We start from the raw sequence: 57,237 nt of genomic DNA on the forward strand, positions 1-57,237 counted from the left end.
GTCTGCTTCAAATTTTGAATGGCTTTAAGATTTTCTTCTTCTGGTTTTAATGCTTTGATTTTTACATTTTCGAAAGTAAAATCTTTCAACGTATATAAATCTGATTTTTCAACAGAGAAAGCTGTTTCGCAAGAAATATCAATATTTTTTAAAACTACGTTATTTGCCAAACCTTCTTTGGGTTTTGCTTCGCCTTTCAAATCAAAAAACTGGTTCCAACCTTTTACATATAAGAAAGTTTTTACATTTCCTTTGATATTTTCGAGTGTGATGTATTCATAATGTTGAGGCGTATCGGGACGCATTTTTAAGTGTAATAATCTTGAAGCATCCTTCACCGTAGAATTTCTGAAAATAATATTATAATTGTGAATAGATTCGCTTCCGCAAGTTAATGCAGAATGACAAAAACCGTATTGATTATCTTCGATGATGATGTTTCTGTTTTCACCGTTATTAGGGTCTGTATCAGCTTTTGGACCTTTCCCTCCTTTCAACGCAATAGCGTCATCGTTTACGGACATATAACAGTTTTTAACCAAGAAATTAGAACAAGCATCAATATCAATGGCATCTGTACTTGGCGCTTTTACAGGTTCTTTTGGTGCAAGAATCGTAAGATTTAGCAATTTTACGAATTGACTTTTATAATAATGTGTGCTCCAAAACGGTGAATTTTTAACGGTAATTCCTTCAATCTGAACATTTTTAGAATTTGAAACATAGATAATTCTTGGTCTCATTTCGTCCATATTGGTACATTTAGGATTCCATTCGCGTCTTTTCCAGAAAGACTTCCAGAATCTAAGACCATTTCCGTCGAGCGTTCCTTTCCCTGAAATCGTAAAACCATCTAAATTATCTGCATTAATTAAAGCGGGAAAATATTTTACCGTCTGACCTTCCATTCTCGTGGTAACCACTGGAAAATCGTTGATATCGTCGCTTCCTTTTAATTTTGCTCCGTTTTCTAAATGTAAATGCGTCCCTTGTTTGAAGAAAAGCGAACTGATAAGAAAAGTTCCTTTCGGAACGATGATAACTCCACCTTTTTTTGAAGCTTCATCAATAATACTTTGAAGTTGTTTGGTTTGAAGAATTGTAGAATCGTTCTTCACTCCAAAATCGGTAATTAAATATTTTTTACCTAATATATTAATGTCTGTTGGTTTATTTTCTTTAAACCATTTCGGGATTACCGTTCCATCTGGAAATTTATCCTGACTTTTAAATTCGGTAGAAGTAAAAACTAAAATGGCTAATGAAAAAAGAAGCTGTATTTTATTTTGAAACGTCATAATCACTTACTGTATATTTTATTTTCTGCGCCTTAAAGCTAGCAATTAAAAATATACATTTTAGCAGCATACAGCATCCTGCTCTTTCATGTCGGTAAAAATTGTGGGATTATGTTGAGAATGTTATAAAAAAATAAATCCCCTTAAAAAAGGGGATTTTCTGTAGCGAAGACGGGAATTGAACCCGTGACCTCAGGGTTATGAATCCTGCGCTCTAACCAACTGAGCTACCTCGCCGTTTTGGTGGTGCAAATATAGAAAATATTTACTTACCTCCAAAATTATTTTAACTTAAAATATTCTAAAACATCACCAACGTGGTCTGGTTTATTGATAATCTTATTGTTAGCATCCAAAATAAAATACGTTGGTGTCGCGTGAATATTATATTTTTCTGTGAAAGAACTGTTCCAACCTTTCAATTCGGAATCGTTTATCCAAGGAAAAGCAGCAATCTTTTTTGTATACGAATCTTTATCAGTATCTAAAGAAAGACCAATAATTTCAATATTTTTCGCCTTTATTTCTTTGTATTTTGCTAGAAGTTGAGGAAGCTCATTTTCGCAGTGCGAACAAGTAGACGACCAAAATACAACAACTTTATTATCTGCTTTTACATCCGCTAGAGATTTTGCTTGCGTATTGACAGCTGCTGTAAACTTGTAATTAGGAAATTCTGCACCAATTTCTGTTGCTGCATGAGTTTTAAGAGTAGTCGCTAATCTGTCTGTAATGGTACATTTTAAGTTTTTAGCTTGAGTAAGGTATTTGTTTTTAAATTCCTTCATATCATAGGCATCAAAAATATCGATAAGCTCAGAAAGTACAGTTTGCCCTCTTGGCGTTTCTACTTTTAGTCTTTCTAATAATTTATCAACAGAACTCGTTACATTATTATTACCACCAACATTTAGGTAAGAAACCAAAATAGGACGTAAAAGCGAAGACGTTTCAAGCATATCATTTGATTTATCAATAAAATTAATGATTTCTTCCTGCGTTACTTTTTTAGTATTTTCTTCAGCTAAAAATTTATTGTAATTGATATTGTAATAGCTTACAAAAGGATGATTTGAAAAATCAGGGGCTGTTTTATTGGTGAGTTTAGCTATCTCTGCGTCTAGCGCCTTCCCAAAATCGCTACCTCCCTTATAATATTCCTTTATCTGAATAAGTGCTGGTAAAATGATTTCTTTTTTCTGAGAACCGTCTTGCACATTATTCATTAATGAATTAGCTTCATCTAGATACACAATATTTTTAACCTTGTCGCCTTCTGTTTCTAAATTGATTTCAACGTTCTTATTTTCAGAAATAAAATTAAATGTATTGTTGGTATTTGGTAAAAAAATTTTCATCATACCCATATAGTTTTTAGGATATTTGAAAGTCCAAACATTTTTCTTTGCCGTTTCTTTGGTAAAGACTACATCTTTAGAACCACTAAGTGTATATAAAATTGCCTCTTGTTCTTTAAAATTTTGTGGAGCCTTTATTGTAACCATAAACTGGGCGCTCATCTTAAGAGCCGCAAAAAAAGCAGCTGTAACAAAAATTTTCTTCATAATGTAAAAATAAAAAAACTCTCTGAACAAATCAGAGAGTTAAGTATATTTTAATATAAATTTATATTTTTTGAGTTTTATACTTTCTTGCGAAAAACGCTATAAGCATGATGGCAGCAACTGCCAAAACATACACGTACATATCTACAGGAATTGATTGTGCACCGGGAGTACCGGTATCACCTCCTGTACCTCCTGGTCTACCCATTGCAGAAGGCGGGGCGGGAACTTCCTCTGCGAATAAGAATCCACCTAAAAACAGGTAAATTAAGATTAAAATTCGTAATATATTTTTTTTCATTTTTTCAAGGTTTATGTTTATTCTATCTCTCAATTTTAGTTTGTACGATTTCTCCTTTATCGGAAATCACTTTAACTACGTAGACAGCTTTTAAGCCTTTCTGTAATTTAATTGTGTAATCAGAAGAAGCGTTGATATTTTTTTCTGAGATAATTAATTTTCCACTCATATCAAACACTTGAATATCTGCTTTTTTCCATTTAGGATCAAATCTTACAATGTAATCATCAATTGGAGGATTATAAACAACCACCGTTCTTGTTGGTGAAGTTGCCGTTTCTGTAGTTGCTAAAACTGCTGAATTTGGTGCTCCATAATACAAATCATATTCTTGTTCTGCATTACCTGTCGCTGCTAAAACCTGCTGTTGACTAAGAGGTTTTACTACGCCATCTGGTCCTTTAAAATAAAAACCTATACCTGTAGATAATGGATGTGTTCCAACTGGAATTGGAACTCCATTTTCTTTAATATAAAATTTAAATTGTGAGATATTTGAAGTATATCTTACCATTTTAATTGGCTTTCCTTGGAAGCTATCATTGGCCTCATTAATATACAACCAATAACTATTTTGATACGTTGGATCGTATCCTCCAGTTACCGGATGCTCTTCGTATGTGCCTAAATCATAAGTATTACTGTTTGCGGCTTGTGTTGTTGCATTTACAGAATGTCCCGTAATAGAGTTAGGAGAAACAACAAAATAAGTTCTTACCAATTCATTACCATTCGCATCTAAACCTACAACAGCAAGCTGTTTAACGCTTTCTGAAACACTACCATTTGATCCATTTTTGCCAGCAGTAACTGTATTAGTAGTTGCAAAAGCTCTTGAATGATAGTTAAATCTTCTAAGATTAGCAAAGTTTAATACCGGAGCAGGACTTGCTGTATTGTTATTAAGTTTAATAACAAATGAGCCAAACGGTCGCACGTTAAGATATTCTGTATCCCCTGTCCAAGTGCTTCCGGATCTTGTTACCCATTTAAAACCTATAACACTTCCTCCTTGCCCTGTAACATAAGTTGTTCCGCCAGCAGTAGGTTCAAATCTAATACCGTAAAGATTACTGATATAATTTGAATCTGAAGGATTAATTAAATTATTCAAATCTAAATTCGTAAGGTAGGGATTAGAAAAGAAATATAAATTCTTCCCAAAATCATTCCCGTCCCAAATATTATTTCTAGAGTAAGCAAAATAATCTCCTAAGTAAGTATTATATTTTTCATTGTATGCATTAAGAGCGTTCCCTTGATAACCGTAGTTTACAGTAGAACCTGCACCTGAAAGTGTTACTTGAAAATTCTCTTGGTCTGAAACGGGTCTTCCTACTAAAGTTCTTACGGTACCAAGACCACTTGTTGCCCACGCTGAACTTGCTCCACCAGCTCCCATAATGTAATAAGAGTATGCTGGTCTTGTATTACTACCAATGTTTACAGAAGTAGCATTATCAAAAACTGTATTGGCATTGTTCCATACCAACACTTCATTTTGAGACCACCTTGTTGTATTGAAAGTTTTTCCGAACTCAGAAAGAGATGCAAAAGATTTATCAAAAAAAGGAATTCCTATTTGCTGATAAGAACCATGATTAACCGATGCAAATTCCTGATTAACAACTCCTGTAAGTTTGGCTTGAGGGATACCAGTAATATAGAGTTGTCCGTACGTGTAGTTCAAAGTAGACAATGGAACAGTCTGATCACCTTGGCTCGCTGTGTTACGCGAAGCAAAGTTTGCAGGTTCGTTAATTTTATTGACAAATGTACCAGACAAACCACCACTTACTTCCGTTCCAGAAGTACCATCGAGATTTCTAAAAACATCAGTAGTTGAATTCCCAGAAATCATAAAATTCCCGTGATTTTCAATATTACCTGTGCCTTTTGTCTGTAAACCACCGCCGTTATAGACTAACGCGCCTTTGCCTACATACACCTTTGCTGCATTATCTAAATGCATTAGGACTGTCTGCGCCTGAACAGAAAGACCTATTGACAAAAGCCCAATAGTTAATATATTTTTTTTCATTGTGTATAAGTTATGTGTTTAACAATACTGGCTACAAAGATATAACATTTTTTTTTAAAAAAAATATTATCAAGTGGTTAGAGATTTTAAATTAGTTTAAAATAATATTTTTTTCTTCTCCTACATTAAACATATAGTCTTCTAATACTTTTTCTGTAGTACCTCTCAAACCTCTTGCTCCTAAGCCTTTTTCCATAGTTTCGTCTACAATTTTTTCGATGGCTTCATCGGTAAATTCAAGGTTGGTTCCGTCCATTTTAAAAAGTTCAACAAATTGATTTACAATAGAATTTTTTGGCTCTTTCATTATGCGTACCATAGTTTCTTTTGTAAGTTTCTCCAAATAAGTAATAATAGGAAACCTTCCTAAAAGCTCAGGAATCAACCCAAAAGTACGTAGATCAATTGCATTAATATTGGTAAGAACATACTCATCTTCATCTGCTTTATTGATTTTTTCTGCACTAAATCCAATTGCTTGCTTATTCATCCTTCTTTCGATGATTTCTTTAATTCCATCAAAAGCACCACCGGCGATAAAAAGAATATTCTGTGTGTTCACCTGAATATATTTTTGGTCAGGATGTTTTCTTCCTCCTTGTGGCGGAACATTTACAATACTTCCTTCTAAAAGTTTCAACAAACCTTGCTGCACTCCTTCCCCAGAAACATCTCTCGTAATACTTGGGTTGTCTGATTTTCTAGCGATTTTATCAATCTCGTCGATAAAAACAATTCCTTTTTCTGCTTTTTCAACATCGTAATCTGCCACCATCAGCAATCTTGAAAGAATACTCTCTACATCTTCTCCTACATAACCTGCTTCGGTAAGAATGGTAGCATCTACAATACAGAAAGGAACATTCAATTCTTTAGCAATCGTCTTTGCTAAAAGTGTTTTCCCAGTTCCTGTTTCACCAATCATAATGATGTTTGATTTTTCTAGCTCTACTTCTCTGTTTTCAGTTTGAGCATGAAGTAATCTTTTATAATGATTGTACACTGCAATTGCAAGTTGTTTTTTAGCCTGATCTTGGCCAATAACATATTGATCTAGAAATTCTTTAATTTCTTTTGGCTTTTTTAAATCTTCCATATTTTCTGCAATCGAAGATGAAGAACCAGAAGACACGCTATCTTTTACAATTAAATGCGCTTGCTCTATGCAATTCTCACAGATAAAACCATTTTGCCCGGAAACCAGCATTTGTACTTCATTTCTTTTTCTTCCACAGAAAGAACATTGGTTTGGATTCATTGTTTATAAAGGTATATTATGAAAGAAAATCGTAAAAAATTTCTTTTTTACGACTCTCTATATGATTTAAGAATTAATAATTGATTGCTGAATTTCAGCGTATTCGTCGGGAGAAAGCTTCAACCTTTCATTTCTGAAATTCAAATCTTCCATTTTATTGAGTGGCACAAGATGTATATGTGCGTGTGGAACTTCTAACCCAACTACTGCAACACCTACTCTTACACAAGGAATGGCATTTTTTACTTTTTTCGCAACCATTTGAGCAAATACCCAAAGATTTTTGTACTCTTCGCTATCGAGGTCGAAAATCAAATCGACTTCTCTTTTAGGAATAACCAGTGTATGCCCTTTCACCAAAGGCATTACATCTAAAAAAGCTAGATAATTTTCGTCTTCAGCGATTTTATACGCTGGAATTTCTCCGTTAACGATTTTTGTAAATATTGTGCTCATTCTTTACTGAATTAAATGTATTACAAAGTAATATCTAAAACTTCAAACGAAAGTTTATTACCATTTGGCAAAACAATTTCTGCAGTTTCGCCAATTGCTTTTCCTAACAAACCTTTTGCAATAGGAGTGTTTACCGAAATTTTCCCAGACTTCAAATCGCTCTCATTATCCGGAACCAATTTAAAAATCTGCTCTTTTTTCGTATCGTTATTCATCAATTTTACGGTTGTAAGAATAGACACTTTAGAAGTATCAAGCTGGCTTTCGTCTATAATTTTTGAAGTAGAAATTACGTCTTTCAATTTAGAAATTCTCATCTCAAGCATTCCTTGCGCTTCTTTTGCAGCATCGTACTCTGCATTTTCAGACAAATCTCCTTTATCTCTAGCTTCAGCAATTTGGTTGGTAATTTTCGGTCTCTCTACTGTTTCCAGCTGTTCCAACTCTGCTTTCATTTTATCTAAACCTTCTTTGGTAACATAGCTTGCCATAATCTTAAATTTTGTTTTTAGTATAAAAAAATAATCCGACATTTGTCGGACAATGTTTTCTCTTGTATATCGTTATAATTTTACAAATATATAAAATTTTCAATTCAAATGAAAAAAACTTTTTCGGCATTCGCTTTTTTAACAATGTTGATTTTCAGTGCATTAACAATAAATTCTTGCGGAAGCAATAACGATACTGCAAGCTGTTTTCCGAGCTCTCCGATTAGTGTCACTATCAATCTGAACAATGCAGGTTATTACGATTTAAATTATTCTGGAAATTGGATTTATTTAAATGAACAACAATGCGGAACTCGAGGGTTAATCGTAGTAAATACAGGAAGTGGCTTTAAAGTATTTGATAGAAACGCACCACATTTATGCCCCGACACAAACACCACCCTAAAAGTAAAAGATAACATTTCTATAATCTGCCCAAAAGATAATATGAAATGGATGCTCAATGGAACTCCAGAATCCGGCGGAACAACATCCTTACCTCCTAAAACATATCCTTACAACTACGATGCATCAACCAAAACACTTAGCATTTACTATTAAAATATGAGAGTAGTTATCCAAAGAGTTTCTGAAGCTCATGTAAAAGTTGATGGAAATATTGTAGGTGAAATCCACAAAGGCTTCATGCTTTTGATTGGCGTTGATGAAAACGACGAAAAATCTGATGCCGATTGGCTGGTTCAAAAAATACTAAACCTACGAGTTTTTGGTGATGAAAATGATAAGCTCAACCTTTCTATACAAGATATAAAAGGTGAAATATTATGCATTAGCCAATTCACATTGATTGCAGATTACAAAAAAGGAAACCGCCCTTCCTTCATAAAAGCGGCAAAACCAGATAAAGCGATCCCATTATTTGAATATTTTAAAGAACAAATTTCAAAATCTGGATTAAAAACCGAAAGTGGGATTTTTGGAGCCGACATGAAAGTATCTTTAGTGAATGACGGGCCCGTCACTATTTTGATGGATTCTATTACAAAAAGCTAATCACGTATTAATTTACGTGATTTTTTTTTTTAGAAAATGCTTCAAAAAAATCCAGTTACTAAAAGTTACTTTCAATAGTAACCATTTTAAACTATTGTGAATAATTCATTGAAAATCAACAATAGATAATGATTACATAAAAAACACACTAATTTATGACATAAATCATAATTTTAATTTGTAACTTCACTGCAACTAAAAATTAAAGCTTATGAAGAGAGGTTACAATCTGCTAATCCCACTTTTTGTGGGATTTAGCTTACATGCGCAAGTAGGTATAAATACAAGCGACCCTAAAGCAACAGTAGATATTAGAGCAAATGCCGATCCTAATTATCCAGACGGTGTAATTCCACCTAGAGCGACGGGAGATCTTTTAAAAGCTAAAGAAGCAGCTTATGGAACCGATCAAAATGGAGCAATTGTTACGGTTTCAACCCCTATTTCTAGCACAGTAGGTGCTGTAAAGACTTTAGGCATTACAAGTGCAGGAGACTATGTGTATGAGGCCAATACGATAAATACCGCGGGACAACCCGGTCTTTGGGTAAAGATCTCTACAACCAGTATTATGGATGGTACTTATGCCACAAGAGGAACAGGAGATCTTTCCTTAATTTCTCTCGGAATTAATCTACTAGGATCTACGGTTAATTATCTAGCAATTCCAAGCACATCAGACGCCACTTACACAGTAGATGTTGCTTCTTCTGCTGTTACAAATAACAGATTTGTTGTTCCCGCCAATGGCATTTACCATATTAATTACAGCTTTAGAATCGGACAGGGAGTTTCTGCGCAATTATTATCCGGCAACCGCCCTGGACTTGTAATTGTTAGAACTGTAGGTAGTACAACAACGGTACTTGATTCTAGAATGTTTGGAAGTGTAAATTTATTAGATTTATCAGGAGTTCTAGGATTAACTTTAGTCGTAGTAAATATCGCACTAACACAGGGACAAATAAGCCATATATATCAACTTAACGCGGGAGATATTATCAGGTTTGGTATTGTTCAAGGAGGATTAAGTTTGGGAGCGATTACAGATAAATCTGCAGAAATTTCAATTTTCAAAATCCGTTAACACAAATTTACTATATAGCAAATGCTTTCCCTTTGTTGGGAAAGCATTTTTATGATGTTAAATTCTAAAAATTAATTAACAGGTACACTGCTAAAGTTTAAAGAAACTTTAATATTCATATCAGATGTAGTTTGGTTCTTCAACTCGTAAACAGTTCTAACCGTTAAACCACTACTTTTTACCACTTCATCCAAATACCCAGAACTTTCTAGGTCTAAATTCAAACTAGAGGCATCCGTAGAAATATTAGTACGAGATGCTACCAATTTTTCATTGGCACCAGCAGAAGAGATATAAACTTTAACAGATTTGAAAGCACTTAAATTTCCTCCTGTTGGTGAAGCTACAGATATTTTAGCATCAGAAATTCTTACGTCTTTAATTTGCGCACTACTATTTCCTCCAAACCAAGTTTGTACATTGGTTGCTGTTGCAGTGGAAGAAACCTCTTTATTTGCAGGAACTCCCGTTGAAATTAAAACATTTGCGGTATAAGGAAACGTGTTTTGTACGATAGACTGAACGGTACCACAACTCACCAAAGCTGTCGCTGCAATTACTGTTGAAACTAATACATTTTTCATTGTAAATCATTTTGTGAGTTGCTTATCACAAATTGTACCAACTTATTCTACCGTTACAGAAAAATCTCCGTTTGAAGTACCTTCAGCCATATTATTTTTCCCAATAATAAGCCATACTTCACCTTTTTCTTTCACAGTATGGGTAAGTTCTTTTCCAAAAGGACCATCAAAACTTCCATCCGGGAATTTTATCTGATTGAATCTAATATTCTGTTTCGAATCTTTCACTTTAATTGTTGCAGTAATTTCAGACTGAGTAAAATCTGAAATTTTCAGAATGAGTTTATCATGATTTTCGGTAAACTCTTCGCCAATCGTAAAAGGAAGTCTTTGCCCATCTGCAACGCGAATAATTACTCTATCCTGCTCTTCCCGCATTACTCCTGTTTCCAAAACTTTTTTGGTTTTCGGTGCATTATTAATCATCGAATCTTTGGTAAGCAAAACCGCAGAATCCGGCAGATTTTCTGCAGCTTCTTGTTCGCTTACAATTACAGAATCTTTTTCGTTTTCAACCGTGTGTGTCTTTTCTTTCTGACAAGAAGCAACGGTAAGCAAACCCATTACAGCAAATCCTAAATGTAAACTAATGTATTTTAATCGTTTCATAAAATAATATTTTAGACAGAAATGATTTCTTTTTTTCATTTTCAATCCCTAGATTAATTTTTTTGATTAGCGCTTCATCTTTTCTTTCTTTAGCGTATTTCAGCAATTGTCTATCGCTAAAACTTACCGAATATCGATGAAAATCTATCGCAAAATCTTTTCTTTTGATGTTTTGAGCCGTCATAATTCCGCCCCAATTGACGTAAGAGCATACTAAAACCATTCCATAAAACGCCCAAAGCATAGAATTGAAAAGAAAAGCATTGGTTTTCTTCCTCTGAATTTTAATAAACGTAACCACCAAACCTATCGCAGAAAGCAGTAAAAATGCATAAACACCCAATTTTTTATACGTGAAAGCATGCAAAATAAGATACTCCGTATTTTTCACTGCCGTTACTACAATCAAAACCAAGTTTAGAACTATCCAAAGTTTAGCAAAACGTTTTAGCCAAATATTTTTAGCATCAAAATTAAAGCTAGATTTAAAGTAAAAAAGAATCACCACAATTGCCATTACTATCGAGCCAATCACCGCTTCTACTCTATTGTGAGTTTCTTCAGACATATAGTTTGGAGATTTTTCAGTCTGATAAAACTGCTCGAAAGTGTACGTTCCGATGAAAAAAATCAACATTACATTTAAAAGAAGGAGAGAAACGACGCCGCTTGTTCTTTCTGCATCAAAATCGAGAAAAGAAAACGTAGATTTTACCTCTTTTTGAGGAGAAGAAAATTCATTTGAAAGCACATGATTGTTTTTGTAAATCACTCTTTCTACAATAAAATTATAGTAATTGAACGCAATAAAAAAGCCCAAAACCGACAAACAGAGAATTTCCCAAACATTAAAATCGAAATTAATCTGGTTAAAAACTGCCGCAAAAGAATCGCTTCCCGCCGAATAAATCGCGAAAAATGCACCGACAAAAATCAACGGAATTAAAACAAAAGCTAAAATTTTCTGCCACAAACCAGAAGTACTTCCTTTCGGAATCCATTCTTCGAAACTGAAAATTCTACAAATAGCGGTAAAAAAATTGGTGATAAAAACAGGGAAAACCATAAATGTTTTAAGCTTCTTCTGTTTTGATCGAAAAGAGAGCATCAAAAGTGAAGTAACCAATGCTAAAAACGAACTGAAATCGCCAAACCACGCCCAAGCAAAACTCGATAAAACGCTCGTTCCAAAGAGGAAATAGAACATTTTTGTAGGATGGCTTGAAGGCGTTTTGGCGAAGATAGAAATAGAATAAACAAGTCCGAGAATCCCAAAATTTAAGCCGATGCTTTCGTTATAAAACAACACGACAAAAAGAAAGGTGCTCAAAAATATATAATGATGTGTTTTCATGGTGTAGAGGTTAGGTTAAGGTTAAGGTTGAGGCTAAAAATGAAGGTTAAAAGAGAGCAGGTGTTTCTTTTTGTTTGAAGAAATTGTTTACATTTTCGAAATTTTGCCAAAGCAATTCTTCAAAATCGATGTGATGGAAAGTTCGCATCGACTGCCCTTTTTTGTAAGCATTGATGTACAACTTGTAATATTCCGGAAGAATAATGCTTCCCAAAACTATCGCCGCCAAAAGATGAGCATTGAGTTTCCCGTTTCCCAACAAAAGAAACTGCATCGCCACTTCGTCTTCAAACTGAGTTCCGCAACCGGTAATGAGATGATGTACATCGTGGTTTTCCATCTTGGGAATCATTGTGAAGCCATGCTTTTTGTAGAATTCGCCTAGTTTTCTGCCAAGAGAGTCTTTATCAAATTCGAGAAGTTGTTTTTCGTTAAACTGCCATTGTCTTTTCTTTTTCTTGAAGTATTTTCTGTACAGTTTTTGAGTTTTGTTGTACACGAAAAGCAAGAATTTTACACGGATTTTTTTCATAATTTCTTTATATAAATAGGTTGAGCTGGCTTTTACAACTAGTGTTATCTTAACCACAAATGACACAAGGTTTTTTCACAAAGAACACAACATCGTGTGTTTTAGAGCTAGATTTTCTTATGAATGTGACATTGCGCCCCGACCTGAACGGAGCTCTTTTTGTAAGCGAAGGGAAAAGCCAAGGCACAAAAAAGCGGGAGTGGAGGGCGGATAAAGGCGCCATAAAAATTAAATCAATTACTTTTATTTTCAAAGCAAGAATCTCCTAATGAAGAATTTCGAATCAGCTTGATTGAGAAATACATAAAATTGAGCAAAACGCCCATCAACAAAGTCACTCCCCAAGTTTTTGTATTTTCTAAAGGATAAATAAATCGATGAGAAATATCTTGAAACAAACCAAAAGGATTGGAGAAAATATCCCAACTGTTCCATCTTAAAAAACGACCGAGATAAACCCCAAAACCACTCACGAAAAAGAAAACAATAACCAGAAAATTGATTTTGGTTTCGTTTAAGTATCTCGAAAGCAGTTTTTCGATTTGAAAAAGGCTTACAAAACCAAACATTAAACCCGTCCAAGCATACGCCAAAATTACAATAAGGTCGTACCAAATCGGGATTTGTGTTCTGACTCTCAAATGAAACAAATCGGTTAAAATGTATGGAGAATTCGGGAAAAATAAAATCCACATTCCGATAGCGAAAAGCAAGGATATTTTACTTTTCACGCCAAATTTTAACAATGTTGAACTGATTAAAAAAGGGATAAATGCAAGAAATAAATTCCAGTTTAGAAATAAGAAAACTTTTGTGTCTGTAATGTAATATCGTACAACGAATAGCATGAAACAGAACATTGTCATCATAAACAAGAAAATATCGATTTGAAATTTTCTTAAAACTCTGAATTGATGAATCGCAGTCATAATAACGTATTTTTTTAGCTTAAAACACAATTAACTTCCCGCGAAAGGAGTTCCGAAAATTCCAACAGCTAATTCTGCCCAAACCAAAGCAAGTACGAGAAGAACTGCAGTTGCAATAAGGATTTTTACAAGCATTGTTTTGGAAGATTTCACGATGAGATTAATGATAAATGCGGTTCCGAAAAGGAGAACTCCTGCAATCAGAAAATCGAAAGCAGACCAATTAAAGCCTTCTACGAAAATATTTCCGAGAAAAGCTGTCGCCAAGAGCAATGAAGGAATGGCGAAAATAACTGTGGTTTTTTGTTGTTTTGTCATGATTTTTATTTATTTTAATTTAAAGTACTTTGTGTTTCAAAGTTAATTTTCAAAAAAAATTGAGCTTTATTTACCCAATAATTTTTCGAGTGCGTCTAAATGTTCTGTGAAAGCAGTTCTTCCGGTTTGCGTAACTCTGTAGGATGTTTTTGGTTTTTTGCCTACGAATTCTTTTTTCACTTCGATGTAATTAGATTTTTCCAGAGCGTTACTGTGACTTGCCAAATTGCCGTCGGTAACTTCAAGAAGGTTTTTCATTTCAGAAAAATCAACCCAGTCGTTTACCATAAGAACAGACATAATGCCCAATCTTACACGACTTTCAAATTCTTTGTTGAGTTGATTTATTTTTATCATTTTAATTAGCTAAAATTCTACTGAAAAAACTTTCTTCTTTCTTTATAAAAAATACATTTCCAAACTGTTTAGATTTAAAAACATAATAAAACTCCCATGTATTTCTCACCAATAATGGTTCTTCTTCAACGATTTGGTGAGCAGGCTTCAGATTCAAAATTCTTAAATGTGGACTTCTATACGAATCAATAAACTCAACATCACCTCTATGCGAAGATTTCACTTTTCCATTATCAAAATATTCATAGAAGATAAATTCATCATCTTCGGTAATTTCAAAACTAAAATGCTTGTACTGCCAATCTGAATTTTTACCTTTAAACATTTCTTTATAAATCACATACTTTCCGTACAAATCACCTTTATCAACCGTCTTTTTATCGTAAATGCATCCGATGATTGCGGAAACTAAATAGCAGAAAAAGATAAAAATCCAAAATCCTGCAAATAATTTAAAAAAAACTTTACTTCTACCCTTACTTCCATTAGAAATAATGAAGGAGGCTATTAATGAAACTATTGATGTTGCAATCAATAGAAAAAACAGCCAAATTATTGCCATCACTTGTACTTCTTATGCATAATCAATCCGTACACTACGTGAAGTATACCAAAGCCAATCGTCCAGGTTACCAATCCCCATCCTAAGAAGAAAAGAGAAATCAAACCGAGTACAATCTGACAATATCCTAAATATTTTATATCTGTTAAAGTATATCGTTCTGCACTTACCAAAGCCAATCCGTAAAAGATAAGCGTTGCCGGTGCAATAAACACATAAAGATGATGATACAACAGCGCGAGACAGAAAACTCCACCCGCTACTAAAGGCACGGCAAAGGTAGTCAAAAGTCTTTTGGTAGTGGCATCCCAAATTTTCAAACCTTTTTTTCTGCTTTTACTGGCGGTAAAAAAATATCCACTTAAAATTGCGACCAACAAAATAACTGTTCCCGTGACGATTAACTCATTCACCAAACCAGCAGAAAATATATTTCTTTGTCCGGCAAAATAATCAATCCCTTCACGTTGAAAGGCAAAATACACATAAATAGCTCCCGCAATTGCAGCAAGACCAGCAAAAACACCAGATAAACCGCTTAATGATATAAATCTGGAAGAGCGTTCCATCATAGAACGGATGTGTGATAAGTCTTCGTGGTAGTTTTTTGATTCCATATAAAGAACTTTGAATTACAAAGTTAAAATTTATTTTGAATTGAAAAACATTTTTTCAAAAAAAGACTGAAAAAAAATTTCAGTCTTAAAATATTATGCTTAGTCTAACCACAAGGAACACAAAGTTTTTCACAACGGTCACTAAGCATTGTATTCTTTGCGAAATTCTTCGTGGCTTTGTCGCAAAAGGTTTCTTATAAATAAAGAAGCAGAAAATTATTTACTCCATTTAGCTACTTTTCCAATCGTTAAGCCTTGAATAAGGATGCTGAACAACACGGTGCAATACGTTGCCACCAACAAAATTTCTTTTGTCGCACTATTCGGAAGCGATAAAACCAATGCTAAAGACAATCCTCCACGCAAACCGCCCCAAGAAATTATACGTGCGTCTTTTCTATTTAAATTAAAAAATTTAGGAAAGAAACTTAATGGTAAATACACCAAAAATGCTCTTGTAAGCAAAACTATAAAAACAGAAACAATTCCTAAAACCACATATTCTGTTTTAAAATCTACCTCGATTAAGACAAAAGCAATTAAGATAAATAATAAGGCATTCAACACCACATCTACCAATTCCCAGAATTTGTTGACGTATTCTTGTGTCGTGTCGCTCATCGCTACATTGGTACGGAAATTCCCAACCATTAACCCCATCACAACCATCGACAATGCCCCGGAAATATGGAAATGATTCGCCAAATAATAACCTCCCATTACGAAAGCCAAAGTAATTAAAACTTCAGTTTCATAATGATCTACAGCTTTCAAAAGAAGATGCAAAAAGTAACCGTAGATAAGTCCTAAAACAATTCCGCCAATCGCTTCCTGCACGAAAAGCATCCCGAAATGACCAAAACTAAACTCGCCCACGCGAAGCGTATCCAACAAAGCAATAAACAAAACAACGCCAATTCCGTCGTTGAATAAACTCTCGCCCACAATTACCGATTCTGTCTTTTTCGGAACTCCGGCTTGTTTTAAAATTCCTAAAACAGCAATAGGGTCTGTTGGCGAAATTAAAGCTCCAAAAATTAAGCAATACACAAAATCAATTTGAAGTCCGAGCAAACCTGCTACAAAAGAAAACAATGCTGCAATAATTAGGGTTGAAAAAATGACACCTCCCAAAGCAAAACTGGTAATCGATTTAATTTCGGACCTTAAATTTGCCCAATTGGTATGAAGCGCACCCGCAAAAAGCAAAAAGCCAAGGAAAACATCAATTATTAATTTATCGAGATGCGAGTTTTCTATGTATGCTTTTAAACCTTTTACATTAATATCCATCCAAAACTGCGAACTGATAACCAAAACAGACAGCGCTGTAGAAAGGAAAAAAAGCCCGATTACAAAAGGAAGTTTTAAAAATTTCTGATTGATAAAACCGAATGCCGCTGAAAGGCAAATTAAGATAATTACAACTTCGTATAGTCCCATGTTATTAATTTTTACACTTATGTTTTTTGTTTAAAATAAAAAAACCGTCGTTAAAAATACGACGGTTTTTATGATTATAAGAAAAATTAGGCTTATTTCGCTCTTAATTTTTCTTTAATTGCCTCGATATTTTTCTTTGCAGATTCTTCCAAAATCAAACTTGCACTCATGTGAATTCTTGCAGGCATCAACTCTTCAAAATGCTCTGTTCCTTCCCAAGAAACTTTTTTAATTAATGCTAAAGCATCTTCGCTTCGAGAAGAAAGAGTGGTCATAAACTTTTCTAAGGCTTCATCCATTTCCGCAATCGTAGGAGAAACCGAATGGTAAATATTGTGTTGCTCTGCCCAAGCTGCAGACCTAAAATCTGCATCTATCGCCATTGCAGAAAATTGTGATCTTCCGATTTTTCTTTCAACATAAGGCCCGATTACGAAAGGACCAATTCCTAAATTGATTTCTGTAAGCGCCAAAGCCGCATTTTCTGTAGCAAAACAATAATCTGCTCCACAAGCCAAACCTACTCCACCACCGGTAGTTTTCCCTTGAACTCTAACTACGACAATCTTTCCGCAATTTCTCATCGCATTCAAAACTTTTGCAAAACCTCCGAAAAATTTTGTTGAAGCTTCCAATTCTTCAATCGCCAAAAGTTCGTCGAAACTCGCTCCGGCGCAAAATGCTTTTTCGCCTTCACTTTTTACAAGAATAGCTTTTACTTCTTTTTTTGCGCCTTCTTCTAAAATAGTTTCGGCTAATTTTTCAAGAATTGCTCCCGGAAGAGCGTTGCTTTTTGCGGTTCCAAAAGTAATTTCCGCAATATTATTTTTAAGTTCTGATGTTACGAAATCGCTCATTTCTTATCTTATATTGTATTCAAACAAAAATACTAACAATTGTTCGGTTAAAAAATTTATACGATAAAAAAAACAGAACTTATTGCCAAAATATAAAATTGCAGATTCCGTATTTTTACGGAATATAAAAAAAAATTATCTGCTTACATTTGTACCAATCACAACAGTCACAAATTAATATTCCGAACGAGATCAATTTAGTATCAATTATAGAAAAAACCCTTACAGTACAGCACAGAGATATTATTTGCTGTTCAATATAAGGTTCGTTCAACGGAGTAATTTCATCCATTTTTTTAAAAAAAATTACTTTGAGATCAATAGTAAAACTAGGTTTGAAGTTTTCTTTTTCTCAATTGAATTTGACCTCGCTAAAAATTCATCTTAAAAGATGATCAAAATATTTTCCCTCGAAATGTACTTAACACATACATTTTCACCATTACGATTCTTAAAACATGATGAAAAAAAGAAATTCCCGTGAAAGTCGGGAATTTTCTGTTTGCATACCTTTTATTTTCTTCCGTAAAGAAGTATTCTTTTAAACGAATAAATGGCTGGAAATTTTGAAAAATGACCTCCAATTCTCTTCTTAAATTCATTAATAAAATCTTCCTTTTGGTCGCCCGAAAGCCTTTCCAAATAAGGAATAAGCGCAGAACCTGAGATAAAATTATAGAGCTCATCCCCACGTTCAGCGATAAGAGGATAAACTTTCATAGAAATATTTAGATTTTGCAAACCATTTTCAAACATCATATGTGCGTAATCATCCAAACCAAGGACTGGTGACAGTCGATTAAAACCTTTCAATTGAATAGAAAAAGGTTCTTCGGACGCTTGTTGCACAAGAATTTTGTTTAAAACATTTTCAGGCTGAACAGGCATTTGCACCGCAAATTGTCCGCCATCATTCACCAGACTTATTAATTTAGGGAAAAGTTTTTTATGATTGTCCGACCATTGCAACGCCGCATTGCTGAACACCAAATCCCACTTTTGCTCTGTAGAATACAAACTTTCGATGGTTTGTTGCCTGAAAGAAAGATTTCCAGATTTAAATTCTTCAGATTTCTTCAACATTTCGGAAGAAGCATCAATTCCTAGAAACTGTGTTTTTTGAAATTTTTCTGCGAGAATTTTGGTTTGTTCGCCTGTTCCGCAACCAATATCAATCGCCGTTTTCAAGTTTTCATCAGAAATAAATTCAGACAAATCAAAAAAAGGTCGATAACGGATGTTTTTAAATTGATTGTAAACGTCGGGATTCCAAGGCATAATGGTTTGTATAAAAGGATTATAATATTTCTAAATTAAAAATTTTACAATAAAAACAATCATTAACGAACAAAAAAAACAGTGCAACAAAAAATTGTTACACTGCTTCATTATTAAATTGTTATATTGAATTAAATCAACCCAAACTGTTCAAAATGATGCGTAAAATGCTTTTTGTGCAGCAATTCCCACATTTCTTTATTCAGTTTTCCGAAAACATAATTCATGTGTTCTGCTTCTGGATTTTCTTTGTAATAAATCACAAATTTTTTCAAATTTTCTAGGAATGACTGTTTTGCAGCTTCAAGATTTTTATGTCTCAATTCTTGTAAAGAACCATCCGCATTCATAAACGGAGCCAGGAAATCTTTAGGCATTTTTCTGTGCGTGTATAAAGAATCCTGCCATTTTTCTAGATTTTCTTCAGGTGTGAAACATTGGTCTGCTTCCGGCTCGCCTAAACTTACCAAAACACCGTCTTCTAAATGCTCAAGCATGTGTTGAGGAGACATTTTACCCCAATTTGCTTGCGTAGTTTCCGTTAAACCATTTAAAGTTTTTTGGATGCTTCTAAGATTCAAATCAATGAAAGGCGATTGCTTGGCAACCAACGTTAAAATTGTAGCTACACAAACAATTTCATCTCTTTGGTTCACGACTTCAACCAACCACTTCACCACTCCAGAAGGAATATTTCTACCTTTTACTCCACGGTTGATTTTTTCTTTTGCCGTTAAATAAACTGTAATCGTATCTCCCGCATACACAGGTTTGAAGAACGAACAATTTTCTAATCCATAATTTGCGATAACCGGTCCTTTTTTACCAGAAACAAACAATCCAGCTGCTGCAGAAAGGATAAAATATCCATGAGCAACCGTTTTATCGAAGATAGTTCCCGACAAACTTGTTGCATCTGTATGTGCGTAGAAATGATCCCAAGAAACGTTAGAGAAATTTACAATATCCGCATCAGTAACCGTTCTTCCTGCTGTTTCTAAAGAATCTCCCACCTCAACTTCTTCAAAATATTTCTGGAAAGGATGTTTATCTGAATATTTTTTCTCAGCACCTTGCTGATACATTTTTGTAATCGCCGTCAATGTATCCGGAGAACCTTGAATCGCTGTTTTTTGAAGGAAGAAATGAAGACCGTTCAAACCGCCCATTTCTTCACCACCACCTGCTCTTCCGGGACCACCGTGCATCAAAGTAGGAAGCGGCGAACCGTGACCTGTACTTTCTTTTGCGTTATCTCTGTTCAAGACAAAAATTCTTCCGTGTTGAGAAGCCATTTTCCAAGAAGTTTCGGCAACAAATTGGTCGTCATGAGAAATGATTGAACCCACTAAACTTCCTTTTCCTCTTTTTGCCAAAGCCGCTGCTTCTTCTGCATCTTTGTAAGGCATTAATGTAGAAACAGGTCCGAAAGCTTCGACATCATGAGAAATATTTTTCGTGAATGGAGCATCATTTAAGAATAATTTCGGACTCATAAATGCACCATTTTCATAGTTTGCATCTACCAATTCGTGTTTTCCGTCGTAAACAAGCTCTGTTTCTGCTTTTAAAAGATTTACCTTTCTTAAAACCTCATCGTATTGCTGCTTTCCAACCAAAGAACCCATTCGAGTTTCTCTGCTTAACGGATTTCCGATTTTTGTTTGGTCTAAAGCTTTAGATAAAGCATTCTGAACATCACCAATCAAGTTTTCAGGAACGATAATTCTTCTGATTGCCGTACATTTTTGTCCGGCTTTTGTGGTCATTTCTCTTTGAACTTCTTTAATGAAAAGATTAAATTCTGGAGTTCCCGGTTTTGCATCCAAACCAAGAATAGAACAGTTCAAAGAATCTGCCTCCATATTGAAACGAACAGCATTTCCTGCAATTGACGGTAAAGATTTCAGTTTTCTACCTGTATTTGCAGAACCTGTAAACAATACAGAATCGCCATCCTGAACATAATCAAGAATATTTCCGGGTTCACCACAAACCAATTGTACAGCTCCTTCGGGAAGAATTCCGCTTTCAATCATATCTTGGAAAACCGCATTCGTAAGGTAAGAACCAAACGGAGACGGCTTCACAATAGACGGAACACCCGCCAATAAAGACGTAGAAAGCTTTTCCAACATTCCCCAAACTGGAAAGTTGTATGCATTAATTTGAATTGAAACTCCTTCACTCGGTGTTAAAATGTGAGTTCCTAAGAAAGTTCCGTTTGCAGAAATTTTCTGAGTTTCTCCATCTACCCAAAACGGAGTATTTGGAAGCATTCTTTTCGCCAAACCTGAATATGTAAAGAAAGTACCAAAACCTCCTTCGATATCTACCCAAGAATCTGCGTGAGTTGCCCCAGTTTTATAAGATAAATCGTAGTACTTTTTCTTTCTTTCTAAAAGATAAAGAGCCACTTTTTTTAGCATTTCGCCACGGTCGTAGAACGTCATAGAAGCAAGGTTTTTGTACCCTACAGTTCTACCGTAGTCTAAAGCCTGTTCGAAATTCAGACCTTCTGTATCTGAAATCGCAACCTGCTCTCCATTAACAGCGTTGTACAAAGGAATTCCGTTTCCTGTTCCTTCAATCCATTCGCCATGAATGTAGTTTTTTAACTTTTCCATATTATTTTTAATTTAACAATGTATCAGTGTAACAGTTTACCAATATCTAAACGAATTCTGTGATTGTTACATTTTTACATTGGTATATTTCTAGACTTATTTCACATCATCCCAAATGCTGTAATCAACAATTTTAGTGGGAATTTGTTGTACATATTCTGTAAATGGTTCGCAAGGAAGAATAGCATCTTTGCCTTCTCTTGCCAATTCCTGATATAGTTTTGTTCCTTCGGTTTTCCATTTAATCATTTCATCAGAAACATCACGAATAATTTTTGCAGGGCTTCCCACAATTAATTTTCGAGCATCACATTTGAAATTTGCGGGAACAAAAGCCAAAGCTCCGATAATACATTCGTCACCGATAACGGCTTTGTCCATCACCACAGAATTCATTCCTACCAAACAATTTTTCCCGATATGTCCGGAATGAATAATCGCTCCGTGACCGATGTGCGCAGATTCTTCCAAAATGGTTTCAATCCCAGGGAAAACGTGAAGCGTACAGTTTTCCTGAACATTTGCTCCGTCTTTCACTATAATTTTCCCCCAATCACCGCGAATAACTGCGTTTGGACCGATATAAACTTCTTCGCCAATTTCCACATTTCCGATAATCACCGCTTGTGGGTGAATGTAAGCGGAAGGTTTTATGATGGGGCGAATTCCGTGATATGAGTAAATATTCATAATTTTTTTATTAAAAAAATTAATTTAAAAATGTATCAATGGAACAGTTTACCAATGAGATTCTTCACTTCGTTCAGAATGACAGTTCGCAAAATTGTTATACTGGTACATTGTTATGTTGTTACACTATTGAAAAATTACACTTTTTCAATCACCATTGCATACCCTTGTCCGACACCGATACAAAGCGTACACAACGCATATTTTTTGTTTTGTTTTTGAAGTTCGATAGTTGCAGAACCAACGATTCTTGCTCCGGAAACTCCAAGTGGATGACCGATGGCAATTGCACCTCCATTTGGATTGATTCTAGAATCATCATCTTTCAAACCTAAAGACCTTGTTACCGCCAAAGCTTGAGCCGCAAAAGCTTCATTCAATTCGATGATATCCATATCTTCTAATGATAGATTGAGTCTTTTTAATAGTTTCTGCGTTGCTTCAACAGGACCGATTCCCATGATTCTTGGCTCAACACCGGCAACGGAAGAACCTAAAATTTTTGCTTTTGGCTTTAAACCGTATTTTTTTACCGCTTCTTCGCTTGCTAAAATTAAAGCTGCTGCTCCGTCATTCATTCCAGAAGCATTTCCTGCGGTTACTGTTCCTTCTTTTCTGAAAGCTGGGCGAAGTTTTCCTAAACCTTCCATTGAAGAAGTTGGTTTAATAAATTCGTCGGTATCGAAGATTTTCGGTTCGCCTTTTCTTTGCTGAATTTCAACTTTTACAATTTCTTCTGCCAATCTTCCGCTTTCCTGAGCTTTTGATGCTTTTTGCTGAGACCAAAGTGCAAATTTATCCTGGTCTTCACGGCTAATGTTGTGCATATCTGCTAAGTTTTCTGCCGTTTCGCCCATTCCATCAACACCGTATAATTCTTTCATTTTTGGGTTGATAAATCTCCAACCAAAAGTGGTATCAAACATTTGGCTGTCTCTTCCGAAAGCGGTACTTGGTTTAGACATTACATAAGGAGAACGAGTCATGTGTTCTACTCCTCCTGCAATATAAATTTCACCTTCACCAGAAGCAATCGAACGGAAAGCATTTGCCACAGCCGACATTCCTGAAGCGCACAATCTGTTAACAGTTTCACCACCAATTTTATATGGCAGTCCAGCCAATAAAAGTCCCATTCTTGCAACGTTTCTGTTATCTTCTCCCGCTTGGTTTGCGCATCCGAAAATAACGTCTTCAATCTCTTCAGCAGGAACTTCTGGGTTTCTTGCTACAATTTCTTTAATAACAATCGCCGCCAAATCGTCGGCTCTTACTTCTGAAAGACCGCCTGATAATTTTGAAATTGGCGTTCTAATGTAATCTATGATGTATACGTTGTTCATAATATTCTTTAATGTAACAATTTAGCAATGTAACAGTGTAACAATCATTGGTAGACCGATACATTTGTACATTGTTAGACTATTTTTTTAAACTTGTACTTAATATTTTATAAATAATTTTTCCAATCTCGGTAATCTGGAGTTCTAACTTTTCATCAAATGGATAAGTTTTAGAGTGTTTACAGAGATAGAGCCAATATTTTGTTTCTTCTAATTCTTTCGCTGCAATTTTAATTTTGTTGATAAAATCATTCTTGCTATTTGGGTTTTGTGCTTCAAACGAGTTGGCTCCGATGCTTGTACCGGAACGCAAGAATTGTTTAGCAATAACAAATTTTCTTTTTTCTTCTAACAATTCGCAAAATTCAATAATATCTAAGGAAAACTTAATTGTTTTTTCGATTAATGGATTATTTTCAAAATTTATCATTTGTGTAAATTATTTTATTTTGAAATTGGTAAACTGTTAGACTGATAGATTGTTACATTGAGCTACAGCTCTGTTACTTTTTTCCCTATTTTATAAACTGTTCCCACAAATTTTGCAACCAACTCATTGTTTTGATTGGTAATTTTAATGTCGTAAATAGCGGTTTTTCGGGTACTGTTTACCAAAACACTTTCTGCTCTGAAAATATCTCCTTCTTTTCCTGCTTTTGTAAAATTGATAACGCAATTCAATGCGACTGCCGCATCTCCTGAATTGTTCGAAGAAAATGCTAATGCAGAATCTGCAAATGAAAACGTAACGCCTCCGTGAACCGTTTTCAACCCATTAATCATTTCTTTTTTGATGGGCATTTCAATTAAACAATAATTTTCTTTCACTTCAATCAGTTGTATGTTCATCCATTTGGAAAACTCGTCCTGATTGAGCATGTATTCTGCAACCTGTTTGGGGTTCATTTATTTTGAAATTTATTTTTTAAACTTTATAACCTCCTTCCAAGTATAATCTCTTCCGTCTAAAATAAAGTATGTTAAAAACATGATACTAAAATATCCTACAAAACCTAAAGGACTCAAACTCCTTTCATCATCCCAACCGAAATAATAAAAGAGAAGCTTAATAAGAGAAAATCCGATAACAAAAATGATTGCTCTCACGAAAGACCTCAAAAAGTTTTTCTTTGTAAAAATTCTTTTTAGCATAGTTTTTTAGATTTAATGAGTTACTTTTTCATATAATTCATCCACCAATTTGTCATAAATGCTCATGGTTCTACCTAGAATGACTTGCTCATAATTCAGTTTTGAATCATTTGAATCTTCATGAGGAAACATTTCCAAAAGGTCGATTCCTTCTTCTTGAGCCATTTTTTTAATCAATTCTTTATATTTCTCATTGAATTTCCCTAAAAACTCAAACTTTTCTCTTTCATCAATAACAGAAGAAAGTTCCTGAAGGATATATTCTTTTTCAATATTGAGCCTGGTTTCTAATTCGGCTCTGAAATTGTCAATATTCATATTATTTAATGTAACAATGTATCAATCTAGCAGTTTACCAATAGTTTTTAATATTGTTACAGCGGCAAACTGATGCATTGGTACACTTTTATAATTTTCTCAGCAACGGACTTTGTCTGTATCTTTCTTCTTGATATTCTTCGTAAAGATTTTGCAGAGTTTCAGATATTTTGGAATATCCGATTTCTTTTCCCCACGCCAATAATCCTTTTGGATAGTTTACGCCTTTCTGCATTGCCAATTCTAAATCTTCGTCGTTGGCAACACCCAATCTTTTCGCTTCCACAGCTTCGTTGATGAGCATTGATATAATTCTCAAGAAAATATATTCATACAAAGCTTCATCTTTCTTAGGCTCTGGTTTCACAGCTGTTTCCGCATAATCGTAGAAACCTTTTCCAGTTTTTCTGCCGTGAAGTTTTGCTTCCGACATTCTTTGTTGAAGAAGTGATGGTTTGTATTTCGGGTCGTAAAAATATTCGTTGTAAACCGTTTTTGTTACGGAAAAATTGACATCAACCCCAATTAAATCCATTAATTCAAAAGGTCCCATTTTGAAGTTTCCTAATGTTTTCATGGCATCATCAACCTGCTCTACAGTTGCGATGTTTTCTTCAACAATTCTCAGACCTTCACCGTAATAAGGTCTTGCAATTCTGTTGACAATAAAACCCGGAATATCTTTGGCAATAACAGGAGTTTTACCCCAATCTTTCATGAGGTTGTATATTTTTTCTGCTAATGTTTTTTCTGTAAGTAATGATGGAATAACCTCTACTAAAGGCATTAACGGAGCTGGGTTAAAGAAATGAATCCCAATGAAACGCTCCGGTTTTTGTAATTCTGCACCTAAAGAGGTGATAGAAATTGATGATGTATTGGAACCAATAACACAGCTTTCTGAAACGTGTTTCTCTAATTCTGTGAAAACTTTGGTTTTAATTTCTTTGTTTTCGATAATCGCTTCAATAATTAACTCGCAATCTTTGAAGTCTTTCAATTCTGTAGCGATGGTAATATTAGACAAAATTTCGGTCATTTTCTCTGCCGAAATTTTCTGTTTATCCACCAATTTAGATAAGGTTTTCTCTAAACCTAAGGTTGCCGTTTCTACTTGTTTTGCGTTGGCGTCGTACACCCAAACTTTGCATCCGTTCGTTGCGGCTACTTGTGCAATGCCGATTCCCATCGTTCCGGCACCGATAATTCCTACATTCGTCATAATGTAACAGTGTATCAATGTAACAATGTAACAATTTTTGTAATGATTGGTAAACTGCTACATTGCTACATTGTTATATTAATTCTTATCTTCCTTTATAATTAGGTTTTCTTTTTTCTAAAAAGGCATTTACACCTTCGATAAAGTCTTGTGTTTCGGCTGCTTCCTGCTGTAAATCTCCTTCAAGCTCTAGCTGGTCTCTCAGAGAGTTATCGTAAGAGTTTGCGAAAGCTTTTTTGGTTAATTTTAAACCAATTGTTGGCATATTTGAAACTCTTTCAAGAATTTCCATTGATTTAGCCATGAATTCTTCTTCAGCGAAAACTTCAGCCACCAAACCGTAAGATTTTGATTCTTCTGCTGATAATTTTTTGCCGGTAAATGCTAAATAACTTGCCAATTGTCTTCCCATTAATTTTGGCAAGAAATACGTTCCGCCTGTATCTGGAATAAGCCCGATATTTGAAAAAGCCTGTGCAAAATATGATTTTTCATTCGCCAAAACGAAGTCACAAATTAAAGCCAACATCGCTCCTGCTCCTACAGCCGGCCCATTTACCAAAGCCACAACTGGTTTTTTGCAACGCGTGATTTCTAATACCAAAGGATTGTAGTAATCTGTTACAATTTTTCTCACAACATTGCTGTCGTCATGCTTTTTTCCGTTTACAAAAACATCATCTAGATTTTGCCCAGAACAAAAAGCTCTTCCTTTTCCAGAGATGGCAACACATCTTACGTTTGGATCGTTGCTGCATTCGTGCACGAAATCTTTTAACTCAGATAGAGAAGGTTTCGTTAGCGCATTCATTGTTTCTGGCTGATTGAGGTAAGCTATTTTTAACTTTCCGTCAAAATGTGACTCAATTTCAAGTTGTGTGTACATAATATTAATTTTTTTGATTTGAAAATTAGAGAATTTGAAAATGTTTTTCTAAGCAGTTTTTAGCAATTAGCTCATTCTCAAATTTACGCATTTTCAAATTGATTAGTGGCATTTAAAATAATCAAAAGGCTCTAAACAATCTAAGCACTGATACGAAGCTTTACATAATGTAGACCCGAATCTGCTGATTTGTTTTGTATGCATAGAGCCGCAACGAGGACATTTTTTTGGTTTACCGATGTGATGTTCGTCTGCACCTTTTTCTGGCGGAGTAATTCCGTAAACTCGGAGTTTTTCTCTCGCCTCGTCTGTTAACCAATCTGTTGTCCAAATCGGAAACATTTTAGTAACAACCTTTGCTTCCCAACCATTTTCTTTCATCATTTTGATGATATCTTCCTCGATGGTAAACATGGCTGGACAAGCAGAATACGTCGGCGTAATCGTTACTTCACAAGTATTTTCGCTCGTAACTTTTGCTTCTCTTACAATGCCCAATTCCACGATATTGATAACCGGAATTTCCGGGTCGGGAATGAGTTCTAATATTTCTAAAGGATTTTTCAATTTCAAATCTAACAATTTAACAATGTATCAATGTAACAATCATTGCTAGACTGTTAGATTGATAGATTGGTATATTTTTCTACCACGTACAACCAGGATATGCTCTTTGCATATACTGCAATTCGCAAAGGATATATCCGAAATATTCTGTGTGATATCCTGTTCTGGATTTTGGTTGCATGAATGGGTTTGATGGATATTCTAAACCAAACTCTGCAAAATCTTTCTGCGTAACTGCCAAAAATTCTTCATAAAGAGCATCACTGTTTGGAGCGATATTTAAAGCTACCAAATCGTCTTCTCCTTCAGCTTTTGCGAATAAACCTTTGGTATATTCCCAGATATTTTCAACTGCTTTTACTAAGCGAGATGTACTTTCTTCCGTTCCCTGAGCGAAAATTTTCATCCAAGAAGCTGCGTGAGTGTAATGATACCTTACTTCTTTTAAAGATTTTTGAGCAATTGCCGCCAATTCTTCATTTGCAGAATTAGATAATGCTTCGTACATCAATTTTTGATAGATTGCGAAAACATACACTTTCAAAACAGTTTGTGCATAATCTTCGTTTGGAAGTTCTACCCAATGTGCATTTACATATTCGTGTTCGTATCTAAGGAAAGCCAAATCGTCTTCCGATTTTCCGTTATCGATTACCCTTGAAGCGTACACGTAAAAGTTATTTGCCTGGCCCAGTTCGTCCAACGCAATGTTTGTTAATGCAATATCTTCCTCTAAATAAGGACCTTCACCGCACCACTCAGACAAACGCTGTCCCATAATGAAACTGTCGTCTGCTAATTTTAATAAATAATTATATAATGGGTTCATTATTTTAGCTTTTGGCTTTTGGCATATAGCTTTTAGCGAATTGCCAGCAGCTAACAGCCAATCGCTGTTTTACATATTCTTTACGTCGTTTGGAATTTCGTAGAATGTTGGGTGACGATACAATTTATCATCAGCTGGGTCAAAGAAAGCTTCTTTGTCCACCCCTTCCGAAGTCACAATATATTTACTTGGAACTACCCAAACAGAAGTTCCCTCTTTTCTTCTCGTATAAACGTCTCTTGCGTTTTGTAATGCCATCTCTGCAGTTGGCGCCTGTACAATTCCTACGTGTTTGTGAGATAATCCCGGTTTAGTTTGAATAAACACTTCCCACATATCTAAATTTGCCATAGTTTAATTTGAAAATTAGGTAATTTGAGAATTAGATAATTTGAAACTTATACGCCACGATGGCATTTTCAAATTAGCACATTTTCAAATTAGCACATTATTTATATTACTTCTTTTTGTTGTTTTTCTGCAAAAGCTGCCGCCGCTTCTTTCACCCAAGAATTTTCTCTTTGCGCTTTTCTTTTGGTTTCGATACGTTTTTTGTTGCAAGGGCCGTTTCCTTTTAGGATTTCCATAAATTCGTCCCAAGGAAGTTGACCGAAATCGTAATGCTGTCTTTCTTCATTCCATTTCAAATCTGGGTCTGGAATGGTTAAACCTAAAAATTCTGCCTGAGAAACGGTAACATCAATAAATCTTTGGCGAAGACTGTCGTTACTTTCTCTTTTCACTCTGTAGTTCATAGAAATTTTAGAGTTTGGAGAACTGTCGTCATTCGGACCAAACATCATTAAAGCTGGCCACCAGAAACGGTTTAATGAAGCTTGAGCCATTTCTTTCTGCTGTTTTGTACCACGACAAAGCGCCATCAAAATTTCGTAGCCTTGTCTTTGGTGGAAAGATTCTTCTTTACAGATTTTCACCATCGCTCTTGAATAAGGACCATAAGAATTCCCCATCAACATTACCTGGTTCATAATTGCTGCACCATCTACCAACCAACCAATTGCGCCAATATCTGCCCAACTTAAAGTAGGGTAATTGAAGATACTTGAATATTTTGCTTTTCCAGAAAGCATATCGTCGTAAGTAGCGTCTCTATCTGCTCTTACAGAACCATCTCCTAAAGTTTCTGTTGCAGAATACAGGTATAAACCATGCCCTGCTTCATCCTGAACTTTAGCTAAAAGCGCCATTTTTCTTCTTAATGAAGGTGCTCTGGAAATCCAGTTGGCTTCTGGCAACATTCCGACAATTTCAGAATGTGCATGTTGCGAAATCTGACGAACCAACAATTTTCTGTAATCATCTGGCATTACATCTTTAGGTTCTACTTTATTTTCTTCGTGTACGTATTGTACAAATTTTTCTAAATCCATAATTTTTCAATTTAGCAATGTATCAGTCTAGCAATGTACCAATGATTGTTACATCAGTAAATTATTAGATTGTTACATTAATTACACGTCATAATTAAGCATCACCACATTCGTTGTAGGGTGACATTGGCAAGTAAGAACGTAACCTCTGGCTACTTCTTCTTCGGTAAGCGCGTAGTTTTTTTCCATGAAAACTTCACCTTCCAAAACTTCGGCTTTACACGTACAACAAACTCCTCCTTTACATGCAAAAGGCACAGGAAGATTGTCTTTCAATGCTTTATCTAAGATACTCTCTTTTTTTGAATTCAAATGGAACGAGTATTCATCATCATCAATGATTACGGTTACCATACTTTCGATATTGGCAATCGCTTTGAACTCGTCGCTCATTTCTTCAGTATTTTCTTCGTCTGGAGCTGTGAAATATTCAAATAAAACCTGAATTGCCGGTACTTTTTTATCTTTCTTTAAATAATCTGCAATCCCTTTAATCATTTCTGAAGGACCACAAATAAAATACGTTGCCTCTTTTACATCAATATCTGTATATCTTGCGAAAAGGTCTTCTAATTTTTCCGGAGAAATTCTTCCTTCAAAAATTGGGTCTTCGTGTTGCTCACGACTTACCAAATAAATTACTTTCAAACGCCCGTTAAACTGCTCTACCAATCTATCTATCTCCGCTTTTTTCATGACATGATTCATGCTTCTGTTGCTGTAGAACAAATACGCGTTTGAATTTGGTTCTTGGTAAAGACTTTCTTTGATATTTGACAACACAGGAGAAATACCGCTTCCTGCAGCCAAACCAACATAAGTTTTTACGTTTGTCGGGTGATAAGAAGTGTTGAAACCGCCCATTGGAGGCATTACTTCAAGAACCTCATCCATGTGAAGATGCTCATTGAAATATCCTGAAACCTTACCTCCTTCTAATAATTTCACCAAAACTTCCAGCGTATTGCTTTTTTCGCTTGGCGCATTGCAGATTGAGTAAGAACGTCTTTCTTCATTTCCATTAATCATTAAACGGAAATTAAGATACTGCCCCTGTTTAAACCTGAATTTATCCTTCAGTTCCTCAGGAATTTCAACGGCTACATTTACAGCATCGTTGGTATCTTTTTGAACCTTTACGGTTTTTAGCTTATAAAATGAATTCATTATGCTTTTAGTATTCTATTAATTTTTTCACCTTCACATTATGGAAGATTCTCTAAGGATAAACTTTTACTTTCGTAGAAATCCTTACTCTCTTATTTATTTTCTTATTAATGGTTGGGTAACACATATTTTTTTGATCTAGAATAAATTGATTCTGCTACAACTTATCTCTGCAAAATTCTATTGTCTGAACTTTAAAATTTCAAATTCTAAACCAACAAGCTAACTAACATTTGTTAGGCGTAAAATTAATAAGATTTTCAGTTTAAATAATCTATCCTGAAGATTTTATTTATATTTTGAATGATTCTAAATAACTTAACATAATAAACCTATTGAAAATAGTAGTTTTTATACACAACTTATTTTAAATCAACCATAAAAGTAAGTAAAAAGACTTGTTAATATTGATGATTATTTAATAATAATACTCTCAAAAACATCTGCTCTAATGTTCTTTTTATGGCTTCTTCCCCATTCGGAAAGAGACATAATTACATTTTTAAGAGTTCGGCTATAATCAGTGGAAATATATTCTACAACCACCGGAGTTTGCTCTGCGTGAACTACTCTTTTCACAAAACCATTAAGCTCTAAATCTTTCAATTCGTTCGATAAAACTCTCGCCGAAATCCCCGGAATTAACCTCTGCAACTCGTTGAACCGAATATTTCCCATTTCTTGCAATACAATAATGATCTTCAATTTCCATTTCCCCGAAATAACGTACAAAGCATCTTCAACCGCTGCAAGATTCTCACCACAAGTAATTTTACACCCTGCTTTACATAATTCTGTCTGATTTTCCATAAGATTGAATTTTACAACTAACTAAAAGGTTACTACTAACCTTTAGTTTACTACTTACTTTTAATAAGCAAATGTACATAATTTTGCTGAAGAAATTTTTAATTAAAAAAAATGAAAAACATACTTCACATTATCTCAAGCCCAAGAACGAAAGGTTCGGCAAGTAGAACATTAGGAACAGCAATTGAAGAAAAAATTCAGGAAGCATATCCAGAACACACGATTACGACTTTAGATTTATTAAAAGATCCGTTTCCGCACTTAGGAGAAGAACAGGTTGATTCTTGGTTTATCCCAGCAGAAGCCAGAACAGCCGAACAAAACGAAGCGGTAAAGCGTTCAGATGATGCGATTGCACAATTGCATGCATCTGATATTATTGTGATTTCGGTGCCAATTTACAATTTCGGAATTCCGTCTTCTTTGAAAGCTTACATCGACCATATTGCTCGTGGCGGAATGACTTTCCGCTATTCAGAAAACGGTTTTGAAGGTTTAGTAAAAAACAAAAAAGCTTACATCGCCGTTGCAAGTGGCTCTGTTTTTTCTGAAGGCGATTATCAATCGTATGATTTTGTAGTGCCTTATTTAAAAAGTGTTTTAGGTTTTATCGGCGTTACCGATGTTGATGTTTTCAGAGCTGAAGGTTTAGGACTTCCGCATCTTCAGGAAACTGCTTTAGAAAAAGGAATTGAAAGCATTGTTATTGCTTAAAACAACAAATTGTTAGATAATTTTCTCACAGGTTGAGTTGATAAAGTAAATTCTTTTCTGATTAAAAACTATTCAATCTGTGGGATTTATATTTTGGCTAAAGCCAAATTCATTTCCTCCATAAAAAAAGCGGACTAAAGTCCGCTCCTATTGATATTTATTCTTCAACTTCAAAAAGCAAACGCTCTCCGAATTTTTCTTCGTTTATTTTTCCGTTTTCGAAAACCAAATTTCCGTTGACGAAGGTGTGGGTAACTTTAGATTGGAAATTCATTCCTTCCAAAGGACTCCAACCGCATTTGTAGAGGATATTTTCTTTTTCAACGGTCCAGTTTTCATTTACATCAACCAAAACCAAATCTGCTTTATAGCCCTCTCTAATGAAACCTCTTTTCTCAATTCTGAATAAAATTGCAGGATTATGAGCCATTTTCTCTACGATTCTTTCTAAAGAAATTTTCCCGTTTTTGAAGTTTTCAAGCATCACCACCAAAGAATGTTGTACCAAAGGCGCTCCAGAAGGACATTTTGTATACACATTTTGTTTTTCTTCCCAAGTATGCGGCGCATGGTCGGTTGCGATAACATCAATTCTGTCATCAAGCAAAGCTTCCCAAAGTCCGTCTTTGTCTTTTTGCGTTTTTACCGCAGGATTCCATTTAATTAAACCGCCTTTCGTTTCATAATCTTCATTTGTAAAAGTTAAATGATGAACACAAACTTCAGCTGTAATTTTTTTATCTTTTAAAGGAATATCATTTCTGAAAAGTTCCGTTTCAATCGCCGTTGATAAATGGAAAACATGAAGTCTTGCGCCAGTTTTCTTCGCCAATTCAATCGCTTTTGAAGAAGATTTGTAACACGCTTCTTCACTTCTGATTAAATGATGAAACTTCACCGGAATATCTTCGCCATATTCATCCAAATACTTTTGTGTATTGGCTCTAATTGTAGCTTCGTCTTCGCAATGAACGGCAATAAGCATTTTTGTGTTGCTGAAAATATTTTCAAGCGTTTCAGGATTATCGACCAACATATTTCCTGTTGAAGAACCTAAGAAAAGCTTAATTCCAGGAACATTTCTAGGATTTGTTTTTAAAACTTCTTCCAAATTATCATTGGTTCCGCCCATCATGAATCCGTAATTGGCAAAAGATTTTACAGCTGCAATGTCGTATTTATCTGCCAACAATTCTTGTGTTACAGCATTCGGAACAGTATTCGGTTGCTCAATAAAACTCGTAGTTCCACCTGCAATGGCTGCACGAGATTCAGATTCGATATCACCTTTGTGCGTTAAGCCTGGTTCACGAAAATGAACTTGGTCATCAATAACTCCCGGCAAAAGATACTTTCCGGCTGCGTCGATAATTTGGTCTGCTTCTTCATTAATATCAGAAGCTATTTTAGAAATTAAATCGTTCTCGATAAGAATATCACTTTCCGTAATTTTTCCTTCGTTTACGATTTGTGCGTTTTTAATTAAGATTTTCATTTTTACTTTTTGAGGATTAAATGATGGATGCTCGAAAACTAAATAAGCAATTCACTTAAGAAGCAAAATTAAGGTTTATGAATGAATTTTAATCTCCGAAATAAAAAATCACATTCTAAATATTTACATTTGCACTACAAAAATATAAATCTTGTACAAAAAATTATTTGGGCAAACTGCTGTTTATGGTTTAAGTTCTGTGTTGGTGAGGATATTTCCATTTCTCATTGCACCGATTGTTACAAAAGCTTTTGGACCGACCGCATCGTCGCCATTTGTAGACTGGTATTCTATTGCAGGGGTAATCACAGTATTCCTTACTCATGGTATGGAAACTTCTTTTTTCCGTTTTGCTCAAGAAAAAGAGATTGATAAGAAAACTTTAATCTCTACTTGTTCCATGAGTATCTTGGCTACAGGTTTTATTTATCTTCTTTTAGGGTATGTTTTTAGGCAAGATCTAGCCAATGCGTTCGAAACTCCGGATCAGGTCAATTATTTGGTGATGTTCCTTTTCATCTTATCGTTTGATGCGTTTTCAACAATTCCATCGGCCGTTTTAAGACTTGAAGGAAAGCCCGTTTTATACATGCTATCTAAAGTAATTGGTTCTTTGGTTTATTACTTCTTGGTGGTGTTTTTCATCAAATGGCTTCCTAAATTTCCCAACGGAATTTTAGGTTTAAAATATAATCCTGAAATTGGTGTAGGCTACGTTTTTATTGCCAATCTTGTACAAAGCATTATTACTTTAGCGATTGTAGGAAAGGAGTTTGTGAATTTCAGCTTCAAAAAGTTTGATTTTTCTCTATGGAAAAGAATCATGAACTACTCTTGGCCAGTAATGATTGCAGGTTTGGCAGGAATTATAAACCAAACATTAGACAGACAGTTTTTAAAGTACCTTTTACCGGAAAACGAAGCAAAACACCAAATTGGAGTTTACGGAGCGGTTTATAAAATTGCAACATTTATCACAGTTTTCAGACAGGCTTATCAGTTGGGAATAGAGCCTTACTTTTTCTCAAGTTTTAAAGATAAAAGTAATCATAAAACTTATGCATTACTAATGGATGTGTTTGTGATTTGTAACTGCTTAATTTACACAGGACTCATGGTAAATCTCCAATGGATCTCTGAAAGTTATCTAAAAAACCCATTATATTACGAAGGTATTGATATTATTCCTTTTGTAATGCTTGGAGCTTTATTTTTAGGAATATATTTAAATCTTTCAATTTGGTATAAGCTTTCAGATCAAACAAGAGTAGGTCTTTATATTTCTTTAATTGGTGCAGCAATAACTATTACCATAAACTTCTTATTTATCCCAAAATTTGGATATTGGGCAAGCGGAATAGCCGCACTCATTACTTATGGAAGTATGATGGTAATTTCTTACATTTGGGGAAGAATACAATATCCTATTAACTATAATACAAAGAAAATTATACTCTATATATTCTTATCAGTAGTAATTTCCATGATTTCCTTTTACCAATTTAGAGAAAATTACATCCTCGGAAATGCATTATTTTTGGCACTCATTTTAGTGATTGCTTATACTGAAAGATCAATTTTACAAACCATTATCAAAAGAAAATAAAACATAACCCAGACAATACTTATGAAAATTATAGTTCCAATGGCCGGTCGCGGCTCAAGACTACGTCCACATACCTTAACCGTACCAAAGCCGTTGATTCCGATTGCAGGAAAACCAATTGTACAAAGATTAGTAGAAGATATCGCCAAAGTTGCCGGTGAAGAAATAGAAGAAGTAGCTTTCATTATTGGAGATTTTGGTCCTGAAATCGAAAAATCATTAATTCAAATTGCAGAAAAATTGGGTGCTAAAGGAAGCATTTATTACCAAAACGACCCTCTTGGAACCGCTCATGCAATTAAATGTGCTGAGCAATCGATGACAGGAGATGTGGTGATTGCTTTTGCAGACACGCTTTTCCGAGCAGATTTTGTTTTAGATAAAAACTCAGATGGTGTTATTTGGGTAAAAAGTGTTGAAGACCCTTCAGCTTTTGGGGTGGTAAAATTAGACAACTATGGTTTCATTACAGATTTTGTAGAAAAACCTCAGGAGTTTGTTTCAGATTTAGCGATTATTGGAATTTACTACTTCAATTCTGCAGAAAAATTAATGGCAGAAATTAATTATATCATGGATAATGATATTAAAAACGGGGGCGAATATCAATTGACAACCGCTCTTGAAAATCTTAGGTCTAAAGGCGCAAAATTCTCTTTGGGAAAAGTAAACGATTGGATGGATTGCGGAAACAAAAACGCAACAGTAGAAACCAATTCGAAGATTTTGGAGTACGAAAAAGAAGCTATGTCTCAATATCCCGCTTCTGCGAAAATTGAAAATTCTTTAATCATTCAGCCATGTTTTATTGGTGAAAACGTAAAGATTTCAAATTCGAAAGTTGGCCCTGGAGTTTCTTTGGGAAATAATACAGAGGTAATTAATTCCAACATTGAAAATTCTTTAATTCAGGAAAACACAAAAATAAACCACGGAAATCTTTCTAATTCGATGATTGGAAATTCTGCACAATATTTCGGTGTTGCAAGAGAAATTTCTTTGGGAGACTTCTCTGTTTTAGATTTTTCTCCAAACAAATCATTTTAATTACTATCTTTAAATAAAATATTCCGAACCACACAAAATCTTTTGTGTGGTTTGGCGTTAATATTGCAAAGTTTTAGCAAATTTTTCGCGCATGAAAAAATGGATTCCCTTACTTATTGTAACGTTTTTTATCTTTAGCTGTAAATCTAGAAAAGGAGCTCAAGATAATGCCCAAAATTCTGACAGTCTTATGGTAAACAACCCCGATTCTAAAGAATTACAAGATGGCAAATATGTTGCAGACCGTTTAGATTTTTATGAAAAAATCTACATTCACGAAAAATTTGATTATCTAAGAATTACCAGCAAAATCACGGCAGACAACATTAGGGTAAGTCCGCTTGACGCGATTATTTACATTGAAACAGATAAAAAGATTTGGTCAAAAATAGATTTCCTTTTCTTCAATGCAGCAAGAGCAATCATTACTCCTGAAGGAATTAAGGCGATGGATAAATACAATAAAAATTACATCGATTCTGATTTTGAATACTTAAATAATCTGCTAAACGTAAATTTCTTCGATTATAAAAACCTAGAAAAACTTCTTGTTGGAAGAACATTCTTCACCTTAAGCAACCGAAATGCACGTATCATTAAGAATGATGAAGGATACCATATGGAGTCTATCCAAAACTTAAAATTCACCACCGAAAATGGCGAAAGAGAATATAAACTGAACTTGCAATATTCCGAAGATTACAACCTTACAGATTTAAAATTGAAGGATGTAAAATCCGATGATGCAGTACAAATCGTATATTCAAATTGGGAGACTCAACCCAACAATGTTAAGCTTCCAAAGAATGTTAAAATAATTATAAAAGGAAGTAAAAACAGCGAGATTTTACTAGAAAACACGAATTTTGTTTTTTCGAGGATGGAAACACCATATTCTGTACCATCCAGTTATAAGAAAATTGAAATTAAATGATCAAAAAAATCAGCCTTATTCTGAGTGTGCTTATTTTCGGATTTGGAAGCGCTCAGCGAAATAAAGAACAGCTGCAAAAAGAAAATGCAGAGCTGAAAAAACAGATTGCACAAATCAATTCAGATTTGGCAAAAACAAGAAATGAATCTAAACTTTCTATTGCTTATTTAACCAATGTAAATCAAAAACTGGCACTTAGAGAGAAAGTTTACAACAATACTCAAAAAGAAAAAAGATTTATTGAAGACGAAATATACCTTCGTCAACTTGAAATTAACCGTCAAAACAGAGAACTGAAAGTTCTTAGAGACAATTACGCTAAAGTTTTAGTAAATGCTTATAAAAATAAAGGGGTACAAAATAAGGTAACCTTTATTCTTTCTTCTAAAAACTTAGGAGAAGCTCTTCGTAGAGTGCAGTATTTGAAGAGATATGCAGATTATCAGGATCAAAAAGCAGCAGAAATTACCAATGCCGCCACCGAATTAAAAAAATCTGTAGAATCTAAAAGAAGATCTGCTACCGAAAAAGAAAACTTATTGGTTAACCAGAAGAAAGACCTTACAACCATTGAAGTTGAAAGAAAACAGAAAGAACAACTTGTTTTAGATTTTAAGAAAAACGAAACCAAACTTACAGCAGAGCTAAGACAAAAACAAACAAAATCTAAAGCGTTAGAAAGCCAAATTAGAGCTATTATTGCAGAAGAAATACGCATTGCTAAAGCAGAGGAAGAAGCTAGAAAAAAAGCAGAAGCAGAAAAAATTCGTTTAGCAAAACTTGCAGCTGAAAGAGAAAAAGCAAGAATTGAAGCGGAAAACAAAGCCAAAGCGGAAGCTCTGGAAAAAGAAAGAAAACTAGCTGAAGCTGAAGCTAAAAAAGCGGCAGAACTAGCTGCAAAACGTGAGGAAGAAGACAGAAAACGTACTGCAGATGCGGCAAAAGCTGAAGCAAGTGCAAGAGACGAAGCGAAAAAAGTTGCTGCTAAAAAAGCATTAGACGAAGCCAACGAAAAATCTAGAATTGCTACAGAAAAATTAAAAGCAGCGAGAGAGGCTGAAAACGCTTTAGCAAAAAGAAAAGAAGATGAGAAAAAAGCTGCGGAAACAAAAGCTTATACCAACTTCGGGGTTTCATCAGGAATTGCAGGCAACAACTTTGCCGAAAACAGAGGACGAATTGGTTTCCCTGTAGATAAAGGGCAGATTACCCATAAATTCGGAAAGCAACAACATCCTGTTTTCAAAACAATTTGGGAAGACAACAGCGGTATTAAGATTGCCGTTCCTGCAGGGTCTAGAGCGAAAGCTGTTTTCCCAGGTCAGGTTTCTTCTGTAATTGCGAATAACGACGGTACAAAAACCGTAATCGTAAAGCATGGAAACTACTTTACGATTTATTCAAATCTTACAAGCGTAAGCGTATCAAAAGGGCAACAAGTTTCTGCTGGTTCTTCAGTAGGAGCTATCGGGCAAGACTTTGACGGTGCATACACACTTGATTTCCAGGTTTGGAACGGAAGTACACCAGTAGACCCGCTCGGTTGGGTTTCCTATTAAAAAAAGATTAACTTTGTAAAAATTTTCAAAATGCAAGCATTAACAATATTAACCCCTTTTGCTCCATGGCATTGGGTTCTAGTAATCTTAGTAGTATTATTACTATTTGGAGGTAAAAAAATTCCTGAATTAATGAGAGGACTAGGTTCTGGTATTAAAGAATTTAAAGATTCTGTAAAAGAAGATGAAAAGCCAAAAGCTGATAATCAATCATCATCAAACAACAACAGTAATTAATAAGGTCTTTTAAATGAATTTTACCGAGACTGCTTGGAAAGTCTTCAATCAAAGCATTGAAGACTATCATGTTTTAGATCATGTAGATACGCCAATCAATAACCCTTACGAACTCAACAGTTTGGAACGCATTTTGTATGCAAAGAACTGGATTGACACCGTTCAGTGGCATTTGGAAGATATTATCAGAGACGAAAATATCGACCCTGCTGAAGCTTTAAAATTGAAAAGAAGAATCGATGCTTCAAACCAGCAACGTACTGATCTTGTAGAGTATATAGACAGTTGGTTTTTGGATAAATACAAAGAAATTACTCCAAAAACTGATGCGAAAATTAATACTGAGACTTTAGCTTGGGCTGTAGATAGGTTATCGATTTTGGCATTAAAAGTTTATCACATGGCTTTAGAAGCAAACAGAGATTCTGCATCTGAAGAGCACCGTGCAAACTGTCAGGCAAAATTAGATGTACTTCTTACCCAGAAAGTAGATCTTTCAGTTTCAATAGATCAGCTGCTTTTCGATATTGAGAACGGGAATGTTAAGATGAAAGTGTACAAACAAATGAAAATGTACAACGATGAAAGTCTTAACCCAATCCTTTATCAAAAGGGGCAAAAATGAAAAAGATATTTCTATCTGTATCAATAATATGTATTCTCGGGTCGTGTGTTACTGAAAAAAGCAACACATCACCAGTTCCCGCAGGAGTAACAACGGAAAACAAAACAGGTGATGAACCGGGTATTTCTTTAAGAATTTCCGAAAATACCTATGCTTCCGAAATTACAAATCTGCTTTCTACATTTCCTATATTTTCAAAAAAAGAGGTAAATGATGAGATCTCATCGCTTAAATACAGCCTGCAAAACTATCTTTACGCTGTAGACGCAGGAAATGTAGGTGCTAAAAATAAGCAATTGAAAGGAGTAGAAAAATCTTACAGAAAGATACAGAAGCTACGCAAATCTCTTAGTACCGACGAAAACGATATCTTAAACCGATATCTTGTACGCATAAAAACCAATATGGCAATTATTGAAAATACGATAAACGCCAGCAAAAAATAATATATAATCAATGATTACAATTCAGGCGGAAGCCAATGTTCCTACAGAACATGGTACTTTCCGAATGATCGCCTTTGCAGAAAATGCCGAAGATTGGATGCCGCACATGGCAATAGTTGCTGAAAATACGGATCTTTCTTCTGCAGTAAATGTTAGGTTTCATTCTGAATGTATAACCGGAGAGGTTTTTCACTCTCAAAAATGTGAATGCGGACAACAGCTAGATGCAGCAATGAAATACATTCACGAAAAAGGAGGTATCATTGTTTACCTTCGCCAAGAAGGAAGAAACATTGGGATTATCAATAAACTAAAAGCATATTCTCTTCAGGAAAAAGGTTTAGATACTGTGCAAGCCAATTTAGAATTGGGGCTTCCTGCAGACGATAGAAATTTTGGTGTAGCGATTGATATTTTGAACAATTTGGGCGTAAAAAAAGTAAACCTCCTTACCAACAACCCAGAAAAAGTAAGATATGTAGAACAAAGCAATATTGAGCTCAATTCTAGAATACCACTACAAATTCCTGCCAACGAAAACAGCAAAGGCTACTTGCAAACCAAAAAAGATTTTTTCGGTCACCTATTAGATGACAACGATAAATAAAGCAAAAGCTTCGGAAAAATTTCCGAAGCTTTTTACATTATAAAAAAAAATTGAAAAGATATTCTTGTGTTTATTTAGGCTCTTTCAGATTGTAATATTTTACAACGGCATTGTAATCATTATAATCAGGCTTGTTTGCATTCTTTGCAGGATCTGCAGGGATCAACACAATTCTAAAAGTTTGATTAGTTAAATATTCTGCTGTCTCAGCACTACTCATTGTTGCTTGGTCAAAATTTGCTTCTGAATAAATTTCTACATTACTAGAATCAAATAAGAAATTATAATCTAATTCTCTACCTGTTACTCCTGGTAAATAATACGTTTTAGGAATTAGCTGCCAAACTGCCGAAGCATTTGAATTTGAATTATAATTTCTATAAACCAAAACTACATCTGTACTCAAAATATTAATACCCGTATTAATAGAGTAATTATTTGATGCATTCAGCGTACCTGTAACATCTCTCATTTGTGCATCGACCTTATTTTCTTGTGGTGCCACGATCACATCATCACTTGTATTACAACTTACTACCATAAAACTTAGTATTGCGAAAACAAAAATTGGAAATAATTTTTTCATTTTATATATTTTAATATTAAATCGATTATGCCAAATCAAATGATATACCAAAAAACTTAAAAACTTTGTTTAGGCAATAATTTTAGTTGTATTTTTGCTCATATTCTATAATTTTATGAGAAGATTATCAAACGTATTACTTATCATTTTCTTACTTTCAACGCTACAACTCTCTGCACAATATCAGCCAAAAAACTGGTCTAAAACCGATATTAAAAAAGCCGAAAAATGGGTAGAAGAAAAATACAATTCTCTTTCTCAAAATGAAAAACTCGGCCAGCTTTTTATTGTCGCACTTTACACCAATAAAGGTGATAATCACATAGATGAGATTAGAAACATTGTTTCTCGTGAACAAATTGGAGGTCTTATTTTAATGCAAGACGATGCTGCAAAAGAGATTACGCTCGTTAATGAATTTCAGCAAAAATCTAAAACTCCAATGATGATTGGAATGGATGCAGAATGGGGATTGTACCAAAGAATTGCAGCCGCTCACAAATATCCTTGGGCGATGACTTTAGGTGCCATTCAAGATAAATCATTAATTGAAAAAATGTCTGCCAAAATTGCAGAAGACTGTCACAGAATGGGGATAAATTGGGATTTTGCGCCAGTTGTGGACGTAAACACCAACCCAAACAACCCAATTATCGGCAACAGAAGCTTCGGTTCTGAGGTAAAAAATGTAACGCAATCTGCACTTGCCTATTCAAATGGCTTGCAAAACAATAATATTCTTGCCGCGATAAAACATTTCCCTGGTCATGGTGACACCAATACAGATTCTCACCTAGACCTTCCGGTTGTTTCTCACAATTTAAATCGTTTAAACGAAATTGAATTAGCTCCTTTCAAAGCATTGATGAGTAAAGGAATTGGCGGTGTAATGGTGGCGCATCTTTACGTCCCTGCTTTAGAATCTGGAAAAGGAATTCCTGCCTCAGTTTCTAAAAATATTGTAACAGGCTTATTAAAGGAAAAATTTGGGTACAAAGGTTTAATTATCACCGATGCCTTAAACATGGGCGCCGTAGCCAACAAATATAAACCAGGAGAATTAGACGCAATGGCTTTCAAAGCTGGAAACGACATCATGCTTTTTTCACAAGGTGTTGCCGAAGGAAAAAGACTCATCCAAAAAGCCATCGACAATGGTGAAATTCCTCAAGCTAGAGTGGAAGAAAGCGTAAAAAAGATTCTTTTAACGAAATATTATTTAGGTCTAAACGAATACCAACCGAAAAACCCGAGCAATATAAATAACGACCTTAATAACGATTCCCACAAAAAACTGGTACAAAATCTTTATTCGAATGCTTTAACTTTGTTAAAAGACGAAAAAAAACTCCTTCCGCTCAACAAAACTTCAACGTATTATTATGTTCCGTTGGAAGAAGCGCCGTATCAAACTTTTGAGGACAGATTACAATTAGATGCAAAAATAATCGTTAAAAAAGCTTCGGAAATTTCTTCAATTCCAGCAAATTCAACGGTAATTGTTGGGTTTCATAAAGATAATTCCACAGCTTACAAACCCTATAAAATTTCGGCTGAATCTAAAAAAGTCCTTGCCGAACTTACCAAAAAGAACAATGTAATTCTCAACGTTTTCGGAAGCGCTTATGCTTTAAAAGATGTCGATATTTCTAAAGTATCAACCGTTTTGGTTTCTTACGAAAACAACGAAGATTCTATGACGGCAACGGCAGATGCTTTAAGTGGTAAAACTAAAATTTCAGGGAAACTGCCTGTTTTGGTAAATGACCAATTAAAAGCGGGAATGGGGATTAATCTTTGTCAAGAATCAAAATAAAAAAACACAATACCATGAATAATTATTTAAAAATTATTGCAATTCTGTCTCTATTTTTGTCGAGTCTTTTTCATGCTCAAGACTATACAGCAACTATTTATTTAAAAAATGGTTCACTGAAAAAAGGAAAAGCTAATGCAGCAATAAATGGAGAAACAAAACTTGCATTCAAAGAAGAGAATTCAACCAAAAAAGAGAAAATTGATGTAATGACAATCGATAAGGTAGAATATCTTGACCCAAAAACAAACGAGACTATCACCTTAGAATTTAAAGAATTTATTTATTATGTATTCTCAGACAAACCCAAAACAGAATACAATTGGATGCGAAAGTTGTCAAGTGGCGACATATCGCTATACGTTTCAGACAGTTATGACCCAGGCTTAAAGAGCAATGGTTATTATTACACTTCAACACCTTCTAATCTTACAAACTATTTTTTACAATATAAGGACGAAAAACCAGCAATGATTTATTTTATAAACAGTACATGGACTCCTAATAAGAAAAGTTTAGTAAAAAAACACGTGAAAAATTTCTTTCAAAATCTTTGTCCAGAGTTGGTAAATGATTTTGAAAATGAAAACATCGTTATCAAAGACCATAAAGTAGACGTACTTATAAAGTATTATGAAGAAAAGTGTTCTAAATCCTCAAAATAAGACCAGCTTTTCTAACAATTAAGTCATTTATTATTAAAAATTGGTTGATATTTAATTAAAAAAACAAAAGCTTCGGCTTTTCTAAATAAATTTAAAAAATGAAAATAGGTATACTTTGCTATCCCACATACGGAGGAAGCGGAATTGTAGCAACAGAACTCGGGATGTCTCTCGCCAACAAAGGTTATGAGGTGCATTTCATCAGTTCGGCGTTGCCTGCGAGATTAGATATTACCAACCCGAATATATTCTTTCACAAAGTAAATGTACAAACGTACCCGCTGTTCCAATATCAACCTTATGATATTGCTTTAAGCTCGATGATTTACAGAGTTGTGAATTTGTACAAACTAGATTTGCTTCATGCTCATTACGCAATTCCTTATGCGTATGCGGCGTTTACAGCAAAACAAATGTTGAAGGAAGACAATAACGATATTCCGTTGGTAACAACGTTGCACGGAACCGATATTACTTTGGTGGGGCAACATCCAAGTTACAAACATGCGGTAGAATTTTCCATCAATCAATCGGATGCGATTACTTCAGTTTCTGAAAGTTTGAAAAAAGATACATTGCAATTCTTCAATATTAAAAAAGAAATTCAGGTAATTACCAACTTTATCGACAATTCTGAATTTGATGAATGCAACGAATGCCAAAGAACACAGTTTGCCAATCCAGACGAAAAAATTCTGATTCACGTTTCCAACTTAAGACCGGTAAAACGTGTAGAAGAAGTGCTTCAAATCTTCAAAAATGTGGAGAAAAAAGTAAAATCTAAGCTCATCATTATTGGTGAAGGTCCGGATATGGAAAAAGTAAATCAGTTTTTGGAAGAAAACCCAGAATTGATTTCAAAAATTCGCCTTCTAGGAAAAGTGAACGATTTGTATAGAATTCTACAACTTTCGGATGTCTTTTTACTTCCGTCGGAACAGGAAAGCTTTGGTTTGGCGGCTTTAGAAGCAATGGCGGCTTATACACCGGTTATCAGCTCGAACGCTGGAGGAATTCCAGAAGTGAATATCCAAGGCGAAACCGGTTTCCTCGCCGAAATTGGAAATGTGGAAGCAATGAGCAATTACTGTATTAAATTATTGAGCAACGATGAGCTTTTAGCCCAAATGAAAATAAATGCTAAAAAACAAGCCGTAAGTTTTGATTTAAAAAACATCCTTCCGATTTACGAAGAAATGTATAAAACTACCATTGAGAAATTTAGAGGCGAACTTACAAAAGCATAAACATACAAGAGCGGAAACGCTCTTTTTTTGTTTAAATATCATCAAACCGTGTCAAGCTTTTGAAGCTTGACACGGTTGTTTTAAATAATTTAGACTAAAATATATCTCGAAAAAGTGTACTTTTAACAAGTAAAAAACTTCATATGAAAAAATTATTTATCGTCTTGCTTTCTTTAGCTATTTTAGGATTAATTATTATCAAATTTATAGACATCAATACTTTGCCTCTCAGACCTTACAAATTATCAAAACTCCCTTTTATACTAACAATAAGTTCGCTACTATCAATTCTTTCTTTGTTGTCTTTCGAAAAGAAAATTGTTTTCCTTTCTATTTTTAGTTTTGCTGGAATTTTTATTGTTTCTTCCGTTGCTCTTTCCTTTTTATTCAAAACAGAGGATTTTGAAAAAATAGATTATTGCTTCTCTCAAAAAGTTGAAAACTATGAATACAAAAAATATGTAGACGAATTCAACTGGACAAACGAAAGATTCATTCATCAAAACGATACAATTTATTTTGCTTACCCATCCAAACAAGACAATCATAAAGAAAAAAAATATAGTCTTCGGAAAAGTTTATTTCAACAATTTTATTATTTGAAAAATTAGAATAGAGAAACCAAATTTTCCCTACCTTTATTCTAAACACAAAATAATGACTGAAAAACTTCTCCAATATCTTTGGAATTTCAAGATATTTAGCCGTTTAGACTTTAAAGATACCGACGGAAATCCTATTGAAATCTTAGATTTCGGGAAATGGAACAGCAATTCGGGGCCAGATTTTCTGATGGCAAAAATTAAACTCGGAAACATAATTCATGCAGGAAATATTGAGCTTCACATTCGCTCTTCAGATTGGATTTTTCATCAACATTCTTCAGATTCGGCTTTTGATAATATTATTTTGCACGTTGTTTTTCAAAATGATGCCGAAATTCCAGGTTTCAAAGAAAAGAACATTCCAACCCTTGAACTGAGACATCATATTGATGATTCTTTAATCAAAAAATACAACCATCTTTTAGCGGAAAACACTTTTATTCCTTGTGAAAATTTATTTGAAATTTCCAAAATACCTTTTCAGTTTCATGAAGAAAATATTCTAAAAAAGCTTCATGAAAAATCTGTTTTCATCGAAGAAGACCTTCAGAAAAGCAAAAATAATTTCGAAGCCATTCTTTTTCATCATATCGCGTATACTTTTGGTTTGAAAGTAAATGCACAGATTTTTAAGCAAATTGCTGAAAGCATAGATTTTACCATCATCAATAAAATCAGGCAAAATAAAACGCAATTGGAAGCATTTTTTTACGGAATTTCTGGCTGGCTTGATGAACCTCTCGACAAAGAAACTCAAATTTGGAAACGCGAGTTTGACTTTCTTCGTTCAAAATACAACCTTCCTAATCTTAAAATTCAGCCTAAATTTCTGCGTTTGCGCCCGCCAAATTTCCCAACCATTCGGCTTTCGCAATTTGCAGACCTTTATTTTAAGCATCAAAATTTGTTTTCAAAAATGATTTCAGCAAAAAATAATGACGAATTGTTTGCCATATTTCGAGAGGTAAAAGCTTCTGAATATTGGGACGAACGTTTTAATTTCGGAAAAATTTCAAAAGTAAAACAAGAAAAGACGCTTTCTGCAGATTTTATAGAATTATTGATTTTAAACGCTGTTCTCCCTGTAAAATTCACGTATCACAAATATCACAACGAAGAAATTACTGACGAAATAATGGCGTTTTACCAATCTTTATCACCCGAAAAAAATGCAATTACAGAGCAATGGAAAAAATTGAAAGTTCCCATCAATTCTGCATTAGAAAGCCAAAGCTTGATTTATCATTTTAAACATTTCTGCGAAGCAAAAAATTGCCTAAATTGCGGCATTGGTTTTAAAATTCTAAAAGACAAATAATATGTTGAGTAACATACGCCACAAAATGGAAAGAGAATGGTTTGGTGTCCTTACAAGAATGGGCGCAAAACTGGGAATTCCGGTTTCTAAACTGAGAATATTTTTCATCTACTCTACTTTTGCAACGGCAGGATTTTTCTTTTTAATTTACCTCGGTCTTGCGTTTACCCTTTGGATAAAAGACATTTTTATAACGAGAAGACCAAGCGTTTTCGACCTTTAATACTAAATAATTTTATTAGGAAAAGTTCAAAAAATAATTTTGGCACTTTTGTGGTTTATAAAATTTTAAAATAGTTTGTATGGAATTTAATCAAATAACCACTGCAGAAGACTATAGAATTGAGCAAATTTACAGTGCTTACACGACTTCTTTTCCCGAAGATGAAAGAAGAGATTTCAGCACGTTCACACAGCTCTTTACGCATCCTACAGTAAGAGCTTTTTCGGTTTTACATGATAATAATAATATAGGCTACGTTGTAATTTGGCAACTTTCCGATTTTATTTTTGTGGAACATTTTGAAGTTTTTTCGGAGTTCAGAAATCAAAAATTAGGTTCTGAAATTTTAGATTATCTGAAAAAAAATTATCCAAGAATTGTTTTAGAAATTGAGCCTGAACATTTAAACGAAAATTCTAAACGAAGATTTTCTTTCTATAAAAACAATGGTTTTAATTTACTTGATGAAATGTACGTGCAGCCAAGCTACGGCGACGGAAAAAGCAAGTTAAATCTTTGGCTTTTAGGAAATTTCAACCCAACAAATCTTGCAGAATTAAAAGACGAAATTTACGATACTGTTTATCATTAATTCTATTGACTAACGTTATTTAGTTTAGAATATTCTCCAAAAGCAGCTCTTAATTCGCTCGTAATTTTTACGGTATTAAAATCTTTCCTGTATTTTTTCGCCAGTTGAAAAGTATCGTTGGCGTACAACAAAAAAGCATCTATAGATTCATCACTCATCCCATAATCACGAAGAAAATCGAGGTTAATTTTTGATTTTATTTCTTTAATAAACGTTTGTGTTTCGTAATAATTGGCTTTGGTAATTTTTGGTTTTGAACGATTTGCAATTAAGTTTGAAATAAAAACAAGCGTCTTTCCGACATCTACACTTACGTGTCCTTCCTGAAAATCGTGTCCTCTAAATGTTTTTTGTACTTCATTTTTAGGTAAAGGTTCTGCCATTGGAGATTTCATATACTTTTCCATCGAGTTATTCAAAGCAACAACACGTTTTGAATCTCCTGCATTTTTAGCATCTTTTTCTAAATTTCCGGTCGGTTGAAATTCCAGTTTTACTTCAGGAATTAAAATTTCTACATGTCGAATGACTACATTTTTATTTTCTCCTAAAACATTTTCATCCACTTTTATTTCTGTTCTGTAGAAACCATCTTTCACAAAACGAAGTTCGTCTCCTTTGTCTGCCAAAATCGAATAATTTCCTTTCGCATCAGAAAAAACAGATTGATTTTTATTCACATTTAAAATGAAAACGACTGATTGGGCAATTCCATTTTCGTCTATTACGTTTCCGGAAATCGTTTTCTGAGCCCAGGAAAAAGACGAAAAAACAACGAAAAAAAGAAGTAATTTCAGTTTCATTTTGAAATTGTTGGTGGTTGTTTGTAAGACATTATTCTTTGTAAAACAGCACTTTTGAAACGATTCAAATCGGCATCGCTGCAATAACCGTATTTTAGAATTTTTCTGCGTTCAAAGCCTGTATTGAAAATATAAAAGATAAAATGTTGTCTTTGTGAAGGTTCAATTTTTAAGTCGGCAAAATATTCTGCTCCTAAAGCTTGTATCAGATAATTCAAAAAATCGACATCGTCCCATTTATCTTTAATCTTTCCAATCGTAAAAATTCCTTTTGTTACGGGTTGAACAAATTCTCCTGGTTTAGCCGCTAAAATTTTTGGGTCAGATTTTTGTTTCAAGTATTCATTCATTTCAGAACGAAGTTTCTGCACTTTTACCGGTGGATTAAGTGTTTTAGAATCAATCTTTAAATCTCCTGTCAGTTTTCTTTTTACAATAACTTCTTCAATCGCCAAAGCATTTCTTTTGAGCTCAACATTCAAAGGAGATTTCATAAATTCTGTGGTTATATGCTTTTGAAATCTTTCGTATCCTAATATAATAAAACGAAGTTCGTCGCCTTCTCTTCCGGCAATCATAAAATGTCCGTCGCCATTGGTAGTTGTTCTTACATCTGTTCGGATGTTGATAACGGTTACATTGGGCAATTCAATCTTTTCTTCAGAAGTTACTTTCCCAAAAATATACTCTTGAGCAAACGTCTGTATTGAAAAAAGCAGAGAAAAAATAAAGAATAGTTTAATTTTCACAGGCTATTGTTTTATTAAAGCAAATCTAAGCTATATTTCTTTGTAAATCTTAAATTTAACCGGACTTAACACGTTTTAGGAAATCTTTTTAATTTTCGTCTGCGAAATGTTAAAAAAATCTTTGCAGATGTAAATCTTACCAAAATATGTGTTAAAAATTCAGCAGAAAATTGGCTATCTTGCAGTTTCAATTTCTCAAAAAAATGCAAAATTCTTATACGGTAATCAATGCTTCTGCAGGTTCTGGTAAAACTTATGCTTTGGTACAGCGACTTTTGATGATTTGTTTGCGATACCCAAACCAAGCGCAAAGCATTAGAAATATTCTCGCACTTACGTTTACCAACAAAGCCGCCAACGAAATGAAGGAAAGAATTCTTTCTTGGCTCGGAAGATTTTGTGATGCTGATTATGAGAATAATTCCGATTTAAAAAACATTCAAAAAGCCTTTGAAGCAGAAGGTTTGAAGATTGATATTCACGAGTTGCATTACCGCTCGCAAAAACTTTTAGATTATATTCTGCATAATTATTCTACGCTAAATATTGGAACAATTGACCGTTTTAATTCGCGTTTGGTGAGAAGTTTTTCTTACGAATTGGGTTTAGCTAAAAATTTTAATCTAGAAATAGACCCCGAACCTTTTTTAATTGAAGCGGTCGACAAAATGCTCGACCAAATCGGAGAAAATGATGTGATTTCTAATTCTTTTATGGACTATGTAGATTACAGTCTTGAAAATAATGAGCGTATCAACCTGAATAAAAACCTTTACGATTCAGCAAAAGAATTTGTGAAAGACATTCATTACGAAAATCTTCAAAAAAATAAAGATTTTGATAATGAAAGCTACGAAAACATCAAAAATACGCTCAGAAAAGAGATTTCAGACAACAAAAAAGTTTCTTTGGAACTTACGTTGGCTTCGGTAGAACTTTTCAAATCCAGAGGAATTGAAGTGGAAGATTTTGCGCAAGGTAAAAACGGTTTGGGCGGTTTTTTCGTAAAAGTTTCAGATTATTATCATAAAAACAGAAAAGATTTCCCTTTTCCTACGAACGAAGAATCGGCGCAAAACAACTTTAGCAAAGGAGCTGCAGCAAAATCTAAAAGTAAAGAACAAGACATTTTTGATATTTTAGATTCATTGCTGAGAAGCCGTCTTCAGCTGATTAAAATTTATATTGAAACTCAGAAAAAAGAGAAAATTCTTTCGGCACTTTTGCCTTTAAAAGTCAATAAAGACATTCAGGACGAACTGAAAAAAATTGAAGAAGAAAACGACCTTGTTTTGCTTTCAAAATTTAATATTTTAATTAATGAAAACCTTAAAAATGAGCCTTCTGCTTTTATTTACGAAAAAGTAGGGTCGCAGTTTTATCATTATTTCTTTGATGAATTTCAAGACACTTCAGAGCTGCAATGGCAAAACTTTCTTCCTTTGCGAGACCACGCTGTTTCCACAGAAAACACCTCTTTTACTGTTGTAGGAGATCCGAAACAGAGTATCTATCGTTTTCGTGGTGGCGAAAGTAAATTGATGCTCGACATTATCAATAAAAAGGAAATTACGCCAAAAGACGCCTCTCTTTTAGTGTTGAAAGACAATTGGCGAAGTGCAAAAAACATTGTGAATTTCAACAATGAGTTGTATAATTTCCACTCAAAAAGTCTTTTAGAAGAACATCAAAATATTTTTGGAAGCGATGCCGAGCAAAACCCAAAATCTTCGATTGAAGGGCGTGTAAAAGTAAATTTAATTGAAAATCTTACGAACGAAGAATTTTACACCCACACTTCAGAGAAAATGCAAAAAGACATTCAAGAAAGTCTGGATAATGGTTTTTCGTTTTCGGATATTACAATTCTTTGTCGAGGAAATTTTGATATTTTCAGCTATTCGCAAAAACTTGGAAACCTCACCGTAAATTATAAAGGTGAAACCACAAACATCAAAACGATTTCTGATAAAGGTTTAACGCTCGACCTTTCACACACCTTGAAAGCCGTAATTGAATTTCTTCGTTGGCAAAGCAACCGAAAAAACAAAACGAGCCTAATTATGATGATGTATTTCCTGAGAAAATCAGGAAGAATTTCTATGCCCGATTTCACCGTCGGAATGCAGGAAATTTTAAATATTTCTGAGTATGAAAAAGCCATTCTCCACATCGAAGAAAATTACGGAATCAAGCTTGAACAGGATGATTTTCCGAAATTTAACCTCTATAATTTTGTTGAGTTTTACATTAATGAATTTTCAGTTGAAAATAAAGAAACAGATTTCTTGCTCAACTTTTTAGAAATGCTTTTCAATTTTACGCAAAATGCAGGAGCAACAACGAAAGAATTTTTGAAATATTGGGACGAAGAAGCTTCGAAACACACAATTCAAGCCTCAGAAAATATTGATGCAATACAAATTATGACGATTCACAAAGCAAAAGGTTTAGAATTTCCGATTGTTTTTATCCCGATGATTAATAAAAATCGTGACGCAGAATTTACCAATTGGTTTGAAACGGGCGACCAAAATATTTTACAATCGGTAAACATCAGTCAGTTCAGTAAAAATCTGGAAGTTTATGATGATGAAATTGGTTCATTCAATCAAGAAAATTCTTACAAAAACTTTGTAGATAGGCTTTGTTTGCAGTATGTGGCAACAACGAGACCTGTAGAACAATTGTTTTTTTATATCCAAAAAGCAAATAAAACTTCTAATAATCTTGAAATTTTAGATTTCCTTCAATCTAAAAATACAGAAAATGCAGACGAATTTGATTTGTTTCCAACCGATTCTGAAATGCTTCAGAAAAAGGTCTTTCATAAGAAATCTACTTTCAAAACAAAAGACATTAAAGAACTGAAAAATGTAGACGAAAAAACGACTTCTATAAAAGTAGCAACACCTTCGAAAAACTATCAAACTCGTGTAGAAAAGGTTAGAATTGGGCTTTTTGTGCACGAATTGCTTTCAAAAATCAATACTAAAAAAGACATTTCAAAAGTTCTCGAAAAGTATATTTTGGAAGGACAAATTACCAACGAAGAAAAAATAAATATCGAAGAAAACCTCATCCAAATCATTACTAAACATCAGGAGTTTTTTGATGAAAAATGGCATGTTATCAACGAAAAAGATATTATGATTTCTGAAAACGGTGAAACGAAAATCTATCGTCCAGACCGAATTTTACGCCATGAAAATGAGTACGTTATTGTCGATTTTAAAACAGGTGAAGAAAACGAAAAGAACGACCTTCAAATTGAAAATTACAAATCGGTTTTAGAAAGTTTAGGAAGAAAAGTGGTGAAAACTCAGTTGATTTATATCTAATTTATTGTTCTTTTGAAGTAAAAGAGCCAAAAATTTAAACAATCAAAAAAAGCACATTAAAACTTCAAAGTTTTTGTAATAATTGATAGATTTGCAGCGATTTAAAATTATTAAATGAAAAAACAAACGATTGCATTACTTTGCGTAGCAATATTGGGCGTTTCTTGCTCAAAAAACAATGACGAAAAAAACGGAAGCAAATATACTGACGACCAAAAAGCATCTTATTATATTGGTTTAAGTATCGCTCAAAACATGAAGAAAGAAGGCTTCAAAGTAGATGCAGACCTTTTGGCAAAAGCCATCAAAGAAGAAATGGACAGCACTACAAAAAAGAAGCTTTTCCCTGCTGAAGAGATGGATTCTTTCCTTCAAGAATTCATGATGAAACAACATGAAAAGAAGCAAGCTGAAGTAGGTGTTCAAGCCAACGAAAACAAGAAAAAAGGAGCAGAGTTTTTAGCAAAAAATAAAACCAATCCTAAAGTAAAAACTACAGCATCTGGTCTTCAATACGAGGTTTTGCAGGAAGGAGACGGTAAAACAAAACCAACTGCAATGAGCACCGTACAGGTAAAATATACAGGAAAACTTTTGGATGGAACTGTGTTCGACTCTACCGACAAAAATGGTGGCGCACCGGCAGATATTAATCTAGGAAGCGTAATCAAAGGATGGACAGAAGGAATTCAGTTGATGAGCAAAGGTTCAAAATATAGATTTTACATCCCTGCAGAGTTGGCTTACGGCGACCAAGGAGCTGGAGGTGCAATTCCTGGAGGCTCTACCATTATCTTCGATGTAGAATTGTTGGATAGTAAATAAATTTTGGGATTCTCTAAAAAATCAAAAACCTCAGTTTAATTTGAACTGAGGTTTTCTTTTGTTGATTAATATTAAAATTTACTGTTCTGAAGGTCTGAAAACCAAACCTGTTTCTTCGAAATAATCTAACGTGATTCTATCGCCTTCATTTACCGTTCCGGCAAGGATTTCTTTAGACAATTTGTTGAGAACTTCCTGTTGAATTACTCTCTTCAAAGGTCTTGCTCCAAAAGCAGGGTCGTAACCTTTGTTCATTAAATAATCTACCGCATCTTGAGTTGCTGTCATAATGATATTTCTCTTTGTTAAAAGGTCATTAAAGCCTCTCAACTGATACGTTACAATTTTTCCGATTTCTTTTTTGTTTAAAGGTTGGAACAATACAACTTCATCAATCCTGTTCAAGAATTCTGGTCGTAAAGTTTGTTTCAATAAATCAAAAACCTCATCTCTCGTTTGTTCTAAAACTGCAGCATCTAGGTTATCGTCTTTGTCACGCTGAGCGGAGTCGAAGCGTTCCTGAATGATATGCGAACCCAAATTTGAAGTCATAATGATAATCGAGTTTTTGAAATTCACCACTCTACCTTTATTATCCGTTAATCTTCCATCGTCTAAAACTTGAAGCAACGTGTTGAAAACATCTGGATGCGCTTTTTCAATTTCATCTAAAAGCACCACAGAATAAGGTCTTCTTCTTACCGCTTCTGTCAATTGCCCACCTTCATCGTAACCAACGTATCCAGGAGGCGCACCAACCAATCTTGAAACACTGTGACGTTCCTGATATTCACTCATATCAATTCTCGTCATGTTGTTTTCATCATCGAATAAAAACTCTGCTAAAGCTTTGGCAAGCTCAGTTTTACCAACTCCGGTTGTTCCTAAAAATAAGAATGAACCAATTGGTTTTTTATCGTCGCTCAACCCAGCTCTGTTTCTTCGGATAGCGTCTGCAACCGCAGTAATGGCTTCGTCTTGTCCCACCACTCTGTGATGAAGTTCTGCTTCAAGATGTAACAATTTTTCTCTTTCCGATTGAATCAGTTTTGTGACTGGGATTCCCGTCCATTTTGCGATCACTTCAGAGATATTTTCAGAAGTTACTTCTTCTTTAATTAACTCATTTTGATGGTTTTGCATTTCAAGTTCAAGCTTTCCAAGCTGCTCTTCTTTTTCACGAAGTTTACCGTACTGAATTTCAGCAACTTTGGCATAATCTCCTGCTCTAGAAGCTCTTTCTGCTTCCAATTTTAAAGATTCAATTTCTTTTTTAATCTGTGTTAAATCCTCAGATTTTTGCTTTTCCTTCAACCATTTTGCATTGATTTCGTTTCTCTGTTCAGAAATTTTAGCAATATCTTCTTTTAAATGGTCTATTTTTGTTTGATTCCCTTCTCTAGAAATTGCCGCCAATTCAATTTCCAACTGCATTAATTTTCTGTCTAAAACATCCAATTCTTCAGGCTTTGAATTGATTTCCATTCTGAGTTTTGCAGAAGCTTCATCAATCAAATCAATCGCTTTATCTGGTAAAAATCGGTCTGAAATATATCTTTGAGACATTTCTACCGCCGCAATAATCGCTTCGTCTTTGATTCTTACCTTGTGATGCGCTTCATATTTATCTTTAATTCCACGAAGAATAGAAATTGCTGATTCTGTATCCGGTTCTTCCACCATTACCTTCTGGAAACGTCTTTCAAGCGCTTTATCTTTTTCAAAATATTTTTGATATTCATTCAAAGTGGTTGCGCCAATCGCTCTAAGCTCTCCTCTTGCTAAAGCTGGTTTCAAAATATTCGCAGCATCCATTGCGCCTTCACCGCCACCTGCTCCAACTAAAGTATGAATTTCGTCGATGAACAAAATAATCTGCCCTTCAGACTTAATCACTTCGTTTACAACAGATTTCAAACGCTCTTCAAACTCACCTTTATATTTTGCACCGGCAATTAAAGCGCCCATGTCTAGAGAATATAAAGTTTTATCCATCAAATTCTCAGGAACGTCGCCACTGATAATTCTGTGTGCAATTCCTTCTGCGATGGCAGTTTTACCAACACCTGGTTCACCAATTAGAATCGGGTTGTTTTTGGTTCTCCTTGAAAGAATCTGCAACACTCTTCGGATTTCTTCATCACGCCCAATTACAGGGTCGAGTTTTCCTTCTGCTGCTAATTCGTTGAAGTTTTTAGCATATTTATTTAAAGATTGATACGTTTCTTCTGAACTTGCAGAAGTCGCCTTACTTCCCTTTCTTAATTCTTTAATTCCGCCTTCTAAAAGGTTTTTGGTAACGCCCATGTCTTTCAACATTTTCGAAACCTCAGAATTTGTTTCCAATAACGAAAGCCACAAATGCTCTATCGTTACGTATTCGTCTCCCATCTTTTTAGCGATGTTTGGCGCATCAAGCAAAACTTTGTTTGCCGATTGAGAAAGGTAAATATTCCCTCCCTGAACTTTTGGAAGTTTCTCCAAATTTTCACGATTTCGCTCTCTTACCAAAGTGGCATCTGCTTCAGATTTCTTTAATAAAAAAGGCGAAATGTTTTCATCAACCTGGAAAATACCTTCCAAGAGATGTTGTGGTTCAATTTGCTGATTGCCAAACTCCATAGCAACCTGTTGTGCTGCTTGAATGGCTTCCTGCGATTTTACTGTATATTGATTTAGATTCATACTATTTATATTTTTTTTGATTCTTTACTTTTAATTTTCAGATTTCAGACATCAGATTTCAGATGAGTGTACATTCTTCTTTCTAATTTCTGATGTCTTCAATCTTACTTAATCATTTAATTCGTAGTCTTTATCTCAAAAACTATTCAATTATTGATTTTTTAAAAATAAAGGACAAAATTTCCGAATTTTGCATTTTTAAACTTTTAATAACCGACAAATTTTCCGTTTTTAAGAAAAATGCATTAATTTTTAGATGAAATTTCGGCAGATAAAAAAATAAATCTGAAGAGTAAAACAAAATCATCTGTGAAAAGCAAGTGTTTTAAACTCAGAATAATTACTTTTGTATTTTACCCATGGAACTGAGAGAAAAACAACAAAAAATACTGGAAGTAGCCATAGAACTTTTTAAAGAAAAAAGTTATCTGGGAAGTTCTGTACGCGATTTAGCCACAAAACTGAATATTAAAGCAGCATCTCTTTACGCACACATCCGTTCGAAAGAAGAAATTCTGGAGTGGATTTGCTTTGGCGTGGCTCAGGATTTTTTTGATGA

The 57,237-nt window shown here is 34.4% G+C and carries 61 protein-coding genes and 1 tRNA gene (2 of these 62 running past the window's edge); 22 read left to right on the plus strand and 40 right to left on the minus strand.

Translation table 11 applies throughout. From position 1 onward, the window contains the following. The 8 genes from AC2A1D_RS13750 to greA form a co-directional block, all read right to left on the minus strand. Positions 1-1,298: the 5' portion of a rhamnogalacturonidase gene (locus AC2A1D_RS13750; protein ID WP_484044163.1), read on the minus strand. The gene continues 79 nt to the left of window position 1, outside the view; the window shows 1,298 of its 1,377 coding nt (coding positions 1-1,298); it begins with the start codon at positions 1,296-1,298; the stop codon falls past the left edge of the window. A 163-nt stretch (positions 1,299-1,461) separates the two neighbouring features. Then, positions 1,462-1,535: transfer RNA gene (locus tag AC2A1D_RS13755), tRNA-Met, on the minus strand. Positions 1,536-1,579: 44 nt separating this feature from the next. Then, positions 1,580-2,863 carry a TlpA family protein disulfide reductase gene (locus AC2A1D_RS13760; RefSeq protein ID WP_484044164.1) on the minus strand — a complete coding sequence of 428 codons (1,284 nt, stop codon included), beginning with the start codon at positions 2,861-2,863 and terminating at the stop codon, positions 1,580-1,582. Positions 2,864-2,924: 61 nt separating this feature from the next. Further along, complete coding sequence (locus AC2A1D_RS13765; protein WP_484044165.1) at positions 2,925-3,164, minus strand: signal peptidase; 240 nt, start codon at positions 3,162-3,164, stop codon at positions 2,925-2,927. 22 nt (positions 3,165-3,186) lie between these two features. Next, the gene (locus AC2A1D_RS13770) at positions 3,187-5,205 is read right to left on the minus strand and encodes a T9SS type A sorting domain-containing protein (RefSeq protein ID WP_484044166.1); all 2,019 of its coding nucleotides are present in this window, start codon (positions 5,203-5,205) and stop codon (positions 3,187-3,189) included. Positions 5,206-5,296: 91 nt separating this feature from the next. Continuing rightward, positions 5,297-6,463 (minus strand): ATP-dependent Clp protease ATP-binding subunit ClpX, encoded by a 1,167-nt coding sequence (gene clpX, locus AC2A1D_RS13775; protein WP_484044167.1) that lies wholly within the window; start codon positions 6,461-6,463, stop codon positions 5,297-5,299. A gap of 66 nt (positions 6,464-6,529) precedes the next feature. Next, complete coding sequence (locus tag AC2A1D_RS13780) at positions 6,530-6,919, minus strand: HIT family protein (protein WP_484044168.1); 390 nt, start codon at positions 6,917-6,919, stop codon at positions 6,530-6,532. Between the two features lie 20 nt (positions 6,920-6,939). Further along, positions 6,940-7,410: a transcription elongation factor GreA gene (greA, locus tag AC2A1D_RS13785; RefSeq protein ID WP_484044169.1), complete on the minus strand. Its 471-nt coding sequence runs from the start codon at positions 7,408-7,410 to the stop codon at positions 6,940-6,942. A 108-nt stretch (positions 7,411-7,518) separates the two neighbouring features. Here greA and AC2A1D_RS13790 point away from each other — a divergent pair, with 108 nt between their 5' ends. The 3 genes from AC2A1D_RS13790 (at position 7,519) to AC2A1D_RS13800 (ending at position 9,511) form a co-directional block, all read left to right on the plus strand. Continuing rightward, a complete protein-coding gene (locus AC2A1D_RS13790; protein WP_484044170.1) occupies positions 7,519-7,971 on the plus strand; it encodes a hypothetical protein in 453 nt (150 codons plus the stop codon). Between the two features lie 3 nt (positions 7,972-7,974). Continuing rightward, positions 7,975-8,424, plus strand: coding sequence for a D-aminoacyl-tRNA deacylase (dtd, locus tag AC2A1D_RS13795; RefSeq protein ID WP_484044171.1), 450 nt, complete (start codon positions 7,975-7,977; stop codon positions 8,422-8,424). A gap of 211 nt (positions 8,425-8,635) precedes the next feature. Further along, the gene (locus tag AC2A1D_RS13800) at positions 8,636-9,511 is read left to right on the plus strand and encodes a hypothetical protein (protein WP_484044172.1); all 876 of its coding nucleotides are present in this window, start codon (positions 8,636-8,638) and stop codon (positions 9,509-9,511) included. Positions 9,512-9,582: 71 nt separating this feature from the next. Here AC2A1D_RS13800 and AC2A1D_RS13805 read toward each other — a convergent pair whose 3' ends face one another. The 27 genes from AC2A1D_RS13805 to AC2A1D_RS13935 form a co-directional block, all read right to left on the minus strand. Beyond that, complete coding sequence (locus AC2A1D_RS13805; RefSeq protein ID WP_484044173.1) at positions 9,583-10,095, minus strand: hypothetical protein; 513 nt, start codon at positions 10,093-10,095, stop codon at positions 9,583-9,585. A 42-nt stretch (positions 10,096-10,137) separates the two neighbouring features. Further along, the gene (locus tag AC2A1D_RS13810) at positions 10,138-10,704 is read right to left on the minus strand and encodes a hypothetical protein (protein WP_484044174.1); all 567 of its coding nucleotides are present in this window, start codon (positions 10,702-10,704) and stop codon (positions 10,138-10,140) included. Beyond that, positions 10,682-12,058 carry a DUF4153 domain-containing protein gene (locus AC2A1D_RS13815; protein WP_484044175.1) on the minus strand — a complete coding sequence of 459 codons (1,377 nt, stop codon included), beginning with the start codon at positions 12,056-12,058 and terminating at the stop codon, positions 10,682-10,684. Before AC2A1D_RS13815 ends, AC2A1D_RS13810 begins: the two co-directional genes overlap by 23 nt. Positions 12,059-12,104: 46 nt before the next feature. Then, entirely contained in the window at positions 12,105-12,590 is a 486-nt protein-coding gene (locus AC2A1D_RS13820) for a Coq4 family protein (RefSeq protein ID WP_484044176.1), read from the minus strand. A 233-nt stretch (positions 12,591-12,823) separates the two neighbouring features. Beyond that, the gene (locus AC2A1D_RS13825; RefSeq protein WP_484044177.1) at positions 12,824-13,519 is read right to left on the minus strand and encodes a DUF1361 domain-containing protein; all 696 of its coding nucleotides are present in this window, start codon (positions 13,517-13,519) and stop codon (positions 12,824-12,826) included. 30 nt (positions 13,520-13,549) lie between these two features. Further along, on the minus strand, positions 13,550-13,837 hold the full coding sequence (locus AC2A1D_RS13830; protein ID WP_484044178.1) for a hypothetical protein: 288 nt from the start codon (positions 13,835-13,837) through the stop codon (positions 13,550-13,552). Positions 13,838-13,903: 66 nt separating this feature from the next. Further along, on the minus strand, positions 13,904-14,194 hold the full coding sequence (locus tag AC2A1D_RS13835; RefSeq protein ID WP_484044179.1) for a winged helix-turn-helix domain-containing protein: 291 nt from the start codon (positions 14,192-14,194) through the stop codon (positions 13,904-13,906). A 1-nt stretch (position 14,195) separates the two neighbouring features. Continuing rightward, a complete protein-coding gene (locus AC2A1D_RS13840) occupies positions 14,196-14,756 on the minus strand; it encodes a hypothetical protein (RefSeq protein ID WP_484044180.1) in 561 nt (186 codons plus the stop codon). Beyond that, complete coding sequence (locus AC2A1D_RS13845; RefSeq protein WP_484044181.1) at positions 14,756-15,373, minus strand: hypothetical protein; 618 nt, start codon at positions 15,371-15,373, stop codon at positions 14,756-14,758. The genes AC2A1D_RS13840 and AC2A1D_RS13845 overlap by 1 nt, the downstream gene beginning before the upstream one ends. Before the next feature lie 216 nt (positions 15,374-15,589). Next, positions 15,590-16,816, minus strand: a complete 1,227-nt coding sequence (locus AC2A1D_RS13850) for a cation:proton antiporter (protein ID WP_484044182.1) — start codon at positions 16,814-16,816, stop codon at positions 15,590-15,592. Positions 16,817-16,908: 92 nt separating this feature from the next. Then, a complete protein-coding gene (locus AC2A1D_RS13855; RefSeq protein WP_484044183.1) occupies positions 16,909-17,673 on the minus strand; it encodes an enoyl-CoA hydratase/isomerase family protein in 765 nt (254 codons plus the stop codon). Positions 17,674-18,186: 513 nt separating this feature from the next. Next, on the minus strand, positions 18,187-18,951 hold the full coding sequence (locus AC2A1D_RS13860) for a methyltransferase domain-containing protein (RefSeq protein ID WP_484044184.1): 765 nt from the start codon (positions 18,949-18,951) through the stop codon (positions 18,187-18,189). A 131-nt stretch (positions 18,952-19,082) separates the two neighbouring features. Further along, positions 19,083-21,578 (minus strand): phenylacetic acid degradation bifunctional protein PaaZ, encoded by a 2,496-nt coding sequence (gene paaZ, locus AC2A1D_RS13865; RefSeq protein WP_484044185.1) that lies wholly within the window; start codon positions 21,576-21,578, stop codon positions 19,083-19,085. Positions 21,579-21,674: 96 nt separating this feature from the next. After that, the gene (locus tag AC2A1D_RS13870; protein ID WP_484044186.1) at positions 21,675-22,268 is read right to left on the minus strand and encodes an acyltransferase; all 594 of its coding nucleotides are present in this window, start codon (positions 22,266-22,268) and stop codon (positions 21,675-21,677) included. Positions 22,269-22,405: 137 nt separating this feature from the next. Further along, the gene (pcaF, locus tag AC2A1D_RS13875) at positions 22,406-23,611 is read right to left on the minus strand and encodes a 3-oxoadipyl-CoA thiolase (RefSeq protein WP_484044187.1); all 1,206 of its coding nucleotides are present in this window, start codon (positions 23,609-23,611) and stop codon (positions 22,406-22,408) included. Positions 23,612-23,690: 79 nt separating this feature from the next. Continuing rightward, positions 23,691-24,041: a four helix bundle protein gene (locus AC2A1D_RS13880; protein WP_484044188.1), complete on the minus strand. Its 351-nt coding sequence runs from the start codon at positions 24,039-24,041 to the stop codon at positions 23,691-23,693. 62 nt (positions 24,042-24,103) lie between these two features. Continuing rightward, complete coding sequence (locus AC2A1D_RS13885) at positions 24,104-24,517, minus strand: PaaI family thioesterase (protein WP_484044189.1); 414 nt, start codon at positions 24,515-24,517, stop codon at positions 24,104-24,106. Positions 24,518-24,529: 12 nt separating this feature from the next. Then, positions 24,530-24,763: a hypothetical protein gene (locus AC2A1D_RS13890; RefSeq protein WP_484044190.1), complete on the minus strand. Its 234-nt coding sequence runs from the start codon at positions 24,761-24,763 to the stop codon at positions 24,530-24,532. Between the two features lie 12 nt (positions 24,764-24,775). Beyond that, positions 24,776-25,081: a hypothetical protein gene (locus tag AC2A1D_RS13895; RefSeq protein WP_484044191.1), complete on the minus strand. Its 306-nt coding sequence runs from the start codon at positions 25,079-25,081 to the stop codon at positions 24,776-24,778. An 88-nt stretch (positions 25,082-25,169) separates the two neighbouring features. Continuing rightward, positions 25,170-26,303 carry a 3-hydroxyacyl-CoA dehydrogenase NAD-binding domain-containing protein gene (locus AC2A1D_RS13900; protein ID WP_484044192.1) on the minus strand — a complete coding sequence of 378 codons (1,134 nt, stop codon included), beginning with the start codon at positions 26,301-26,303 and terminating at the stop codon, positions 25,170-25,172. An 85-nt stretch (positions 26,304-26,388) separates the two neighbouring features. Then, a complete protein-coding gene (locus AC2A1D_RS13905) occupies positions 26,389-27,189 on the minus strand; it encodes an enoyl-CoA hydratase/isomerase family protein (protein ID WP_484044193.1) in 801 nt (266 codons plus the stop codon). 102 nt (positions 27,190-27,291) lie between these two features. Continuing rightward, complete coding sequence (gene paaD / locus AC2A1D_RS13910) at positions 27,292-27,762, minus strand: 1,2-phenylacetyl-CoA epoxidase subunit PaaD (RefSeq protein WP_484044194.1); 471 nt, start codon at positions 27,760-27,762, stop codon at positions 27,292-27,294. A gap of 73 nt (positions 27,763-27,835) precedes the next feature. After that, positions 27,836-28,585 (minus strand): 1,2-phenylacetyl-CoA epoxidase subunit PaaC, encoded by a 750-nt coding sequence (gene paaC, locus AC2A1D_RS13915; protein ID WP_484044195.1) that lies wholly within the window; start codon positions 28,583-28,585, stop codon positions 27,836-27,838. Between the two features lie 69 nt (positions 28,586-28,654). Beyond that, positions 28,655-28,936 (minus strand): 1,2-phenylacetyl-CoA epoxidase subunit PaaB, encoded by a 282-nt coding sequence (paaB, locus tag AC2A1D_RS13920; RefSeq protein WP_002981782.1) that lies wholly within the window; start codon positions 28,934-28,936, stop codon positions 28,655-28,657. Positions 28,937-29,037: 101 nt separating this feature from the next. Next, positions 29,038-29,976 carry a 1,2-phenylacetyl-CoA epoxidase subunit PaaA gene (gene paaA / locus AC2A1D_RS13925; protein ID WP_484044196.1) on the minus strand — a complete coding sequence of 313 codons (939 nt, stop codon included), beginning with the start codon at positions 29,974-29,976 and terminating at the stop codon, positions 29,038-29,040. Positions 29,977-30,057: 81 nt separating this feature from the next. Further along, the gene (locus AC2A1D_RS13930) at positions 30,058-31,143 is read right to left on the minus strand and encodes a 2Fe-2S iron-sulfur cluster-binding protein (protein WP_484044197.1); all 1,086 of its coding nucleotides are present in this window, start codon (positions 31,141-31,143) and stop codon (positions 30,058-30,060) included. Positions 31,144-31,557: 414 nt separating this feature from the next. After that, the gene (locus tag AC2A1D_RS13935) at positions 31,558-31,953 is read right to left on the minus strand and encodes a winged helix-turn-helix transcriptional regulator (RefSeq protein ID WP_484044198.1); all 396 of its coding nucleotides are present in this window, start codon (positions 31,951-31,953) and stop codon (positions 31,558-31,560) included. Positions 31,954-32,064: 111 nt separating this feature from the next. Between AC2A1D_RS13935 and AC2A1D_RS13940 the strand changes: the two genes are divergently transcribed. Beyond that, positions 32,065-32,667 carry an FMN-dependent NADH-azoreductase gene (locus tag AC2A1D_RS13940; RefSeq protein ID WP_484044199.1) on the plus strand — a complete coding sequence of 201 codons (603 nt, stop codon included), beginning with the start codon at positions 32,065-32,067 and terminating at the stop codon, positions 32,665-32,667. A 157-nt stretch (positions 32,668-32,824) separates the two neighbouring features. Here AC2A1D_RS13940 and AC2A1D_RS13945 read toward each other — a convergent pair whose 3' ends face one another. Further along, positions 32,825-34,162, minus strand: coding sequence for a dihydroorotase (locus AC2A1D_RS13945; protein WP_484044200.1), 1,338 nt, complete (start codon positions 34,160-34,162; stop codon positions 32,825-32,827). 151 nt (positions 34,163-34,313) lie between these two features. On the opposite strand from AC2A1D_RS13945, the gene AC2A1D_RS13950 reads away from it, so the two are divergent. From AC2A1D_RS13950 to ribA, 8 genes are all read left to right on the plus strand, one after another. Next, positions 34,314-35,768: a lipopolysaccharide biosynthesis protein gene (locus AC2A1D_RS13950; protein WP_484044201.1), complete on the plus strand. Its 1,455-nt coding sequence runs from the start codon at positions 34,314-34,316 to the stop codon at positions 35,766-35,768. A 21-nt stretch (positions 35,769-35,789) separates the two neighbouring features. Then, complete coding sequence (locus AC2A1D_RS13955; RefSeq protein ID WP_484044202.1) at positions 35,790-36,815, plus strand: sugar phosphate nucleotidyltransferase; 1,026 nt, start codon at positions 35,790-35,792, stop codon at positions 36,813-36,815. A 91-nt stretch (positions 36,816-36,906) separates the two neighbouring features. Beyond that, a complete protein-coding gene (gene lolB1 / locus AC2A1D_RS13960) occupies positions 36,907-37,749 on the plus strand; it encodes a lipoprotein insertase outer membrane protein LolB1 (protein ID WP_484044203.1) in 843 nt (280 codons plus the stop codon). Next, positions 37,746-39,308: a murein hydrolase activator EnvC family protein gene (locus AC2A1D_RS13965; RefSeq protein ID WP_484044204.1), complete on the plus strand. Its 1,563-nt coding sequence runs from the start codon at positions 37,746-37,748 to the stop codon at positions 39,306-39,308. The genes lolB1 and AC2A1D_RS13965 overlap by 4 nt, the downstream gene beginning before the upstream one ends. A gap of 30 nt (positions 39,309-39,338) precedes the next feature. Further along, on the plus strand, positions 39,339-39,545 hold the full coding sequence (locus AC2A1D_RS13970; protein WP_484044205.1) for a twin-arginine translocase TatA/TatE family subunit: 207 nt from the start codon (positions 39,339-39,341) through the stop codon (positions 39,543-39,545). Positions 39,546-39,558: 13 nt separating this feature from the next. Then, positions 39,559-40,170 carry a DUF4254 domain-containing protein gene (locus AC2A1D_RS13975; protein WP_484044206.1) on the plus strand — a complete coding sequence of 204 codons (612 nt, stop codon included), beginning with the start codon at positions 39,559-39,561 and terminating at the stop codon, positions 40,168-40,170. Then, positions 40,167-40,616 carry a hypothetical protein gene (locus tag AC2A1D_RS13980; RefSeq protein ID WP_484044207.1) on the plus strand — a complete coding sequence of 150 codons (450 nt, stop codon included), beginning with the start codon at positions 40,167-40,169 and terminating at the stop codon, positions 40,614-40,616. The genes AC2A1D_RS13975 and AC2A1D_RS13980 overlap by 4 nt, the downstream gene beginning before the upstream one ends. 10 nt (positions 40,617-40,626) lie before the next feature. Beyond that, complete coding sequence (ribA, locus tag AC2A1D_RS13985; protein ID WP_484044208.1) at positions 40,627-41,223, plus strand: GTP cyclohydrolase II; 597 nt, start codon at positions 40,627-40,629, stop codon at positions 41,221-41,223. Positions 41,224-41,293: 70 nt separating this feature from the next. Here the strand turns inward: ribA and AC2A1D_RS13990 are convergent, their stop codons facing one another. Next, positions 41,294-41,764: a hypothetical protein gene (locus AC2A1D_RS13990; RefSeq protein WP_484044209.1), complete on the minus strand. Its 471-nt coding sequence runs from the start codon at positions 41,762-41,764 to the stop codon at positions 41,294-41,296. Positions 41,765-41,924: 160 nt separating this feature from the next. Between AC2A1D_RS13990 and AC2A1D_RS13995 the strand changes: the two genes are divergently transcribed. The 7 genes from AC2A1D_RS13995 to AC2A1D_RS14025 all read left to right on the plus strand — a co-directional run bounded on the left by AC2A1D_RS13995 (position 41,925) and on the right by AC2A1D_RS14025 (position 48,275). Further along, a complete protein-coding gene (locus tag AC2A1D_RS13995) occupies positions 41,925-43,625 on the plus strand; it encodes a glycoside hydrolase family 3 protein (RefSeq protein ID WP_484044210.1) in 1,701 nt (566 codons plus the stop codon). Positions 43,626-43,639: 14 nt separating this feature from the next. After that, positions 43,640-44,290 (plus strand): hypothetical protein, encoded by a 651-nt coding sequence (locus tag AC2A1D_RS14000; RefSeq protein WP_484044211.1) that lies wholly within the window; start codon positions 43,640-43,642, stop codon positions 44,288-44,290. A gap of 98 nt (positions 44,291-44,388) precedes the next feature. Continuing rightward, positions 44,389-45,537: an N-acetyl-alpha-D-glucosaminyl L-malate synthase BshA gene (bshA, locus tag AC2A1D_RS14005; protein ID WP_484044212.1), complete on the plus strand. Its 1,149-nt coding sequence runs from the start codon at positions 44,389-44,391 to the stop codon at positions 45,535-45,537. Between the two features lie 143 nt (positions 45,538-45,680). Next, a complete protein-coding gene (locus tag AC2A1D_RS14010; protein ID WP_484044213.1) occupies positions 45,681-46,148 on the plus strand; it encodes a hypothetical protein in 468 nt (155 codons plus the stop codon). Between the two features lie 46 nt (positions 46,149-46,194). Beyond that, positions 46,195-47,460, plus strand: a complete 1,266-nt coding sequence (locus AC2A1D_RS14015; protein WP_484044214.1) for a DUF2851 family protein — start codon at positions 46,195-46,197, stop codon at positions 47,458-47,460. A 1-nt stretch (position 47,461) separates the two neighbouring features. Further along, complete coding sequence (locus AC2A1D_RS14020) at positions 47,462-47,683, plus strand: PspC family transcriptional regulator (protein WP_027373948.1); 222 nt, start codon at positions 47,462-47,464, stop codon at positions 47,681-47,683. A 79-nt stretch (positions 47,684-47,762) separates the two neighbouring features. Next, positions 47,763-48,275 (plus strand): GNAT family N-acetyltransferase, encoded by a 513-nt coding sequence (locus tag AC2A1D_RS14025; protein ID WP_484044215.1) that lies wholly within the window; start codon positions 47,763-47,765, stop codon positions 48,273-48,275. Positions 48,276-48,277: 2 nt separating this feature from the next. Here the strand turns inward: AC2A1D_RS14025 and AC2A1D_RS14030 are convergent, their stop codons facing one another. Further along, a complete protein-coding gene (locus AC2A1D_RS14030; RefSeq protein WP_484044216.1) occupies positions 48,278-49,078 on the minus strand; it encodes a carboxypeptidase-like regulatory domain-containing protein in 801 nt (266 codons plus the stop codon). Next, positions 49,075-49,827 carry a carboxypeptidase-like regulatory domain-containing protein gene (locus tag AC2A1D_RS14035; protein WP_484044217.1) on the minus strand — a complete coding sequence of 251 codons (753 nt, stop codon included), beginning with the start codon at positions 49,825-49,827 and terminating at the stop codon, positions 49,075-49,077. Before AC2A1D_RS14035 ends, AC2A1D_RS14030 begins: the two co-directional genes overlap by 4 nt. Positions 49,828-50,030: 203 nt before the next feature. Between AC2A1D_RS14035 and AC2A1D_RS14040 the strand changes: the two genes are divergently transcribed. Beyond that, positions 50,031-53,168, plus strand: coding sequence for a UvrD-helicase domain-containing protein (locus AC2A1D_RS14040; protein WP_484044218.1), 3,138 nt, complete (start codon positions 50,031-50,033; stop codon positions 53,166-53,168). A 114-nt stretch (positions 53,169-53,282) separates the two neighbouring features. After that, positions 53,283-53,993, plus strand: coding sequence for a BamJ family beta-barrel-assembly machinery protein (bamJ, locus tag AC2A1D_RS14045; RefSeq protein WP_484044219.1), 711 nt, complete (start codon positions 53,283-53,285; stop codon positions 53,991-53,993). Between the two features lie 78 nt (positions 53,994-54,071). On the opposite strand, the gene clpB is transcribed toward bamJ, so the two are convergent. Next, positions 54,072-56,678, minus strand: coding sequence for an ATP-dependent chaperone ClpB (clpB, locus tag AC2A1D_RS14050; RefSeq protein ID WP_484044220.1), 2,607 nt, complete (start codon positions 56,676-56,678; stop codon positions 54,072-54,074). A 359-nt stretch (positions 56,679-57,037) separates the two neighbouring features. Between clpB and AC2A1D_RS14055 the strand changes: the two genes are divergently transcribed. Beyond that, positions 57,038-57,237, plus strand: partial view of a TetR/AcrR family transcriptional regulator gene (locus tag AC2A1D_RS14055; RefSeq protein WP_484044221.1) — the start only. Its footprint extends 376 nt past the window's final position; the window shows 200 of its 576 coding nt (coding positions 1-200); the start codon lies at positions 57,038-57,040; the stop codon falls past the right edge of the window.

The sequence above is a fragment of the Chryseobacterium sp. HNCC26DJ239 genome, from assembly GCF_057180445.1.

Bases quoted from the DNA above. Each gene is read 5' to 3' on its own strand.
- AC2A1D_RS13760 (WP_484044164.1), bottom strand. From the start codon at position 2,863: ATGAAGAAAATTTTTGTTACAGCTGCTTTTTTTGCGGCTCTTAAGATG.
- AC2A1D_RS13765 (WP_484044165.1), bottom strand. From the start codon at position 3,164: ATGAAAAAAAATATATTACGAATTTTAATCTTAATTTACCTGTTTTTA.
- AC2A1D_RS13770 (WP_484044166.1), bottom strand. From the start codon at position 5,205: ATGAAAAAAAATATATTAACTATTGGGCTTTTGTCAATAGGTCTTTCT.
- clpX (WP_484044167.1), bottom strand. From the start codon at position 6,463: ATGAATCCAAACCAATGTTCTTTCTGTGGAAGAAAAAGAAATGAAGTA.
- AC2A1D_RS13780 (WP_484044168.1), bottom strand. From the start codon at position 6,919: ATGAGCACAATATTTACAAAAATCGTTAACGGAGAAATTCCAGCGTAT.
- greA (WP_484044169.1), bottom strand. From the start codon at position 7,410: ATGGCAAGCTATGTTACCAAAGAAGGTTTAGATAAAATGAAAGCAGAG.
- AC2A1D_RS13790 (WP_484044170.1), top strand. From the start codon at position 7,519: ATGAAAAAAACTTTTTCGGCATTCGCTTTTTTAACAATGTTGATTTTC.
- dtd (WP_484044171.1), top strand. From the start codon at position 7,975: ATGAGAGTAGTTATCCAAAGAGTTTCTGAAGCTCATGTAAAAGTTGAT.
- AC2A1D_RS13800 (WP_484044172.1), top strand. From the start codon at position 8,636: ATGAAGAGAGGTTACAATCTGCTAATCCCACTTTTTGTGGGATTTAGC.
- AC2A1D_RS13805 (WP_484044173.1), bottom strand. From the start codon at position 10,095: ATGAAAAATGTATTAGTTTCAACAGTAATTGCAGCGACAGCTTTGGTG.
- AC2A1D_RS13810 (WP_484044174.1), bottom strand. From the start codon at position 10,704: ATGAAACGATTAAAATACATTAGTTTACATTTAGGATTTGCTGTAATG.
- AC2A1D_RS13815 (WP_484044175.1), bottom strand. From the start codon at position 12,058: ATGAAAACACATCATTATATATTTTTGAGCACCTTTCTTTTTGTCGTG.
- AC2A1D_RS13820 (WP_484044176.1), bottom strand. From the start codon at position 12,590: ATGAAAAAAATCCGTGTAAAATTCTTGCTTTTCGTGTACAACAAAACT.
- AC2A1D_RS13825 (WP_484044177.1), bottom strand. From the start codon at position 13,519: ATGACTGCGATTCATCAATTCAGAGTTTTAAGAAAATTTCAAATCGAT.
- AC2A1D_RS13830 (WP_484044178.1), bottom strand. From the start codon at position 13,837: ATGACAAAACAACAAAAAACCACAGTTATTTTCGCCATTCCTTCATTG.
- AC2A1D_RS13835 (WP_484044179.1), bottom strand. From the start codon at position 14,194: ATGATAAAAATAAATCAACTCAACAAAGAATTTGAAAGTCGTGTAAGA.
- AC2A1D_RS13840 (WP_484044180.1), bottom strand. From the start codon at position 14,756: ATGGCAATAATTTGGCTGTTTTTTCTATTGATTGCAACATCAATAGTT.
- AC2A1D_RS13845 (WP_484044181.1), bottom strand. From the start codon at position 15,373: ATGGAATCAAAAAACTACCACGAAGACTTATCACACATCCGTTCTATG.
- AC2A1D_RS13850 (WP_484044182.1), bottom strand. From the start codon at position 16,816: ATGGGACTATACGAAGTTGTAATTATCTTAATTTGCCTTTCAGCGGCA.
- AC2A1D_RS13855 (WP_484044183.1), bottom strand. From the start codon at position 17,673: ATGAGCGATTTCGTAACATCAGAACTTAAAAATAATATTGCGGAAATT.
- AC2A1D_RS13860 (WP_484044184.1), bottom strand. From the start codon at position 18,951: ATGCCTTGGAATCCCGACGTTTACAATCAATTTAAAAACATCCGTTAT.
- paaZ (WP_484044185.1), bottom strand. From the start codon at position 21,578: ATGGAAAAGTTAAAAAACTACATTCATGGCGAATGGATTGAAGGAACA.
- AC2A1D_RS13870 (WP_484044186.1), bottom strand. From the start codon at position 22,268: ATGAATATTTACTCATATCACGGAATTCGCCCCATCATAAAACCTTCC.
- pcaF (WP_484044187.1), bottom strand. From the start codon at position 23,611: ATGAACAACGTATACATCATAGATTACATTAGAACGCCAATTTCAAAA.
- AC2A1D_RS13880 (WP_484044188.1), bottom strand. From the start codon at position 24,041: ATGATAAATTTTGAAAATAATCCATTAATCGAAAAAACAATTAAGTTT.
- AC2A1D_RS13885 (WP_484044189.1), bottom strand. From the start codon at position 24,517: ATGAACCCCAAACAGGTTGCAGAATACATGCTCAATCAGGACGAGTTT.
- AC2A1D_RS13890 (WP_484044190.1), bottom strand. From the start codon at position 24,763: ATGCTAAAAAGAATTTTTACAAAGAAAAACTTTTTGAGGTCTTTCGTG.
- AC2A1D_RS13895 (WP_484044191.1), bottom strand. From the start codon at position 25,081: ATGAATATTGACAATTTCAGAGCCGAATTAGAAACCAGGCTCAATATT.
- AC2A1D_RS13900 (WP_484044192.1), bottom strand. From the start codon at position 26,303: ATGACGAATGTAGGAATTATCGGTGCCGGAACGATGGGAATCGGCATT.
- AC2A1D_RS13905 (WP_484044193.1), bottom strand. From the start codon at position 27,189: ATGTACACACAACTTGAAATTGAGTCACATTTTGACGGAAAGTTAAAA.
- paaC (WP_484044195.1), bottom strand. From the start codon at position 28,585: ATGAACCCATTATATAATTATTTATTAAAATTAGCAGACGACAGTTTC.
- paaB (WP_002981782.1), bottom strand. From the start codon at position 28,936: ATGGCAAATTTAGATATGTGGGAAGTGTTTATTCAAACTAAACCGGGA.
- paaA (WP_484044196.1), bottom strand. From the start codon at position 29,976: ATGGATTTAGAAAAATTTGTACAATACGTACACGAAGAAAATAAAGTA.
- AC2A1D_RS13930 (WP_484044197.1), bottom strand. From the start codon at position 31,143: ATGAATTCATTTTATAAGCTAAAAACCGTAAAGGTTCAAAAAGATACC.
- AC2A1D_RS13935 (WP_484044198.1), bottom strand. From the start codon at position 31,953: ATGGAAAATCAGACAGAATTATGTAAAGCAGGGTGTAAAATTACTTGT.
- AC2A1D_RS13940 (WP_484044199.1), top strand. From the start codon at position 32,065: ATGAAAAACATACTTCACATTATCTCAAGCCCAAGAACGAAAGGTTCG.
- AC2A1D_RS13945 (WP_484044200.1), bottom strand. From the start codon at position 34,162: ATGAAAATCTTAATTAAAAACGCACAAATCGTAAACGAAGGAAAAATT.
- AC2A1D_RS13955 (WP_484044202.1), top strand. From the start codon at position 35,790: ATGAAAATTATAGTTCCAATGGCCGGTCGCGGCTCAAGACTACGTCCA.
- lolB1 (WP_484044203.1), top strand. From the start codon at position 36,907: ATGAAAAAATGGATTCCCTTACTTATTGTAACGTTTTTTATCTTTAGC.
- AC2A1D_RS13965 (WP_484044204.1), top strand. From the start codon at position 37,746: ATGATCAAAAAAATCAGCCTTATTCTGAGTGTGCTTATTTTCGGATTT.
- AC2A1D_RS13970 (WP_484044205.1), top strand. From the start codon at position 39,339: ATGCAAGCATTAACAATATTAACCCCTTTTGCTCCATGGCATTGGGTT.
- AC2A1D_RS13975 (WP_484044206.1), top strand. From the start codon at position 39,559: ATGAATTTTACCGAGACTGCTTGGAAAGTCTTCAATCAAAGCATTGAA.
- AC2A1D_RS13980 (WP_484044207.1), top strand. From the start codon at position 40,167: ATGAAAAAGATATTTCTATCTGTATCAATAATATGTATTCTCGGGTCG.
- ribA (WP_484044208.1), top strand. From the start codon at position 40,627: ATGATTACAATTCAGGCGGAAGCCAATGTTCCTACAGAACATGGTACT.
- AC2A1D_RS13990 (WP_484044209.1), bottom strand. From the start codon at position 41,764: ATGGTAGTAAGTTGTAATACAAGTGATGATGTGATCGTGGCACCACAA.
- AC2A1D_RS13995 (WP_484044210.1), top strand. From the start codon at position 41,925: ATGAGAAGATTATCAAACGTATTACTTATCATTTTCTTACTTTCAACG.
- AC2A1D_RS14000 (WP_484044211.1), top strand. From the start codon at position 43,640: ATGAATAATTATTTAAAAATTATTGCAATTCTGTCTCTATTTTTGTCG.
- bshA (WP_484044212.1), top strand. From the start codon at position 44,389: ATGAAAATAGGTATACTTTGCTATCCCACATACGGAGGAAGCGGAATT.
- AC2A1D_RS14010 (WP_484044213.1), top strand. From the start codon at position 45,681: ATGAAAAAATTATTTATCGTCTTGCTTTCTTTAGCTATTTTAGGATTA.
- AC2A1D_RS14015 (WP_484044214.1), top strand. From the start codon at position 46,195: ATGACTGAAAAACTTCTCCAATATCTTTGGAATTTCAAGATATTTAGC.
- AC2A1D_RS14020 (WP_027373948.1), top strand. From the start codon at position 47,462: ATGTTGAGTAACATACGCCACAAAATGGAAAGAGAATGGTTTGGTGTC.
- AC2A1D_RS14025 (WP_484044215.1), top strand. From the start codon at position 47,763: ATGGAATTTAATCAAATAACCACTGCAGAAGACTATAGAATTGAGCAA.
- AC2A1D_RS14030 (WP_484044216.1), bottom strand. From the start codon at position 49,078: ATGAAACTGAAATTACTTCTTTTTTTCGTTGTTTTTTCGTCTTTTTCC.
- AC2A1D_RS14040 (WP_484044218.1), top strand. From the start codon at position 50,031: ATGCAAAATTCTTATACGGTAATCAATGCTTCTGCAGGTTCTGGTAAA.
- bamJ (WP_484044219.1), top strand. From the start codon at position 53,283: ATGAAAAAACAAACGATTGCATTACTTTGCGTAGCAATATTGGGCGTT.
- clpB (WP_484044220.1), bottom strand. From the start codon at position 56,678: ATGAATCTAAATCAATATACAGTAAAATCGCAGGAAGCCATTCAAGCA.